Origin of the sequence: Streptomyces sp. NPDC001663, from assembly GCF_042893105.1 — a bacterium.
In the GTDB taxonomy this organism is placed as follows: Bacteria; Actinomycetota; Actinomycetes; order Streptomycetales; family Streptomycetaceae; genus Streptomyces.
Map to the genome: position 1 here is coordinate 447278 of NZ_JBIAUR010000007.1, position 57011 is coordinate 504288.

The window sequence follows — 57011 nt, forward strand, 5'->3', positions numbered from 1 at the left end:
AACCGCGACGACTTCGCGCTCCACCTCGAGCTTTTCACCATCCGCCGAACCTCCGGCAAGCTGAAGTTCCTCGCGGGTTCCGAGTCCGGCATGAGCGTGTTCATCAACGACGTGCCGCCGGAGCGCGCGGCCGAGCGACTGCGAGAGGTAGCGAGTTGATGAGCGGTAAGTACCTGGTCACCGGTGGCGCGGGCTATGTCGGCAGCGTGGTCGCCCAGCATCTGCTGGAGGCGGGCCACGAGGTCGTCGTGCTCGACAATCTCTCCACGGGCTTCCGGGAGGGCGTCCCGGCCGGTGCGACCTTCATCGAGGGCGACATCCGCGACGCCGCCAAGTGGCTGGACTCCTCCTTCGGGGCGGTCCTGCACTTCGCCGCGTTCTCGCAGGTCGGCGAGTCGGTCGTGAAGCCCGAGAAGTACTGGGACAACAACGTCGCCGGCACCATGGCCCTGCTCGGCGCGATGCGCGAGGCCGGCGTCCGCAAGCTCGTCTTCTCCTCCACGGCCGCCACGTACGGCGAGCCGAAGGAGGTCCCGATCGTGGAGTCGGCGCCCACCTCGCCGACCAACCCGTACGGCGCCTCGAAGCTGGCCGTGGACCACATGATCAGCGGTGAGGCGGCGGCGCACGGCCTGGGCGCGGTCTCGCTGCGCTACTTCAACGTGGCGGGCGCGTACGGCGCCCAGGGCGAGCGCCACGACCCCGAGTCGCACCTCATCCCGCTGGTGCTGCAGGTCGCGCAGGGCAGGCGGGACGCGATCTCGGTCTTCGGCGACGACTACCCGACGCCGGACGGCACGTGCATCCGCGACTACATCCACGTCGCGGACCTCGCCGACGCCCACCTGCTCGCGCTGAAGGCCGCCACCTCCGGCGAGCACCTCATCTGCAACCTGGGCAACGGCGAGGGCTTCTCGGTCCGCCAGGTCATCGAGACGGTCCGGCAGGTCACCGGCCACCCGATCCCGGAGGTCGTGGCCCCGCGCCGCGGCGGTGACCCGGCGGTCCTGGTGGCGTCGGCGGCCACCGCCCGGGAGAAGCTGGGCTGGAACCCGTCCCGCGCGGACCTCGCGGGGATCGTCGCGGACGCGTGGGAGTTCGCGCAGAAGATCGCAAGGGAGCAGTAGTGCGGGCACAGCAGGTGCGGGACGGTTTCGTGGAGCTCTACGGAACCGCACCCGAGGGTGTCTGGTCGGCGCCGGGCCGCGTCAACCTCATCGGTGAGCACACCGACTACAACGACGGCTTCGTGATGCCCTTCGCGCTGCCGCACACGGCGGTGGCAGCGGTCTCGCGCCGCGAGGACGGCGTGCTGCGCCTGCACTCGGCGGACGTCGAGGGCGGCGTCGTGGAACTCCGACTGGACGCTCTGGAGCCCGAGTCGGACCGCAGCTGGACGGCATACCCGGCGGGCGTCGTCTGGGCCCTGCGCGAGGCCGGCCACGCGGTGACCGGCGCGGACGTCCACCTGTCGTCGACGGTCCCGGCGGGCGCGGGCCTGTCGTCCTCGGCGGCCCTGGAGGTCGTCATCGCGCTCGCCCTGAACGACCTCTACGAACTCGGCCTGCAGCGCTGGCAGTTGGCCCGCCTGTGCCAGCGCGCCGAGAACGTCTACGTCGGCGCCCCCACCGGCATCATGGACCAGACGGCGTCGGCGTGCTGCGAGGAGGGCCACGCCCTGTTCCTCGACACCCGCGACCTGTCCCAGAAGCAGATCCCCTTCGACCTGTCCGCGGAGGGCATGCGCCTGCTGGTGGTGGACACCCGGGTCAAGCACTCCCACAGCGAGGGCGAGTACGGCAAGCGCCGGGCGGGCTGCGAGCGGGGCGCGGCACTGCTGGGCGTGGACGCGCTCAGGGATGTCGCCTACGAGGATCTGGAAGCGGCCCTCGCCCGGTTGCGCGACGACGAGGAGGCGGTCCGCCTGGTCCGCCACGTCGTCACTGAGGACGAGCGCGTGGAGAAGGTCGTCTCCCTCCTGGAGTCGGGCGACACCCGCGCGATCGGCCCGGTCCTGGTGGCGGGCCACGCCTCGCTGCGGGACGACTTCCGGATCTCCTGCCCCGAACTCGACCTGGTGGTCGACACGGCCCTGGCCTCCGGCGCCCTGGGCGCCCGCATGACAGGCGGCGGCTTCGGCGGCTCGGCCATCGTCCTGGCGGAGGCATCCGACGTCGACACGATCACCAAGGCGGTCGAGGAGGCCTTCGCGGCAGCGACCTTCACGGCCCCGCGGGTGTTCGAGGCGGTGCCGGGGGCGGGGGCGCGCAGGCTCAGCTGAGCCGCTTCGTCAGTGTGTACTCGGTGATCCCCGGCGGATAGTCGGGGATCACGCACACCACCTCGTACCCCTGCTTCTTGTAGAACTCCGGCGCCTGGAAGTCCCAGGTCTCCAGCCGGGAGGAGGCGCAGCCGCGCTCCTCGTGTGCGATTCGTTCCGCCTGTGCGAGAAGGTGGGAACCCAGGCCCGTGCCGCGGTGGCGTTCGTCCACCCACAGGTAGGTCACGTGCAGCCAGGTCGTCCAGGTGTGGCCCACCAGACCGGCCGCCAGATCACCCCCGTCGTCCAACGCCCAGACGTGGAGCGGAAGTTCGCGTTCACCTGGTGTTCCGCGCAAGGCGCGCAGGATCGGTGACGCCGCTGTGTTGGTGTCCCGCAGGCGGGATCGGAGAAGATCGCGCCGGCCCCTGTCGACTTCTGTCTCAAGACGAAACATGTGGCTCACGATAAACGCGCTGGACAGCCAGTTCTGCAAATTACCTTCCGCTCCTGGCCCCCGGCCGTACCCTGATGAACAGCACCGGTGGGGGCCGGTGCCGATCAGGGGGCGAGACAGTCGGGTACGACGCCCGAAGTGGGGGTAGCAGTTTCCGCACGGCGGCGGCCGCGCGGTGTGCCGTTCCGGTCCCAGGTGGTCAACTGACGGCCTGGGGTGCTTCGGGCGCCGTACCTGCGCCCGTGCCGTCTCCCGACAAATGGGGTATCCCCTGCTCTTCGAGAGCTTGGGGAAGGGGGTTTCGTGGTTCGCATCCGAGTCCTGGTCGTCGACGACCATCGCATCTTCGCCGAGTCGCTCGCCGCCGCACTGGCGGCCGAGCCCGACGTCGACGTGTCCGCGGCCGGCAGCGGTCCCGCCGCGCTGCGCAGCCTGGAGCGTGCGGCAGCCGAGGGACGCCGGTTCGACGTGCTGCTCGTCGACTCCGATCTGGGCGGGAATGTGCCGGGTGTCCGGCCGGCCGTGCCCGTTCAGGAGGGCAACGAGGATGGCCTCGTCGACGGGATCTCGCTGGTCGCCGGGGTGCGCACCGCGCAGCCGGGCGTACGGATCGTCGTGCTCGCCGAGAAGGACGATCCGCGCCGTGCCGCGCTCGCCCTGCAGGCCGGGGCCTCCGGCTGGGTGGCCAAGGACTGCTCGCTGTCGCGCCTGCTCAATGTCATACGGGGAGTCCTGCGCGACGAGACGCATCTGCCGCCCGCCCTGCTCACGGGCGTGCTCAGGGAGTTGACCGCCGCGCGCAAGCACCGCACCGAGAGCGAACGGCTCGTCGAATCCCTCACGCCGAGGGAGCGGGAAGTCTTGCGGTGCATGGTCGCCGGGCTGGGGAGGAAGGCCGTCGCCGAGCGGTTGTTCCTCTCGCCCCACACCGTGCGTACGCACATGCAGAACGTCCTCGGGAAGCTGGGCGTCCACTCGACGCTCGCCGCCGTCGCGCTGGCCCGCCGGGCCGGCGTCGGACCCGTCGACCTAGCCGGGGATGTTGTCGAACGGGGCGGTCAGCTGGCGTAGCAGCCCCGCCAGTTCACCGCGCTGGGCGCGGGAGAGCTCGGCGAGGATCGCCCGCTCCTGGTCGAGGAGGCCGGCGAGGGCCTGGTCCGCACGGTCCTGGCCCTCGTCCGTCAGCCGCACCAGCACACCGCGCCGGTCGCTCGGGTCGGGCAGCCGCTCCACCAGGCCCTTCTTGGCCAGGCGGTCGATGCGGTTCGTCATCGTGCCCGAGGTCACCAGGGTCTGCGTCAGCAGCTGCCCCGGCGAGAGCTGATACGGCGTGCCCGCGCGCCGAAGCGCCGTCAGCACGTCGAACTCCCAGGGCTCCAGGCTGTGCTCGGCGAAGGCCAGCCTGCGCGCCCGGTCCAGATGCCTTGCCAGTCTGCTCACCCGGCTGAGCACCTCGAGCGGTTCCACGTCGAGGTCCGGACGCTCCCGGCGCCACGCTGCGACCAGCCGATCGACCTCGTCCTCCATGGCGATCAGTGTAGTGGTTGTGTCGACGTGAAGTCTCTTGATGTGAAGTCTCTTGACATCAAGAGAAGCTTCCGGGGAAGGTTTGAGACATGACCACCCCCACCTGGGACCCCGCCCAGTACCTGCGTCACGCCGGCCACCGCACCCGCCCCTTCGTCGACCTCCTCGCCCGCGTCCCGGACCTGCCGACCGGCTCACCGCAGATCGCCGACCTGGGCTGCGGCCCCGGCAACGTCACCGTCCTGCTCGCCGACCGCTGGCCCACCGCCCGCATCACCGGCTACGACAACTCGCCCGAGATGCTCGACAAGGCACACGTCGACCACGCCGGCCCCACCCCCGGCGGCGGCCGCCTCGACTTCGCCCCCGCCGACGTACGGACCTGGGCGCCCGGGCGGCCGTACGACCTGATCGTCAGCAACGCGACCCTGCAGTGGGTGCCGGGGCACGCGGACCGCTTCGCCGGCTGGATCGCCGGCCTCGAGCCCGGCGGCACCCTCGCCTTCCAGGTGCCCGGCAACTTCGGCGCCCCCAGCCACACCCTGATGCGCGAACTCGCCCACTCCGCCCGCTGGAAGGACCGCCTCGCCGACGTCCTGCGCCACGACGACGCCGTCCTCGCGCCCGAGGCCTATCTGGAGCGCCTGACCGCCCTCGGCTGCGAGGCGGACGTATGGGAGACGACGTACGTGCATCTCCTCACCGGCGAGGACCCGGTGCTCGACTGGGTGAAGGGGACCGGGCTGCGGCCCGTCCTCACCGCCCTCGCCGACGACCCGGCGGCCCGGGAGGAGTTCCTGGACGAGTACCGGGCGGCCCTGCGGGAGGCCTATCCGGCCGGGGCGCACGGTACGGCGTTCCCCTTCCGCCGGGTCTTCGCCGTCGCCCGCAAGGAGGCATGACCGTGATCACCGCCGTGGACCACGTCCAGCTCGCCGCACCGCCCGGCTCCGAGGACCGGCTGCGGGCGTACTACGTCGAAGTCCTCGGGATGACGGAGATCCCGAAGCCGCAGGTGCTCGCGGCGCGGGGCGGGTGCTGGTTCCAGGTGGGGGTCGTGCAGCTGCACCTCGGGATCGAGACCGACTTCCGGCCCGCGAAGAAGGCGCACCCCGGGCTGCGCGTCACCGGCATCGAGCGGTACGGCGCCCGGCTGGCGGCCCACGGAGCACAGGTGGAGTGGGACGAGAACCTGCCGGGTCACCGGCGGTTCTACTCGTACGACCCCGTGGGCAACCGGCTGGAGTTCCTGGAGCCGGTGACCTCGGTTTGACCCCACGGCGCAGGGTCACCCGCCTGGTGACACCGACGTCGAAACCCGTGAGGAGTGAGGATCGTGGCGAAGGAAGAAAAGGCCCGCGCCAAGAAGGAACAGATGAAGGGCAAGGCCAAGGAAGCGATGGGCCGGATGGTCGGCAACGAGCGGATGACCGCCGAGGGCAAGGCCGAGCAGGCCAAGGGCGACGCGCGCCAGGCGAAGGAGAAGGGCAAGGACACCTTCAAGCACTGAGCGTGCCTACCGGGGTGCCGGCCTCAGCTCTTCCGGCGTCCTATCAAGTGCGGCTTCGCCTCCAGCCCGTCCAGCCCGTGCCACGCCAGGTTCACCAGGTGTGCGGCGACCTCCGCCTTCTTCGGGCGGCGCACGTCCAGCCACCACTGGCCGGTCAGGGCGACCATGCCGACCAGGGCCTGCGCGTACAGCGGGGCCAGCTTGGGGTCGAAGCCGCGGCTCTTGAACTCGCGGCCCAGGATGTCCTCCACCTGGGTGGCGATGTCCGAGATCAGCGAGGCGAAGGAACCCGTCGACTGCGGGATGGGGGAGTCGCGGACCAGGATGCGGAAGCCGTCCGTGTACTCCTCGATGTAGTCCAGGAGGGCGAAGGCGGCCTGTTCGCAGAGTTCTCGCGGGTGGCCGGCCGTCAGGGAGCTGGTCACCATTTCCAGCAGCCGCCGCATCTCGCGGTCCACCACCACCGCGTACAGCCCCTCCTTGCCGCCGAAGTGCTCGTACACCACCGGCTTGGACACCCCGGCCTTCGCCGCGATCTCCTCCACCGACGTGCCCTCGAACCCCTTGGCGGCGAACAGGGTGCGACCGATCTCCAGCAGCTGCTGACGGCGCTCGGCCCCCGTCATACGGGTGCGCCGTGTTCGCCGCTGTTTGTCCGGGCTCGGGGTACTGCTGGGATCGGTCGCCACGGCGTCAATCATGCCGCCTCGGCGGTCTCCTTCCGGTGCCGAGAGCCCTCTTCACCGGTGTTCCGGCGCGAATCGATACGCGAGCGTGACGGCCACCGCACGTCGTACGCCCAGCCGAACGCCTCGAACCAGCGGATGATCCGCGCCGAGGAGTCCACCTGCCAGCGCTCCACACCGTGCCGCGCCGAGGTCGGGTCCGCGTGATGCAGGTTGTGCCAGGACTCGCCGCACGACAGCACGGCCAGCCACCACACGTTGCCCGAGCGGTCCCGCGACTTGAAGGGCCGCTTGCCGACCGCGTGACAGATCGAGTTGATCGACCAGGTCACATGGTGCAGCAGCGCCACCCGTACGAGTGAGCCCCAGAAGAAGGCCGTGAACGCGCCCCACCAGGACCAGGTGACCAGACCGCCGATCAGCGGCGGCAGGGCCAGCGACAGCATCGTCCAGAACACGAACTGGCGGGAGATCGCACGGATCGCCGGGTCCTTGATCAGATCCGGCGCGTACTTGTCCTGCGGCGTCTGCTCCTCGTCGAACATCCAGCCGATGTGCGCCCACCACAGGCCCTTGACCAGCGCCGGGACCGTCTCCCCGAAACGCCACGGGGAGTGCGGGTCGCCCTCCGCGTCGGAGAACTTGTGGTGCTTGCGGTGGTCCGCCACCCAGCGGACCAGAGGGCCCTCCACCGCCAGCGACCCCATGATCGCGAGCGCGATGCGCAGGGGCCGCTTGGCCTTGAACGAGCCGTGCGTGAAGTAGCGGTGGAAGCCGATCGTGATGCCGTGGCAGCCCAGGTAGTAGAAGAACACCATGAGGCCGAGATCCAGCCAGCTCACCCCCCACCCCCACGCCAGCGGCACCGCCGCAAGGAGCGCGAGGAACGGGACGATGATGAAGAGCAGCAGCGTGACCTGTTCGATCGAACCCTTCTGCTCGCCACCCAGCGTGGCGGAGGTGACGGACGTGTCGCCGGGCGCCTTCGGGGCGTCTTCGATCACATCGGAGCTTGTGGTCATGGGCGTCCCCTGTGGGATCGAGGGTTGAGAGAGGTGCCGGGGCGGCTGTGGGAACCATGCCCGGGTTCCGTTACATCGTTCCCTACGGTTCCGTAACCTACGGCATCGTAAGTATGGCAGTGCCCCGCCCGGCGGCAAGAGCCCGAAAGTCTGCGCGTCCGCATGGACACCTATCCTGGAGTCGGTCGGACAGCGCGGTCCGCTCTGATTCATTCCCGGATGTCAGGGCCGTATGCGGCGCCCGCCGCGCGGCCCCTGCCACCGGGTTCCCCTCCCGGACGAGCTTCAACACTGCAAGGAGCCGCACCTGTGAGCAGTGCCGACGACCAGACTGTTTCTCAGCCGAACACCAGCACTGAGCTGCGCGCCGACATCCGCCGGCTGGGTGACCTCCTGGGCGAGACCCTCGTCCGGCAGGAGGGGCCCGAGCTGCTGGAACTCGTCGAGAAGGTCCGCCGCCTCACCCGCGAGGACGGAGAAGCCGCCGCCGAGCTGCTGCGCGGCACCGAACTGGAGACCGCGGCCAAGCTGGTCCGCGCCTTCTCCACCTACTTCCACCTGGCCAACGTCACCGAGCAGGTCCACCGCGGCCGCGAACTGCGCGCCAAGCGCGCCGCCGAGGGCGGCCTGCTGGCCCGTACTGCCGACCGGCTCAAGGACGCCGACCCCGAGCACCTGCGCCAGACGGTCAGGCACCTCAATGTCCGCCCGGTGTTCACGGCCCACCCGACCGAGGCCGCGCGCCGCTCGGTCCTGAACAAGCTCCGGCGCATCGCCGCGCTCCTGGAGACCCCGGTCATCGAGGCCGACCGCCGCCGCTACGACACCCGGCTGGCCGAGAACATCGACCTGGTGTGGCAGACGGACGAGCTCCGAGTCGTACGGCCCGAACCGGCCGACGAGGCCCGCAACGCCATCTACTACCTTGACGAACTGCACGCGGGCGCCGTCGGCGACGTCCTCGAGGACCTCACCGCCGAACTGGAGCGCGTCGGCGTCAAGCTCCCCGACGAGACCCGCCCCCTCACCTTCGGCACCTGGATCGGCGGCGACCGCGACGGCAACCCGAACGTCACCCCCCAGGTCACCTGGGACGTCCTGATCCTCCAGCACGAGCACGGCATCAACGACGCCCTGGAACTCATCGACGAACTCCGCGGCTTCCTCTCGAACTCCATCCGCTACACCGGCGCCACGGAGGAGCTCCTGGAATCCCTCCAGGCCGACCTGGAGCGCCTCCCGGAGATCAGCCCCCGCTACAAGCGCCTCAACGCCGAGGAGCCCTACCGCCTCAAGGCCACCTGCATCCGGCAGAAGCTGGAGAACACCAAGCAGCGCCTCGCCAAGGGCACCCCGCACGAGGACGGCCGCGACTACCTCGGCACCGCCGAGCTGCTCCAGGACCTCACCCTCATCCAGACCTCCCTCCGCGAGCACCGCGGCGGCCTCTTCGCCGACGGCCGCATGAACCGCACCATCCGCACCCTGTCCGCCTTCGGCCTCCAGCTCGCCACCATGGACGTACGCGAACACGCGGACGCCCACCACCACGCCCTCGGCCAGCTCTTCGACCGCCTCGGCGAGGAGTCCTGGCGGTACGCCGACATGCCCCGCGAGTACCGGGGCAAGCTCCTCGCCAAGGAGCTGCGCTCCCGGCGGCCCCTCGCACCCACCCCGGCGCCCGTCGACGCCCCCGGCGAGAAGACCCTCGGCGTCTTCCAGACCGTCAAGCGGGCCCTGGAGGTCTTCGGACCCGAGGTCGTCGAGTCGTACATCATCTCGATGTGCCAGGGCGCCGACGACGTCTTCGCCGCCGCCGTCCTGGCCCGCGAGGCCGGCCTCGTCGACCTGCACGCCGGCTGGGCGAAGATCGGCATCGTGCCGCTCCTGGAGACCACCGACGAGCTCAAGGCCGCCGACACGATCCTCGAGGACATGCTCTCCGACCCGTCCTACCGGCGTCTGGTGGCGCTCAGGGGCGACGTCCAGGAGGTCATGCTCGGGTACAGCGACTCCTCCAAGTTCGGCGGCATCACCACCTCCCAGTGGGAGATCCACCGCGCCCAGCGGCGCCTGCGCGACGTCGCCCACCGCTACGGCGTCCGCCTCCGCCTCTTCCACGGCCGCGGCGGCACCGTCGGCCGCGGCGGCGGCCCCTCGCACGACGCGATCCTTGCGCAGCCCTGGGGCACCCTCGAGGGCGAGATCAAGGTCACCGAGCAGGGCGAGGTCATCTCCGACAAGTACCTCGTGCCGTCCCTGGCCCGCGAGAACCTCGAACTGACCGTCGCGGCCACGCTGCAGGCCTCCGCCCTGCACACCTCCCCCCGCCAGTCCGTCGAGGCGCTCGCCCGCTGGGACGCCGCCATGGACGTGGTGAGCAACGCCGCCGAGGCCGCCTACCGCAGGCTCGTCGAGGACCCCGACCTGCCCGCCTACTTCTTCGCGTCGACACCGGTGGACCAGCTCGCCGACCTGCACCTCGGGTCCCGGCCCTCCCGACGCCCCGACTCGGGTGCCGGCCTCGACGGACTGCGCGCCATCCCGTGGGTCTTCGGCTGGACCCAGTCACGTCAGATCGTCCCCGGCTGGTTCGGCGTCGGCTCCGGACTCAAGGCGCTGCGCGAGGCCGGCCTCGACACCGTGCTCGACGAGATGCACGAACAGTGGCACTTCTTCCGCAACTTCATCTCCAACGTCGAGATGACCCTTGCGAAGACCGACCTGCGAATCGCCGCCCACTACGTCGACACCCTCGTCCCCGACGACCTCAAGCACGTCTTCGAGACCATCAAGGCCGAGCACGAACTCACCGTGCGCGAAGTGCTGAAGGTGACCGGCGAGGACGAACTCCTCGACGCCGCCCCGGTGTTGAAGCAGACCTTCACCATCCGCGACGCCTACCTGGACCCGATCTCCTACCTCCAGGTCACGCTGCTCAAGCGCCAGCGCGACGCGGCGGCCGCGGGCGAACAGGCCGACCCGATCCTGTCCCGCGCGCTGCTCCTGACGGTCAACGGCGTGGCGGCCGGCCTGCGCAACACCGGCTGACCCGCCCGCACATGGGGGTGCCCCCGAGCTTCGTACGAGCTCGGGGGCACCCCCATGTGCATCCGGTACGTCAGGCCCGGCGCCGGCGGACCACGAGGTAACCGCCCGCCGCGACCAACGCGGCCGCCACTCCGGAGACCAGCCCGACCGGAGCGCCGTTGCCCGTCTCGGCCAGGTCGTCCGAACCGCCGGCCTGCGCGGACGGCGAGGAGGACACCTCCGGCTCCGCAGCGGAGGCCGGCCTCGGGGACGCCGACGCCGGAACCGACGAGGACGCCGACGGCTCGGGCGTCGCATCGCAGGGGCAAGCCCCGTCGCCGTCGTCCGAGCCCTCGCAGTCCGTCCAGAACACCTTCTGCTTGGCGGCGCCCTTCTCACCGTCGAAGTTCCAGAACAGCTTGTAGTGCCCGTCGGGCAGCGACAGGTCCTGCGTACGGCCGTGACCCTTGGCGTCCAGCGTGATGGCGCCCGTCTTCACGGTCTCGCCCTTCGTGGCGGCCGTCGGAGCCCAGGCCTCGATGTGCCAGTCGACCTGCTGGACGGCGTCGAAACCGAAGGCGTCCAGGTAGAACGTGCAGACGTGGGGCTCGTTGCGCTTCAACTCCTCGCCGGTGGAGGCGTCGTGGATCTTCACGGTCCCGTTGTCACCGGGAGCGGTGGCGTGGGCGGCGACCGGAGCGGCGAGCAGCGCTGCCGCGGCGACGGCGGACAGGGCGCCGGCGCGGGTGAGGGTACGCATGGGGCAGTCCATCTTCGAGTTGTGGACGGGAAGATGTGGAGGGGGCGGCTCAGCATCCAGCCGCGACTGACGCAAGGTCAATCACGAACAGGGAACACTCAGGCTCTCCACAGATGTGGAGAACGGCGAGAGCCATCAAATGGTCACGAAAACCGCCGTAACCAGTGCGACCCCCGACCCCGCCAGCACCCACGCCGGCCGCGTCCGCCCCAGCCCCCCGGCCACCACCACCGACGCCAGCAACAACGCACCGCCCAACGGCACCCAGGAGTACAGCACCCCCGCCGGACCACTGCGCACGACCTCACCGCCGCCCGGCTTCACCACCACGCTGTACGTCTGCCCCTTGCGCACCGCCACCGACTTCTCGATGACCATCCGCTCACGCGCCTGCGACCCCGCCGAAACCGGCGTGTACGGGCCCGTGCAGGTGTCCGCACCGCACCGCGTCACCTCGATCGTGCCGTGCTCCCGCCCCTTGGTCAGCATCACGTACTGAGCCGTCCCCCACGACGCCCACACACCGGCAATCAGAATCAGGACGGCGACCGTACCCATCGCCGCGAACCGCCCGAAACGCAGCGCGACGACCGAGGACTGACGGGAAGAGGTGGCTGTGGCGGGCATGGCGGGGATCATTGGCCATGCCCGCACGGCCAGTCAACCGAGCTGGGGGACAAGTCACACCCCAGCCGGGGACAAGTCAGGAGTTGTACGTGCTTTGCGCCCGCTCCAGCCCCTCGATCACCAGACACTCCACGGCATCCGCAGCCCGGTCCACGAAGTAGTCCAACTCCTTGCGCTCCGCCGACGAGAAGTCCTTCAACACGAAGTCCGCCACCTGCATACGCCCCGGCGGCCGCCCGATCCCGAACCGCACCCGGTGATAGTCCGCCCCCATCGCCTTCGTCATCGACTTCAACCCGTTGTGCCCGTTGTCCCCACCACCGAGCTTCAACCGCAGCGTCCCGTGATCGATGTCCAACTCGTCATGCACCGCAACGATGTTCGCGAGCGGCACCTTGTAGAACTCCCGCAACGCGTTCACCGGACCGCCCGACAGATTCATGTACGACATCGGCTTCGCCAGAATCACCCGCCGGTTCCCCGGCCCCGGCGGCCCGATCCGCCCCTCCACGACCTGCGCCTGCGCCTTGCCCGCCCGCTTGAACCTCCCCCCGATCCGCTCGGCCAGCAGATCGGCCACCATGAACCCCACGTTGTGCCGGTTCATCGCATACTCGGGTCCCGGATTCCCCAGGCCGACGACCAGCCACGGGGCACTAGAGGGGGTGGTCACGTCCATCTCTCCTTGCTGTGCTTTCTGGGGGATGACCCCCAGACCCCCAGCAGCCAGCCGCTGCCCCGTACGGGAACAGCGGCTGACGAACTGTCGAACGCGGTGGGGCGAGGATCAGGCCTCGGCAACCTCTTCGCCCGCGGCCTCTTCACCCTCCACGGCCTCTTCGGCCTGCGCGGCCAGGACCTGCAGCACGACCGCGTCACCGTCGACGGCCAGCGTGGTGCCGTTCGGCAGCGTGATGTCCTTGGCGAGGATCGAGGCACCGGCCTCCAGGCCCTCGACCGACACCGTGACCGACTCGGGGATGTGCGTGGCCTCGGCCTCGACCGGCAGCGCGTTCAGCACGTGCTCCAGCAGGTTGCCACCCGGGGCCAGCTCGCCCTCGGCGTGCACCGGAATCTCGACCGTGACCTTCTCGCCACGCTTGACCAGCTGCAGGTCGACGTGCTCCAGGAAGCCCTTGATCGCGTCACGCTGAACGGCCTTCGGGATCGCCAGCTCGTTGGTCTTGCCGTCGATGTCCAGGGAGATCAGGACGTTCGGCGTACGCAGGGCAAGAAGCAGGTCGTGGCCCGGAAGGGTCAGGTGCAGCGGGTCGGAACCGTGGCCGTACAGCACACCGGGAACCTTGCTGTCACGACGGATACGACGGGCGGCACCCTTGCCGAACTCGGTACGGGTCTCGGCGGAGATCTTGACCTCGGACATGATCACTCCTCGTATGAAACAGAAACGGACGTGGTCACCCGGCCACGAACGGCCTGCTACGAAGAGCGCGTCGATAACGGACCGCCGTATCCCGAACCTTTCGGCACGAGTACGGCCTCCCTCGCCGAGCAACTGGAGCAGTCTACTCGGCAAGGGAGGCCGCAGAGAAGTTGACCTTGAGCGCCCCCCGGGAGCGGGCGATCAACCGGACGAGCAGGACTACTGCTCGTCGAACAGGCTCGTCACCGAACCGTCCTCGAACACCTCACGCACCGCACTCGCGATCGTCGGCGCGATCGACAGCACCGTGATCTTGTCCAGGTCCCCGCCCAGCTCACCCGGCGTCGGCAGCGTGTTCGTGAACACGAACTCGCTCACCCGCGAGTTCTTCAGACGGTCGGCCGCGGGACCGGACAACACACCGTGCGTCGCCGTCACGATGACGTCCTCGGCACCATGCGCGAAGAGGGCGTCGGCGGCGGCACAGATCGTGCCACCGGTGTCGATCATGTCGTCGACCAGCACACAGACCCGACCCTTGACCTCACCCACGACCTCGTGGACGGTCACCTGGTTCGCCACGTCCTTGTCGCGCCGCTTGTGCACGATCGCGAGCGGCGCACCGAGACGGTCGCACCACCGGTCGGCCACCCGCACACGCCCCGCGTCCGGCGACACGACCGTCAGCTTGTCCCGGTCCACCTTCCGGCCCACGTAGTCCGCAAGCAGCGGAAGAGCGAAGAGGTGATCCACCGGACCGTCGAAGAAGCCCTGGATCTGGTCCGTGTGCAGATCCACGGTCAGGATCCGGTCCGCACCGGCCGTCTTCATCAGATCCGCGATCAGACGGGCCGAGATCGGCTCACGACCACGGTGCTTCTTGTCCTGCCGGGCATAGCCGTAGAACGGCACGATGACGGTGATGGAGCGCGCCGAAGCCCTCTTCAGGGCATCGATCATGATCAGCTGCTCCATGATCCACTGGTTGATCGGAGCCGTGTGGCTCTGGATCACAAAGCAGTCGGCGCCGCGCGCCGACTCCTGGTACCGAACGTAGATCTCGCCGTTCGCGAAGTCGAAGGCCTTCGTCGGGACGACCCCGACACCCAGCTGTTGGGCGACCTCCTCGGCAAGCTCGGGGTGGGCGCGGCCGGAGAAGAACATCATCTTCTTCTCGCCGGTCGTCTTGATCCCGGTCACAGCTGTCTCCTCAGAGGTGTCTCAACTGGGTGTGCACTTATCACGGTACGCCGTGTTTGGCGCACCCGTTTCCGGTCAGTCCTCGCCCTCGACCTGCCGAGACGCCGCCTCGGCCGCCTTCGCAGCCGCGCTGCCCGGACGCTTGCGAGCCACCCAACCCTCGATATTCCGCTGCTGACCACGGGCCACGGCCAGCGAACCGGGCGGCACGTCCTTCGTGATCACGGACCCCGCGGCGGTGTACGAACCGTCCCCGACCGTGACGGGAGCCACAAACATATTGTCCGAACCCGTACGGCAATGTGACCCGACGGTGGTGTGGTGCTTCTCCTGCCCGTCGTAGTTCACGAACACGCTGGCCGCACCGATGTTGGTGTAGTCACCGATGGTCGCGTCACCGACGTAGGACAGATGCGGAATCTTGGTCCCCTCACCGATCGCCGCGTTCTTGGTCTCCACGTACGTACCGATCTTCGACTTGAGCCCGAGCCGCGTACCGGGCCGCAGATAGGCGTACGGCCCCACGCTCGCCTGCGGCCCCACGTGCGCACCGTTGGCCACCGTGTTGTCCACGCGGGCACCGGCCTCGACACGCGTGTCCGTCAGCCGGCTGTTGGGGCCCACCTCCGCGCCCTCGCCGACGTGCGTGGAGCCGTGCAGCTGGGTGCCCGGGTGGACGACGGCGTCCTGCTCGAAGGTGACGGTCACGTCGACCCAGGTAGTCGCCGGGTCGATCACGGTCACACCGGCGAGCATCGCCTCGGTCAGCAGCCGGTCGTTGAGGATCCGCCGGGCCTCGCTGAGCTGCACACGGTTGTTGATCCCGGCGATCTCGCGGTGGTCGCCGGCGACGGAGGCGCCCACGCGGTGACCCGCCTCGCGCAGAATCCCCAGGACGTCGGTGAGGTACTCCTCGCCCTGACTGTTGTCCGTCCGCACCTTCTTGAGGGAGTCGGCGAGCAGGTGCCCGTCGAAGGCGAACACCCCGGAGTTGATCTCCCGGATCGCCCGCTGGGTCTCGCTCGCGTCCTTGTGCTCGACGATCTCGGTGACGGCACCGGTGTTCTCGTCCCGCACGATCCGTCCGTAACCGGTGGCGTCCGGGACCTCGGCGGTCAGCACGGTCACGGCGTTGCCGTCGGAGGTGTGGGTGGCGGCGAGCTGCCGAAGCGTCTCGCCGGTGAGAAGCGGAGTGTCGCCGCACACGACGACGACGGTTCCGTCGACACTGCCGCCGAGCTCGTCCAGAGCGATGCGTACGGCGTGGCCCGTGCCGTTCTGCTCCGCCTGCACGGCGGTGCGTACGGCGGGGTCGATCTCAGCGAGATGGGCGCCGACCTTCTCCCGTGCGTGCCCGACCACGACGACGAGGTTCTCGGGGTCCAACTCGCGGGCGGCGGCGAGCACATGGCCCACGAGGCTGCGTCCGCAGATCGCATGCAGGACCTTGGGTGTGGCCGACTTCATACGGGTGCCCTCACCCGCTGCGAGAACGACGACGGCTGCCGGGCGAATGGCGCTCACGGGGTTGCCCTTCGGCTGTGGAGTGGGTGGGGACATCCGCAGGATACCGGGGCGTTTCGTGGGGGACATGAGAGCGGGCCCTGACAGTGCTGTCAGGGCCCGAACTGAAGTGTTGTGCACTGTAGCTCCCCCGCAAGGATTCGAACCTTGACCTGCCAAGACCAAAACTTGGTGTGCTGCCGGGTTACACCACGGGGGACAGTGCGTCAGACCTTACCGGAGTCGCGCGGCTGCGCCAGCAGCTATCCCGTTCCACCAGCCCTCGATACGGCAATACAGCTCGGCTCCCTGCCGGACGCGGATGACGAGGCACCCGCGATAACTGTCGCCGACGTTCTTGCGAACGGTCTTGGGGTTGTGCTTCTTGAGTGTCGTCCGCTGCAGTGCAGATGCGTCAATGCCGACGATGTCGGCCCAGTACTTCTCGGCACCTGCCACGTCTGCGCTCTCATGGATCATGACCCGAAACCTGAGGCGCTCGCGGGCTACGCCGAGCAAATCGAGCCAGGCCAGGAAGACCTGGATCACCGCCGGGTCGCTGTTGACGAAGTTGACAACCTCGCGGCGCTGGTACGGCTTGCTCTTCTGTCCCTCGGCCCAATAGAGAGCGACGCCGGCCATGAACAGGTCCCGGTCGGCGAGTTCGCCAACCTCCTGGGCGGCACCTTCCTTGACTCGCGTGCGCTCCTCGTCCTGCGCGTTGCGCAGGCGTGCCAGCCCGGCCTGCATCAGTTCCCGGTGCTCCTCGGGCGTGTAGCGCGGCTCCGGCTTCGGCAGATCCCGCACCCACAGAGAGACCGAACTCCGCGAGCACCCCAACTCGGCCTCGATCTGGTCGTACGTCCAGCCCTCCAGCCGAAGCTCCCGCGCCCTCGCCCGCAGGTCGTCCTTCGCGTTCGGCCGCTTCGTCCACTCCGGCGGCGGCTCCCCCTTCACCAGCTGGTTGAGGATGTCGTTGTTGAAGATCTTCAGCTCGTCGCGGATCTGTCGAAGGCTGTAGCCCCCGCGCCGTAGCGCGACCGCCCGTTCCCGCAGTCCCTCGAAGTCGGCGTATTTGCCATGTGGATGTGCCATGGGCATACCGTCCGGGCGGAATACGATCTTCCGGCATCGAACAGTGACCGATTCAGCAGTTCGAGGGATATCGGGCTGTTTCGTGCTCGAGCGGTCACGGAGTGTGGTGTAGGCCAGTCCCGGAAACTCACCGGAAAACCCGCGCCCGGCGCCCGTAGGCTGGAGGCATGACCACGACGGGGGAAGACCACGCCGCGGCCCGGGGAGGGCCGTGGTGGTGGGCGAGGTGGCGCAGTGCGGCGCTGGACGTCGGCCTCGCGGTGGCGTCCGCGGTGGAGTGTGCGTTCGAGGGGATCCGGTTCGCGCGGGACGCGGGGATCCCGCTCGCCGCGGGGATTGTTTTCGGGGTGATCGCAGGGTCCGCGCTGGTCGTGCGGCGGCAGTGGCCCATTGCCGTTGTGCTCGTGTCCATCGCCATTACGCCGGCCCAGATGGGCTATCTGATGGGCATCGTCGGGCTGTACACGCTCGCCGCCTCCGAGCTGCCCCGCCGGATCATCGCCTCGCTGGCCGGTATGTCGCTGGTCGGCATGCTGATCGTGATGTTCGTGCGGGTACGGCAGGACATGGCGCACGGCGACTGGAAGCTCGGCGACTGGTTCGTGCCGTTCGCCGCGATCACCACGGCGATCGGGATGACCGCGCCGCCGTTGCTGCTCGGTCTGTATGTGGGGGCTCGGCGGCGGCTGATGGAGAGTCTGCGGGAGCGGGCCGACAGTCTTGAGCGGGAGTTGCAGCTGCTCGCCGAGCGGGCGGAGGAGCGGGCGGAGTGGGCGCGGAACGAGGAGCGGACCCGGATTGCGCGGGAGATGCATGACGTCGTTGCGCATCGGGTGAGTCTGATGGTGGTGCATGCTGCTGCTCTGCAGGCCGTTGCTCGGAAGGATCCTGAGAAGGCCGTGAAAAATGCGGCGCTCGTGGGGGACATGGGGCGGCAGGCGTTGACCGAGTTGCGGGAGATGCTCGGGGTGTTGAGGAGCGGGGACGGGGGTGCTCGGCGGGCCGAGCAGGCCGTTCCGTTGGCGGCGGTGGGGGTGGCCGCGGCCGTGGCTGCCTCGAAGGCCGCTGATGAGGGTGAGGGGCCCTGTCTCGAGGAGTTGGAGGAGCTTGTCGGGCAGTCGGCGGCCGCGGGGATGGTGGTGAATCTGTCCGTCGAGGGGGATGTGCGGATGTATGCCGCCGAGATCGAGCAGACCGCGTATCGGGTCGTGCAGGAGGCGTTGACGAACGTCCACAAGCATGCGGCGGGGGCGAAGACGCATGTGCGGGTGGCGCACCGGGTGTCGGAGATAGCGATGCAGGTGGAGAACGAGCCGCCGCCGGAGGTGTCCTCGGCGGTGTCGGCGCGGTTGCCGTCCGGGGGGAACGGGCTGGTGGGGATGAAGGAGCGGGTCACCGCGCTGGGCGGTGTGTTCGTGTCGGGGCCGACGGACGCGGGCGGTTTCCGGGTGTCTGCGGTGATTCCGGCGGCGTAGCGCTCCGGTCCTCTGCTCAGCCCGCGGTGAGGCGTACGGGTTCGATGCCTGCGACGAGGCCGGCGAGGGCCTGGTCGATGTCGGGGCCGAGGTACCAGTCGCCGGTGTGGTCGAGGGTGTAGACGCGGCCTTCGGCGTCGATGGCGAGGAGGGAGCGGGTCTCGGTCTCGGTGCCCAGGGGGCTGAGTTCGGTGTCGAGGGCGCGGCCGAGGTCGCCGAGGGTGCGGGCGAGGTGGAGGCCGTGCAGGGGGTCGAGGTGGAGGGCGGCGGGGGCGACCTGGCGGCCGGGGCCGCCGGGTGTGATGTGCAGGCCGCCGAACTCGGCCCAGGCCTCGACGGCGGCGGGGAAGACGGCGTGCCGGTGGCCTGCGGGTGAGGCGTGTTCGCGCAGGGCGTCGGCCCAGATCTCGGCCTGTTTTATGTCCCAGCGTCCGGGTTGCCAGCCGGCGGCGCGCAGGGCGGCGTCGACGGGTACGGGGAAGCGCGTGGTCGAGGTGCGGTCGGGGTGCATCTGCCCTTCGATCGTCGAGGTCATGGGGCCGGCCCGGGGCCGTCTTGCCGGTGGTGCTGGGTGTGGGGTGTCAGTCCTCTGCCGCTGCGGGGTCGACGATGCGGACTCCGAAGTGGGCGCTGAGCGCGGTGCAGGCGCGGCAGGGGGCGGCGAAGCTGCCGTGGAGCGGGTCGCCGTCCTCGCGGATGCGGCGGGCGGTGAGCTTGGCCTGTTTGAGGGCCTTGCGGGCCTCGCCGTTGGTCATGGGCTTGCGGGCGGCGCGCTTGCTGCGGGCGGCGTCGGCGGCGGCTATGTGCCGGGAGATGAGGATGGTCTCGGCGCAGCGGCCGGTGAAGCGGTCGCGCTGGGCGCTGGTGAGGGTGTCGAGGAAGTCCTGGACCAGCGGGTGCAGGGCGGGCGGCTGGTCGCCGCGGGCGGCGGTGCCGGTGAGGGTGGCGCCGCGGACGGAGAGGGCGGCGGCGACGGTGGGGAGTATGCCGTCGCGGCGGTGGCGGAGGGCGGGCGCGGGCGAGGTCTCGGTGGCGCTCCAGCCGATGCGGGGGTCGCCGGAGGTCCCCGTGTGCGGTGCCGACTGTGGTCCCGTCTGCGTCACGTTCATGATCGTCATCCCCTCCCGAGCATCCCCCGGACGTCACAGAGTGCCAAATGCCGTGGCTGGTGCGGAAGCTGGGGCGGTGCGACACGCCCGGGTTTGGGCGGGCTGTCACGGCAGGGTGACGGCTGGTCACGGAAGCGGAGGGGGGCTGACCGGTGCCCGGTGACCGGTGTCGTCGTACCGCATAGGCTGTCGGCACCGCGATCCATGCGGCCTACGCGTGGAGACAGTCAGACATACGGGGTGTGGTGGCCGGAGGTGGTCACTGGGGTCCGTACAGAGTGCCGCAGGGGGCAACCGCCATGACGACAGGTCGGCTCGGGCTGGGGGCACCGCCCAGCCGCCAGGCTGGGGGACAAGCCGCGCCGCCGAACGCGGCCTATGCCGGGCAGGTCGTGCATTTCCCGGATCCGGTGCGGGCGGGGCGTCACCCGAGAGGGGTACGCATCGACGAGCGGGGTTACCCCGATTTCTCGGCCTACGCGCGTGCTGCTGCGGAAATCGCGGAGCCGCCCGAGGGTTTCGGTGTCGACGAGCTCAGGCTGACGGACTATGTGTCGGCGAATGCGGCGTTGTCGGCGTCCGGGCACGAGTTGTGGGACACGGTGCCTGCGGTGGCGACGCCGCACGGCTGGACGTGGCATCACGTGGTGGGTTCGCGGCGGCTTGAGCTGGTGCCGGTCGAGGTGAAGGCGTTGCTGCGGCATCACGGCGGGATCGCCACGGCGGCGGTCGACCAGAACAAGCGGGGTACGCGGCCGTTGCAGGAGACCCGGCCGACGCACATCGGGCTGCCGAAGTCGGGTGTGGCGGTGACGGAGGCGCAGGTGCAGGGGGTCGAGGAGGACCTCGGGTACCGGTTGCCGGGTGCGTACCGTTCGTTCTTGAAGGCGGCGGGCGGGTGTGCGCCGGTGGGTGCGGCGTTGGACGCCGAGTTGGGGTTGCTGATCGACCAGCCGTTCTTCACGGTGCGGGACGAGGCGGCCGTCAATGACCTGGTGTACGTCAACAAGTGCCTGCGCGACCATCTGACCAAGGATTACTTGGGTGTTGGGTTCGTGCAGGGCGGTCTGCTCGCCGTGAAGGTGAAGGGTGAGCGGATCGGTTCGGTGTGGTTCTGCGCGTACGACGATGCGCGGGACGTGGATCCCTCGTGGGCGCCGGCGGATCGGGTGGAGCGGTTGTTGCTGCCGTGCGGTGAGGACTTCGACGCGTTTCTGTCCCGACTGGCGGGCAATCCGCCGGAGTTGGAGACGGTGGCGAATCTGATGGTGGACGGCGGGTTCGCGCGTTCTGTTCCCGTGTCGTCCGAGGGGGAGTGAGCGTTTCGATGGTGACCTTCGCGCAGGCGCAGGAGCGCGCCGAGGAGTGGATCAACGGGGAGTTGCCGTCGTACCAGCACCGTGAGGTGCGGGTGCGGGAGTTCGAGCTCGGGTTCGTGGTGTGGGCCGAGGATCGTGCGGACGGGCCGCGTTCGGACGGTGGTGCGCAGCGGCTGGTGATCGCCCGGGACAGTGGCGAGGCGACGCTGTGGCCCTCGCTGCCGGTGGGTGAGGTGATTCGCCGGTACGAGGAGGAGTACGGCCGGCCGGACGAGGCGGAGGAGCCTGTGCCGGCGGCCCCCGCGGCGCGGGTGGATCTGAATCAGACGTCGTTCCTGCTGAGTCCGCCGGAGTGGTTGCAGGAGGCGGCGGACAAGCTGGGCATCGCGGACCGCAGGGGTGGCTCGGGTGCGGCGGCTTCGGCCGGCGCGTCTGCTGCTACGGCTTCTTCGACCGACGGCGCCTCCGCGAACGGGGGGCTTCCCGAGACGCAGGCCGGGGTGCCCGACGGCGGTGCGGGGTGGCCGAAGGCCGGGGCGCCGGCGGGTTCGCCCGGTGTTCCTGGTACGCCCGCCGGGGCGACTCCCTGGGCCGGGACCGACACGAACGCCGATGGCGGCGGTGAGGACCGTTCGGTACCGCTGCCCGCGACGGTGTTCGCACCGCCGCTGGGCGAGCCCGACGAGGACACCCCGCCGGACGCCAAGACGGCTCTGATGTCGGGCGGCAGCCAGCTTCCGCGGACCGCGGTGGCACCGGCGCTCAACGATCAGGGGACGCCGGGCGCGCCTGCGCCCGGGGCTGTGCCGCCGCCTGCGCCGGGTGGGGCGGCTTATGGGTATCCGCAGGGTGCGGGTGGCCCGGGTGCGCAGGCGCCGGGTGCCACGCCTCCGCCTCCGCCGGGTGCCTCCACATACGGCTATCCGCAGGGCCAGGGTGCGGCCGCGGCGCCGGGCACGCCTCCGCCGGGTGCCCCCGCTGCGGGCGCTACTCCTCCGCCTCCGCCGGGTGCCTCGACGTATGGGTATCCGCAGGGGCCGGGCGCTCCCGCCGCGCCGGGTGCTCCCGTTCCGGGTGCTACCCCTCCGCCTGCGCCGGGTGCTCCCGCGCCGGGCGCTACTCCTCCGCCTCCGCCGGGTGCCTCGACGTATGGGTATCCGCAGGGGTCGGGCGCTCCCGCGGCGCCGGGTGCTCCCGTTCCGGGTGCCACTCCTCCGCCTCCGCCGGGTGCCTCCACATACGGCTACCCCCAGGGCCCGGGCGCTTCCGCTCCCGGCGGTGCGCCTCCGCCTCCTTCCTCCTACGGCTACCCGCAGGCGCCCGGCGGTGCGCCTCAGCCGCCTGCCGGGCCGGGGCGGCCGCTCGCGCCGAATGCCGGGGACATTGCCGATGCCGCGACCAGCAAGGCCGGGCCTCCGCCGCGTCGGGGTTCGACGACGCCGCCTCCGCCGAGCGCGCCGGGGGCTCCCGGTGCGCGGCCGGGGAGTGCGCCGCCGCCTCCCGCCGGGCCCGGTGCGGGCGGGTACGTCCCGACGCAGCTCGTGTCGGCGCTCGGTCCCGACGGGCCCGAGGGCCCCGCCGGGCTGGGGGCTCCGCAGCCTCCCGGCGCGCCGCAGCCTCCGGGCGCCCCGAACCCGCCTGGTGCGCCGAATCCGCCCGGTGCTCCGAACACCCCCGGCGGTGCGCCTCCCGGCGGTGTCCACCACGCCGCCACGATGCTCGCCGACCCCGGTCGGATGGGCCCCGGCGCGCCGCAGCCGCCGGGCGCCCCTGGTGTGCCCGGCGCTCCCGGTACGCCTCCGCCGCCGCAGGCCCCTGGCGTCCCGGGTGCCCCGAACCAGCCTGGTGCGCCGCAGCCGCCGGGTGCGCCCGGTGCATCCCAGCCGCCGGGTGCCCCTGGTGCTCCCGGCGGTGCGCGAGGTGCCGTTCACCACGCCGAGACCGTGCTGGCCGCACCTCCGGTCGGTGCCCCCGGTGCGCCCCCGGTCGGTCCTCCCGGTACGCCTCCGCCGCCGCAGGCGCCCGGCGCCCCTGGTGTTCCGGGTGGCCCGGGTATGGCGCCGGGCGGTGCACCTCAGCCGCCGATGGCGCCCGGTGCCGTACCGCCGCCTGCCTACGGCTACCCGCAGCAGCAGGGGCAGCCGACGGTCGGACCCGGTTACCAGGCCGTGCTTCGCTATCGCGCGCAGGACGGGTCCGAGCAGCAGTTGATCCGGCGGTCCGCGCCCGGGACCCCGCATCCGGAGTGGCAGATCTTCCACGAGCTGCGCGGTATGAACGTGCCGCCGGACCAGGTGCTGGAGCTGCACACCGAGTTGGAGTCGTGCGAGCTGCCGGGTGCGTACTGTGCGCGGATGATCCGGGAGCAGTGGCCGCAGGCGCGGATCACGAGCATCGCCCCGTACGGCACGGATCACGCGAGCCGGCAGCAGGGCATGCAGCAACTGATCGCGCACCAGGGCGAGTTGCACCAGGTGGCGGACGGGCCGGCCCGACCGGCGCCGGTGCGCGCGCCGTTGCCGCCGGTGCAGGCCGCGCCGCCGATTCCGCCGGAGGCCGTGGCGCAGGAGCTGGCCGGCGCGTTCGGGCCGGGGCTCTTCCGGTTCGAGCAGCAGGCGGTGTCCCGGCAGGGCGTGCCGCCGGTGGTGGCGCACTCGCTGGTGGTGGCGGGCCTGCCGATGGACATGGGTCCGTTCTTCTGGGCGCAGGCCCAGCCGGGGCGGCCGGTGCCGACGCTCGCCGAACTGGCGCAGGAGCGCGGGGTGCAGCCGGCCGCGGACGCGGGCTCGTACCTCGTCATGGGCAGCGACTTCGGCCGGGCGATCTGTGTCCAGTACGGCACCGCGAACATCGTGGCCGTGCCGGTGGAGGCCGGGCCCGGTGGTGCGCCCGTGCCGCCGCAGTTCGTGAACACGGGGCTGCCGGAGCTCCAGCGGTGCCTGGCGCTGCTCGGGCGGATGTGGCGGCTCAGGTTCGGGCTGAACCAGGAGCAGGCGGGCCGCTGGACCGTCGACTTCCAGGCCCAGTTGGCCTCCCTCGACCCGGCGGCGCTCGGCTCGCCGGAGAGCTGGTGGTCGGTGCTGCTGGAGCAGATGTGGGACGGGCTGTTGTAACGCGAGCCTGAGTGCCGAAAGGGCCGGGCCCGGTCGCTGTGACCGGGCCCGGCCCTTTTGTGTGCGCGTCATGACCGTTACCACGCGCGGAGTGTCGCGTTATGAACACTTACGTCCGATACATCAAGATGTGCGCGCAATCATCATTTCTTGACCGTTCGGCGGAGAGGGGTTCCAGGATGAGCAGCGCACCGGTCTCGCCCCACGGCTTCGGGGCCGTACGGGGGCGCGGTTACCGTCCCGAACAGGTCGAAGCGTTTGCCGACGCCCTCTCCCTCGACCGGGATGCCGCCTGGGAACGGGCGGCCCGCCTCACCGTGCTCGCCAGGGAGATGGAGGAGGAGGCGGCCATCCTCGCGGAGGAGGTGGCGCAGCTCGCACCCCAGACGTACGAGGCGCTCGGGGACGGCGCCCGGCGTCTGTTCACGTTCGCGCAGGAGGAGGCCGAGGCCGTGCGCAAGCGCGGGCGGCGGGAGGCGCAGCGGATCGAGGACGATGCGGAGGCGTACGCGAAGAGCCTGCGCGGTGCCGCGCAGGCGTACGCCGACGAGGTGCGCGGCGAGGCCGAGGAGCGCGCCCGGCAGCTGCTTCTCACGGCGCAGGCCGAGGCCGACGAGATCCGGGTCTCCACCCGGCGCGAGGTGAAGGAGCGCCGCGGTGAAGCGCTGGCCGCGCTCCGTGAAGTACGGCAGCGCACCTCCGGGAAGCTCATCGAGCAGGCCAAGGAGCTCGCCGACCGGCTGGCCGAGATGGACCGCGCGGAGGACGACCGGGCGGCCGCGTCGGACGTACGGCGGTCCGATCGGGTGGTGCGGGCGGAGGCGGCGCTGGCCGAGGCGGAGCGGCTGTTCGCGGAGGCGGAGGAGTTCACGCGCCGGTCCGAGGAGGACGCACATGCGCGTGCCGCCGAGATCCTCGCGGGGGCGCGGATGCAGGAGGAGCGGATCGCCCGGGAGACGGAGCAGGTGGTGCGCGGGCACAGGGAACAGTGCGACTTCATGCAGACGCAGATGGACAACGTACGGAACAGTCTTACGGCGTTGACGGGGTCGGCGCCCGGAGAGTGACGGGTGGGGGCGCCATCACTGCACGTGGGCGCCCCCGGCCGGATGAAATCCGGAGTCAGCCGCCCCGCCTGACCGCTCCCGCCAGGATCCATCCCTCCACGGCCTCGTACTGCCGCCGCTGCTCCTCCGATGCGCGGCGGCCGGAGACCACCGTGCCCAGCCAGCCGAAGGCGAAGCCGAGGGGGATCGTCACCAGGCCCGTCGTCGTGAACGGGAACCAGTTGAAGTCGGCGTCGGGGAAGGCCGAGACGGGCGAGCCGGAGACCAGGTTGGTGCCCGACATGAAGAGCAGGACCGCGAGCGTGCCGCCGATCAGGGTGCTCAGCAGGCCCGTCCGGGTGTAACGGCGCCAGAAGAGGCTGTAGACCAGCGCGGGCGCGATGGCGGAGGCGCCGAGGCAGAAGGAGAGCGTCACCAGGGGCTGCAGGCTGCGGTGTTGGACCAGGGTGGCGAGGAAGATCGCCGGGGCGCCGACCGCGAGCGCCGAGAGCCGGGCCAGCGTCATCTCGCGCTGTGTCGACATCTCCTGCACGCGGGCGGCGAAGACGTCGTGGGCGAGGGAGTTGGCGCAGGCGAGGATCATGCCGGCGACGGAGGCGAGCAGGGTCAGGAAGATCGCCGTGGTCACCGTCGTGAACAGGAACGTCTCCGCCGTCGACACGTCCGCGCCGAACGCGGCCCGCGAACCCAGCAGATACGCCGTGTTGCCCTGCGGGTCCGCCTGGGCGATCACCGCGCGGCCGATCAGGGCCGTCGCGCCGAACCCGACGACGGTCATGATCAGGACGAACAGCACCACCGAGGACACCGCCCACGACATCGAGCGCCGCACCTGACGGGCGCTGCGCGCGGTGTACATGCGCATGGTGACGTGCGGGAGGCAGGCGCCGCCCAGGACGACCGTCAGCTCCGAAGTGATCATGTCCAGGCGGGGGTTGGGGCTGCCCGCGAACTCGACGCCGGAGCGCAGGAAGGAGGAACCGACCCCGCTCTGCGCGGCCGCCGTGTTGAACAGCGCCCCCGGGTCCCAGTCGAAGCGCCGCAGTATGAGCAGGGCGACCACGGCGCCCGAGCCGAGCAGCATCACCATCTTCAGGATCTGGATGAGGGCGGTGCCCTTCATGCCGCCGATCGCCGCGTAGCTGATCATCAGGGCGCCGAGCCCGATGATGCAGCCGGTCTTCAGCGCGTCGCCGGAGAAGCCGAGGATGAACGCCAACAGCTGTCCCGTTCCGGCCAGTTGGACCAGCATCAGCGGCATCAGCGCGGCGATGGTCACCACGCACGCGGTGATCCGCACGCCGCGTCCGGGCATTCGGCGGGTCAGCGCGTCGCCCATGGTGAACCGGCCCGCGTTGCGCAGGGGTTCGGCCAGCAGGAACATCAGCAGCATCAGCGACAGTGCCGTGCTCAGGGCCAGCGCGATCCCGTCGTAGCCGCACAGGGCGATCACGCCGCCCGTGCCCAGCACGGTCGCCGCGGAGATGTAGTCGCCGGCGATCGCGAGGCCGTTGCGCATGGGGGACAGGGAGCCGTAGCCGGTGTAGAACTCGTCCAGGTCGTCGCGGTCCGGGCCCGTCATCACGCACAGCAGCAGCGTGATGGTGGCGACGGTGGAGAAGGCGACGAGGGACATGGCCTGCGCGTTGCCGCTGAACCCGGTCATCGTGCGGCCTCCCGCTTGGCGTCCAGTTCGGACTGCTTGCGGATGCGGTCCGCGATCGGGTCGACGTAGCGGCCGGCCGTGTGCTCGTACAGCGCGATCGCCAGCCAGGTCACGGGGATCTGCAGCAGCGCGAGCAGCAGCCCGACCGGCAGGCCGTCGGTGACGGTGCTCGACATGAACGAGGGCGCCGACGCCGACAGGATCAGGAAGAGCGTGAAGTAGCCGAGCGCGGTGAGCGTCGCGGTGCGCCGCTGCCAGCGGTAGGCGCTGCGCAGGACCCGCAGGTCGCTGTGGTGCCCGAGGGCGGGCTCGGCCGGCCGGCGTCGTCTGGCCGGTTCGGGTGGCGCCTCGGGCGGCTGCCAGGGGTAGGTCGGGTAGGCGGGCGGTGCCTCCTGCGCCGGATGTCGGTACGGGTAGGACGGGGACGAGTCGTAGGACATCCCGGTGCTCCTTGCGTGGCTCGGGTCCTGTGCGGGGGACCGCAGGGAGATGGGGGTGGAAAGCGGAGTCACGCACGCTACTCGCCGGTACCGGGATTGCGCGAGGGTTTCACCAAACTGATTGGTCGGTATGCGCTTACTGCGCTGACCTCGGGTGTTACCCCGGTTAACTCAGACTTTTGACGGCTGAGTTGACCTACGCCGATGGGATCGACCGTCAGTCCTTGAGCACCGGAAAGCGTCGCGGCGCCAGCACCAGCAGCACCACGAACGCCAGCGCCGCGGCGCACCCGGCGCCCAGATACACGGCGTGCACCGCGTCCGCGATCGCCCGCCGCGTCGCCTCCGGTACCGCACCCGCGTCCAGTCCCCGCGTCACGGAGTCCAGGTCGCCCGCACCGCCGAGCCGCGCCGCCAGCACCCCGTTGGCCACCGCGCCGAACACCGACGCGCCGATCGTCTGGCCGGTCTGTCGGCAGAAGAGGACGGACGCCGTCGTCGTGCCCCGTTCCGCCCAGCCCACCGTCGACTGCACCCCGACGATCAGCGGGAGTTGGAACAACCCCAGCGCGCCGCCCAGCAACAGCATCAGCAGCGCCGGCTGCCACGCCGCTCCCGGATACGGCAGGAACGGGAACGCGAACAGGATCAGCGACGCCGTCCCGATGCCCAGCATGGCCGTGTTGCGGAAGCCGATCCGCCGGTACACGTGCTGGCTGAGGGCCGCCGACACCGGCCAGCTCAGCGTCCAGACGGACAGGACGAAGCCCGCCGCGACCGGCGCCAGCCCCAGCACCGACTGCGCGTACGTCGGCAGGAACACGCTCGGCGCCACCATCAGCAGACCCAGCGCCCCCAGGGCCAGATTGACCGCGGCGATCGTACGGCGCCGCCACACCCACCCGGGGATGATCGGCTCGGCCGCCCGGCGCTCCACGGCCACCACGACGCCGACCAGCGCAAGTCCCGTACCGAACAAGGCGATTGACTGCCCCGACAGCCACGGCCATGCCACCCCGCCCTGCACCAAGGCCGTCAGCAGTACGCCTCCGCACGCGAACACCGTCAGTGCGCCCGCCCAGTCGATACGGGGGCGGCCGCCCGACTCCCGTTCGGGCTCGTGGAGATGGCGGACGATCAGCCACAACGCCACTGCACCTATGGGCAGGTTGACCAGGAAGATCCAGCGCCAGTCGGCGTAGGCCGCGAGCACGCCGCCGACTCCCGGGCCGGCCACCGCCGACACCGCCCACACCGTGGAGAGTTTGGACTGGATCTTCGGGCGGTCCTTCAGCGGGTAGAGGTCGGCGGCCAGGGTCTGGACCGTGCCCTGGAGTGCTCCGCCGCCCAGGCCCTGGAGGATGCGGAAGGCGATCAGCGCGCCCATGTTCCAGGCCACCGCGCACAGCAGCGAACCGAGCAGGAAGACCGAGGCGCCCGCGATCAGTACCGGCTTGCGGCCGAAGGTGTCCGACAGCTTGCCGTACACCGGGAGCGTGACGGTGACGGCGAGCAGATAGCCGGAGAAGAGCCAGGAGAAGACCGAGAAGCCACCGAGATCGCCGACGATCTGTGGGACGGCCGTGGAGACGATGGTCGAGTCGAGGGCGGCGAGTGCCATCGCGAGCATGAGGGCGGCTACGACGGCTCCGCGTCTGCGTGTGTCCCGCGGGCGCTCGTCCGCCACCGACGCCCGTATCTCTGTGTCCCCCTGGTCCACCGGATTCCTTCCCCTTGCATCTATCTGCCGCCGAACAGCTTCCCACTTGACCCTCACGTCGCGGCAGGGTGGAACCTGAGCGGGCCGGTGGGTGGACCGAACCCCGAGATCGCCTCCACCCGTCGGTGGACTGCCCCTAGGGGTTCCTCCGCACTACGGCCCGGGGTGGGTTCGTACCGCCGGAGGAGGAGATGGCGCCAGGGCGTCCTTAACCTGGCTTTATGCCGCTGGGGGGCGGCTGACCGAACCGGTGGGGGTGGGGTTTTCCCCCGTAGAAGAGGGTGCTGGGCACCAGCGCGCGGCACCCCTCTCCGCCGCCAGACTCATCGACGTAGCGAATCGCAAGTCCGCAGACCGCAAGCCGCAGGACCGAGCCGACGCAGCACACGTGCGTCACCTTCGTAACCGACATAGGAGACTTACCATGACATCGGCCGTGACCATTCCCAGGCACGGGGGCACTGGAGGGCGTACGGCCGTTGCCGCCCGGGCGCGACAGGTCGTCAAGGCGTACGGGGCCGGAGAGACCCGTGTCGTCGCCCTCGACCATGTGGATGTGGACATCGCGCGCGGTCAGTTCACCGCGATCATGGGCCCCTCGGGGTCCGGCAAGTCCACGCTCATGCACTGCCTCGCCGGGCTCGACAACGTCACCTCCGGGCAGATCTACCTCGACGAGACCGAGATCACCGGGCTGAAGGACAAGAAGCTCACGCAACTGCGGCGGGACCGGGTCGGGTTCATCTTCCAGGCGTTCAACCTGCTGCCGACGCTGAACGCGCTCGAGAACATCACGCTGCCAATGGACATCGCCGGGCGCAAGCCCGACAAGCAGTGGCTGGCGCGGGTCGTCGACACCGTCGGGCTCTCCGACCGGCTCAAGCACCGGCCGACCCAGCTCTCCGGCGGTCAGCAGCAGCGTGTCGCCGTGGCGCGTGCGCTGGCCGCACGGCCCGAGATCATCTTCGGTGACGAGCCGACCGGAAACCTCGACTCCCGGGCCGGCGCCGAGGTGTTGGGCTTCCTGCGGCGGTCGGTCGACGAGCTCGGCCAGACCATCGTGATGGTCACGCACGACCCGGTGGCGGCCTCGTACGCGGACCGCGTCCTGTACCTCGCCGACGGCCGGATCGTCGACGAGATGTACAAGCCGACCGCCGACGCCGTCCTCGACCGTATGAAGGACTTCGACGCCCGGGGACGTACGTCATGACTGTCATGAAGACATCGATGCGCAACTTCTTTGCGCACAAGGGGCGGATGGCCCTCTCGGCCATCGCGGTCCTGCTGTCGGTGGCCTTCGTCTGCGGGACGCTGGTCTTCACCGACACCATGAACACCACGTTCGACAAGCTGTTCCAGGCCACCTCGTCCGATGTGACCGTGAGCGCCAAGGGTGCCTCGGACAGCGGTGAGACGACCGCCGACAACGGCAAGCCGCCGGTGATGCCGGCGTCCGTGGTCGGCAAGGTGCGCGCGGCGCAGGGCGTGAAGTCGGCGCAGGGGACCGTCTTCTCGACCTCCGTGACCGTGGTCGACGGCAAGAAGAACAACCTGTCGCCGTCCAGCGGCGCCCCGACCATCGTCGGCAACTGGAACTCCAACGACGCCCGCACCATGAAGATCACCTCCGGTACGGCGCCCAAGGGGCCGGACCAGGTGATGGTCGACGCCGACACCGCCGACAAGCACCACCTGAAGCTCGGCGACCCGCTCGGCGTGATCAGCGCGGTCGGCACGCACGACGCGAAGATCTCCGGCATCGCCGACTTCCAGGTCACCAACCCGGGTGCGGCGATCTTCTACCTGGACACCAAGACGGCCCAGGAGACCCTCGTCGGCCAGACCGGCGTCTACACGAACGTCAACGTCACTGCCGCTTCCGGCGTGACCGACGCACAGCTGAAGACGAACGTCGCCGCGGAGCTCGGCGGCGGCTACAAGGTGCAGACCGCCAAGGAGACCGCCGACGCCAACCAGAAGGACGTCGAGGGCTTCATGAACGTCATGAAGTACGCGATGCTCGGCTTCGCCGGGATCGCCTTCCTCGTCGGCATCTTCCTGATCATCAACACCTTCTCGATGCTGGTCGCGCAGCGGACGCGGGAGATCGGCCTGATGCGGGCCGTCGGCTCCTCCCGCGGGCAGGTCAACCGGTCCGTGCTGGTCGAGGCGCTGCTGCTGGGTGTCTTCGGATCGGTGCTGGGTGTCGGTGCGGGTGTCGGGCTCGCGGTCGGGCTGATGAAACTCATGGGCTCCATGGGCATGCACCTGTCGACCGCCGACCTGACGGTCGCGTGGACGACCCCGGTGGTCGGCCTGCTCCTGGGCGTCGTGGTCACCGTCCTCGCCGCCTACCTGCCCGCCCGCCGGGCCGGCAAGGTCTCGCCGATGGCCGCGCTGCGGGATGCCGGGGCTCCGGCGGACGCGAAGGCGGGCCGGATCCGGGCCCTGGTCGGCCTGGTGATGACCGGTGCCGGTGGCTACTGCCTCTACCTGGCCGCCCACGTCGACAAGGCGAAGGACGGTTCGCTGTGGCTGGGCCTCGGTGTGGTGCTCTCGCTCATCGGGTTCGTCGTGATCGGACCGCTGCTCGCGGCCGGTGTGGTGCGCGTCCTGGGTGCCGTACTGCTGCGGATGTTCGGCCCGGTCGGGCGGATGGCCGAGCGGAACGCGCTGCGCAACCCGCGCCGTACCGGTGCCACGGGCGCCGCCCTGATGATCGGGCTCGCGCTGGTCGCCTGCCTGTCGGTGGTCGGCTCCTCCATGGTCGCCTCGGCGACGGACCAGCTCGACAAGACGGTCGGTACGGACTTCATCATCCAGAACGACAACGGGCAGCAGGTCACCCCGCAGGCCGTGAAGGCGGTGAAGTCGACGCCGGGTCTTGAGCGGGTCACCGAGTACCGGACGACCGAGGCCGACTACACCACCCCCGACGGCAAGCTGCTCAAGGACACGGACATCACGGCGGCCGACCCGACCTACGCGACCGACCTGCGCACCAAGACGGTCGCCGGGAACCTCAAGGACGCGTACAGGCCCGACTCGATGTCGGTCCACGAGAAGTTCGCCAAGGCGCACGACATCCACCTGGGCTCGAAGATCAAGGTGGCCTTCAAGGACGGGCGCACGGCCGAACTGACGGTTCGGGCGATCACCAGCAGCGACGTCGTCATCGACGCGGGTGCGAAGTACACGTCGATCGCCACGCTGGCGAAGTACGTGCCGGCCGACAAGATGCCGCTCGACCAGCTGGTCTTCGCCACCGCCAAGGACGGGCAGCAGGACGCGGCCTACAAGGCGCTGAAGTCCTCGCTGCACGACTACCCGCAGTACAAGGTGCGCGACCAGACCGACTACAAGCAGGCGCTGAAGGACCAGATCGGCCAGCTGCTGAACATGATCTACGGCCTGCTGGCACTGGCGATCGTGGTCGCGATCCTCGGTGTCGTGAACACCCTGGCCCTCTCGGTGGTCGAGCGGACGAGGGAGATCGGCCTGATGCGGGCGATCGGTCTCTCCCGCCGCCAGCTGCGCCGGATGATCCGCATGGAGTCGGTGGTCATCGCCCTCTTCGGCGCCCTGCTCGGCCTGGGCCTCGGCATGGGCTGGGGCGCAACCGCCCAGAAGCTCCTCGCCCTGGAGGGTCTGAAGGTCCTGGAGATCCCCTGGCCGACCCTGACCGCGGTCTTCCTCGGCTCGGCCTTCGTGGGCCTGTTCGCGGCACTGATCCCGGCGTTCAGGGCGGGACGGATGAACGTGCTGAACGCGATCGCCACCGAATAGCCACCGCACACGGGGGTTGCGGGGGAGCGCCCGGTGCCGGGGAGTCTTGGGGGACTCACCGGCACCGGGCCCTTTGCCGTACGGCGAGATCGACGCGGGGGTGCCGACGCCGACGTACGCTGGAGGGACCCCCGGCCCGCCACGCGTGTCGGGCGATTCGCGTTGCCCGCCCCCGGACGAAAGCCGCCCCGAATGAGCCTGCACGGTCTGCTCGACGCCGTCGTCAAGGACACCGCCCTCGCGGAAGCCGTCAAGGCGGCAGCGAGCGGCAACCGCATGCACGTCGACCTGGTCGGCCCGCCCGCGGCCCGCCCCTTCGCCGTGGCCACCCTGGCCCGCGAGACCGGCCGCACCGTACTGGCGGTGACGGCCACGGGCCGCGAGGCCGAGGATCTCGCGGCCGCCCTGCGCTCCCTGCTGCCGTCGGACGGCGTCGTGGAGTACCCCTCCTGGGAGACCCTCCCGCACGAGCGGCTGAGCCCGCGCAGTGACACCGTGGGCCGGCGGCTGGCCGTCCTGCGGCGCCTCGCGCACCCGCGCCCCGACGACCCCGAGACCGGCCCGGTCTCCGTCGTCGTGGCGCCGGTGCGCTCTGTACTGCAGCCGCAGGTCAAGGGGCTGGGGGATCTCGAACCGGTCGCCCTCAGGAGCGGGCAGACCGCTGACCTCAACGAGATCGTCGACGCCCTCGCCGCCGCCGCGTACGCGCGCGTGGAGCTCGTCGAGAAGCGCGGCGAGTTCGCCGTACGAGGCGGGATTCTGGATGTGTTCCCGCCGACCGAGGAGCACCCCCTGCGCGTCGAGTTCTGGGGTGACGACGTCGAGGAGATCCGCTACTTCAAGGTCGCCGACCAGCGGTCCCTGGAGGTCGCCGAGCACGGGCTGTGGGCGCCGCCCTGCCGCGAGCTGCTGCTGACCGAGGACGTCCGCGCACGCGCGCGTGCCCTCGCCGAACAGCATCCCGAGCTGGGCGAACTGCTGGGCAAGATCGCCGAGGGGATCGCCGTGGAAGGCATGGAGTCCCTGGCTCCCGTCCTCGTCGACGACATGGAGCTGCTGATCGACGTCCTGCCCAAGGGCGCCATGGCCGTCGTATGCGATCCGGAGCGGGTACGCACGCGTGCCGCGGATCTCGTGGCGACCTCGCAGGAGTTCCTGCAGGCGTCCTGGGCGGCCACCGCCGGCGGCGGCGAGGCGCCCATCGACGTCGGTGCGGCCTCGCTGTGGTCCATCGCGGACGTCCGGGACCGGGCCCGCGAGCTGGACATGATGTGGTGGTCGGTGTCGCCGTTCGCGGCGGACGAGGAGCTTGACGCCGACACCCTCAAGCTCGGCATGCACGCGCCCGAGACCTACCGCGGCGACACCGCCAAGGCCCTCGCCGACACCAAGGGCTGGCTCGCCGACGGCTGGCGCACGGTGTTCGTCACCGAGGGGCACGGCCCCGCGGCCCGTACGGTCGAGGTGCTGGGCGGCGAGGGCGTCGCGGCGCGCCTGGAGGCCGACCTCGGGGAGATCTCCCCGTCCGTCGTGCACGTGGCGTGCGGCTCGATCGACTACGGCTTCGTCGACACGACGCTGAAGCTGGCGGTCCTCACCGAGACCGACCTCTCCGGGCAGAAGGCGGCCGGCAAGGACGGCGCCCGGATGCCGGCCCGCCGCCGCAAGACCATCGACCCGCTCACCCTGGAGGCGGGCGACTACATCGTCCACGAGCAGCACGGCGTCGGCCGCTACATCGAGATGGTGCAGCGGACCGTGCAGGGCGCGACCCGCGAGTACCTGGTCGTCGAGTACGCCCCCGCCAAGCGCGGCCAGCCCGGCGACCGCCTGTACATCCCCACCGACCAGCTGGAGCAGATCACCAAGTACGTCGGCGGCGAGGCCCCGACACTGCACCGCCTGGGCGGCGCCGACTGGACGAAGACCAAGGCGCGCGCCAAGAAGGCCGTCAAGGAGATCGCCGCCGACCTGATCAAGCTGTACAGCGCGCGCATGGCGGCCCCCGGGCACACCTTCGGCCCGGACACCCCCTGGCAGCGCGAGCTGGAGGACGCCTTCCCGTACGTGGAGACCCCCGACCAGCTCACCACCATCGCCGAGGTCAAGGAGGACATGGAGAAGTCGGTCCCGATGGACCGCCTGATCTGCGGCGACGTGGGCTACGGCAAGACGGAGATCGCGGTCCGCGCCGCGTTCAAGGCGGTGCAGGACGGAAAGCAGGTGGCGGTCCTCGTCCCGACGACCCTCCTGGTCCAGCAGCACTTCGGGACGTTCAGCGAGCGCTACTCCCAATTCCCCGTCAACACACGGGCGTTGAGCCGCTTCCAGACCGACACCGAGGCGAAGGCGGTCCTGGAGGGCCTGCGCGAGGGCTCGGTGGACGTCGTCATCGGCACGCACCGCCTGTTCTCCTCGGAGACCAAGTTCAAGGACCTGGGCCTGGTCATCGTCGACGAGGAGCAGCGCTTCGGCGTCGAGCACAAGGAGCAGCTGAAGAAGCTGCGCGCCAACGTGGACGTCCTGACGATGTCCGCGACCCCGATCCCCAGGACCCTGGAGATGGCGGTCACGGGCATCCGCGAGATGTCGACGATCACCACCCCGCCGGAGGAGCGCCACCCGGTGCTCACCTTCGTCGGACCGTACGAGGAGAAGCAGATCGGCGCGGCCATCCGCCGTGAACTCCTGCGCGAGGGCCAGGTCTTCTACATCCACAACCGCGTCGAGTCGATCGACCGCGCGGCCTCGCGCCTGCGCGAAATCGTCCCCGAGGCACGGATCGCCACGGCCCACGGCCAGATGTCGGAGTCGACCCTCGAACAGGTCGTCGTCGACTTCTGGGAGAAGAAGTACGACGTCCTCGTCTCGACCACGATCGTCGAGTCCGGCATCGACATCTCCAACGCCAACACACTGATCGTGGAGCGCGGCGACAACTTCGGCCTCTCCCAGCTGCACCAGCTGCGCGGCCGGGTCGGCCGAGGCCGCGAGCGCGGCTACGCGTACTTCCTTTATCCGCCGGAGAAGCCGCTGACGGAGACCGCCCACGAGCGCCTGGCGACCATCGCCCAGCACACCGAGATGGGCGCGGGCATGTACGTCGCGATGAAGGACCTGGAGATCCGGGGCGCCGGCAACCTCCTCGGCGGCGAACAGTCCGGCCACATCGCGGGCGTCGGCTTCGACCTGTACGTCCGCATGGTCGGCGAGGCGGTCGCGGACTACCGGGCCTCCCTGGAGGGCGGCGTGGAGGAGGAGCCGCCGCTCGAGGTCAAGATCGAGCTCCCGGTCGACGCCCACGTCCCGCACGAGTACGCGCCGGGCGAGCGCCTGCGCCTCCAGGCCTACCGTGCCATCGCCTCCGCCAACACGGAGGAGGAGGTCAAGTCCGTACGCGAGGAACTCGTCGACCGCTACGGCAAGTTGCCCGAACCGGTGGAGAACCTCCTGCTGGTGGCGGGCCTGCGCATGCTCGCCCGCGCGTGCGGCGTGGGCGAGATCGTCCTCCAGGGCAACAACATCCGCTTCGCCCCGGTGGAGTTGAGGGAGTCCCAGGAACTGCGCGTCAAGCGCCTCTACCCGGGGACCGTCATCAAGCCGGCGGTGCACCAGGTGCTGGTGCCGCGCCCGAAGACGGCGAAGGTGGGCGGAAAGCCGTTGGTCGGGCGGGACTTGCTGAGCTGGGTGGGGGAGTTCCTGGCGTCGATTCTGGGGTCGTAGGCATTTCCCCCGGTTCGCACCGACACTGCTTCGATCGCGCAACCACGGGTCACGCGCCCCCGTCCTCCGGCAGGATGTCGACCATGGCAGGCAGGGGGCGCGCGAGCACGATCGCGTGGGCGGGAGCGACATGTGTGCTGGTCGCCGGGGCCCTGGTGTTCACCCTGGGGCCCGCACACGCCCCGCTGGGAGTGTCGGACCGGAGCGGTCTGGTGTCGATGGTCCTCGCCCTGCCGGGTCTGGTGGTCGCCGTGATCGCGCTGCTGTGGGCGCGGCCCGGCAGCCACGAGGGCGAGGCGGCCGCGGTCGCCCGGCTGGCCCGCGAAGTGCGTGCGGTGGGCGAGCCGCAGTGGGCACACAGTCTCGGCGGCGACCTGACCGCCATCGACGTGACCTTCACCTTCAGGCCGTACGGGAACGCGCGCGCCGCCGCACTGCCGTCGACACCGGCAGGTCAACTGGAGCGGGTGGTCGAGGACTTCCGGGCGATCAGGCCGAGCCGACTGGTGATCACCGGAGAGCCGGGGGCAGGCAAGACGGTGCTGGCCCGCAAGCTCGTCATGGAGCTCAACCTGGCGCGTACGGAACAGGAACCAGTTCCGGTCATGATCGCACTGGCCGACTGGGACGAGGACGAGCCGTTGACAGACTGGGTCGTCCGGCATCTTGAGCGGGACTACGGACTCTCCCGCTCTTCGGCCCGCGCGGTGGTCGAAGCCCGCATGGTGCTGCCCGTGCTCGACGGCCTGGACGAGATGGACGCGGCAGCGAGTCCCGCCGACAGGCGGCGTGCGAGGGCCACGCTGGAGGCACTGGACCGGTACCAGGACGGTACGCACGCCGCGCCGCTGGTCCTGACCTGCCGCACCGAGGAGTACGACGCGTTCGAGACGGAGGGGCGGCACATCCTCGACTCGGCTCGCATCGAGATCGATCCGGTCACGTCGGCCCAGGCCCATCGGTTTCTGTCCCAGAGGGGCGCCGCCCGCAGGCCCGCACGCTGGCAGGGCGTACTGGACAAGCTGTCGGCGGAGCCGACGGGAGTACTGGCGCGGGCCCTGTCCACGCCCTGGCGGCTCACGCTTGCCGCGACGGTGTATGAACAGGACGGCAATCCGGCCCAGTTGATCGCCGCGACGAGCACGGACGAGGTCGCGGACCGGCTGTTGGGCCGCTACATCGCGGCGGCCACCGTCAACTCCCGCAAGGCGCCGGGACGTTATGGCAGTGACGAGGTGCATCGCCGACTCGCCCTCCTTGCCCGGGCGCTGGGCACGGGCAGCGCCGCCGAGACCGATCTCGCCCTGCTCGACCTGGGCCGGCGGATTCCTCGGTGGCAACTCGAGATCGTGCGGGGGAGCATCTGGGCCGCGCTGATCGCCGTCAGCGCCGGGGCGGCACTCGTCACCGAAGGGCTGCTGACGGTCTGGGTCGTCGCCGCCGTCCTGATCCCCGTGATAGTGCTCCTCGCGTCGATTTGGGGCGGGGGTGCGCCTCCCTTCGCCCTCGGAATCCCGGTGATCGGCGCCCCCTTGTGGCGCGTCGGCTTCCGCCTGCTGCTGCGCAAGCCGTGGCGCGCGGACCTTCCTCCGCTCTTCATGGTGCTGGCCGTGCTCCTGTACGTGCTGGTGGGCCCCATGGCGGGGCTATGGAACTACTGGCAGGTGTTCGTGCCGGCGGCGCTGGCGCTGGTTCTCTGGTGTGTGCTGGAGGCAGGTACGTGGATCGACACGTCGGCGTGTGGACCCACGAGTGTGCTGTGGGGCGGGGCCGTCTACGGGGCGCACCTGGCGGCGCTCGGCGCGCTGGCGATCGAGGCGACGGGTTCCTCTCCCTACGCGGTCAGCGTCTTCTGCTGGTTCATGGCCATCCTCTTGGTAAAAACCCCAGGCCATCTGGGCTACCTGGCGTTCGTGCTGTGGAACAGCCGATGCCTGCCGCTGAGACTGGCCCGCTTCCTGGACTGGTCTGTGGCCGCGGGACTCCTGCGTACATCCGGCGTGGCCTACCAGTTCCGCCACCGTGAGTTCCAGGAGTGGTTGGTACGGCATCCGGAACCGACCTCACTTCCCTGACCCACTCAGTTCTCCGACGCAGGGGGCTTGTCCCGACGATCGCTCCGGAAGGGCCCGTGAAACGTGCATCCGACACCGGTCCGGACCTCTGGCGGAGGTCCTCAACTGCAGGCAAAATGCAGGCCTGTTGAGGGCGCGGTCGGGGGAGGCCACGTGGTTCTGCCGTCTTGGAAGAACATCAGACCGGGAAGCCCGCGCAAGCGTCCCGACCCGGATTCCGCCGACCCGGTCCCGGAAGTCCCGGCGCCCGTCGAGTCGGTGTGGCGAAGAGGGTATGCCCATCGCGACGAGATACCGGACACCGCAGTCACCCGCCAGATGTGCGCATCGGTCCATGACCGCCCGCACCGCCTGAAGCAACTGAAGGCGTTATGGGGCCGCCTGGAGGACCAGGCCCGCGGGAAGCGGAAGCGGGCCGTACCGCAGCTCGGCCGGCACGCGGGCGAGTACCTCGCCCGGGCGGCTCTGCGTGAGGTGCTGAACGCGGACAAGCGGCCGGTGCCGTCGTTCGGCTTCCAGCTCGCGCCAGTGCTCAGCCACTGCGTGGCCGCACGTCGGCAGTGGCGCCTGCGGACCGCGCTGCTCGTCGTCGTGGTCGGCCTGACGGGGCTGCGGTATCCGTGGGGCGCGGCGGTCCTCGTCACGGTAGCGGTCCTGCACATGTGGCTCCGGGGCGGCCGGGTCGGGCGCGTCCTGCGGTGGGGGACGACGTCGGTCATCTCGTTCGTCCTGCTCGGCCTCGCGGTCTTCACCGTCTACCGACTCGCCGGTACCTACGCCCTGGTGCTCCGCCGGGCCCTGCGGCAGGGCGAGCGGGAAGCCGTACTGCTGGCTCTGGCCGTGACCGCCGTGTACGTCCTGGACCGGTGGGTGGCCTGGGCCTACGTACTAGCGGTCCGGCCGGGGCGATCGAAGATCGGTGACCGGCCGCACGCCGCTCCGGTCTCGGCGAAGAAGATCGCCACCATCAAGGTCACCGAGACCTGGCAGTCCATCGCCTACCAGAAGTACGGGAGCCAGGACCGGTTCGTCGGCGCGGGCAAACCCTGGGACAAGACGGCCCTGCGTATCCGGCTCAAGGCGGCCGGCGGAGACGACGAGGACGACGGCAAGGAGCAGGAGCACCACGAACTCGAAGGGCTCCGGGAGTTCGAGGCCGACGAGCTGATGGACGACGTACGGGATGAACTGGAGCGCCTGCGGGACGTGCTCGTCGAGACGCATTCCCTTCCCAACTGCGACGTCTCCGAGATGCTCGGCGTGGCCGAGACGGACTGGAAGAAGCTGCCCGCCGGGCCTCCCAAGGCCTGGCCGGAGGCCGACGAGATGGTCCGCGGTGCCCGGGGCGCACCGTCCAGTGCGGCCGCCCGACGCTATCTCACCGCGCAGGTGGTCAGCTGGGACGGGCAGATCGTGGTCACGGTCTTCGCCCACGCCGCGCTCGAAGGCCGCATGCTGCACTTCGTTGCCCGACCGCACGTCATCGCCCCGCTCCGCAAGGACACAGCGGTCGGGGCGCGCGGGGGCTGGGCTCTGGCCGGCGATCTGCTGCTGGTCCCGCTGCACGCCGTCGGGGACACGGTCGACCTGGTGATCCGGGCGTACCGGACGGTACGGCGCAGCCTGCGGCTGGACGGCGCGGTCCACTGGGTGGTGAACCAGAACGTCCACGTGTCCAGCGGCACCGCCGAGGCCTTCGACGGCGCCGACGACGACGATGAAGAGAAGAAGCCGGTCAGCCTGCGCGAGTTCTGCGCGCGGGCGAGCGTCGAGGACATGCACCAGTGGGAGGACGCGCTGCGCCACGCCCACACCCTCGTTGTCTGGATGGCCGCAAGGGTGCGGTTCTTCCTCTACGAGCACGGGGCGGACCTCGATGACTTCGACAAGCAGGTGTCGAACGTCTTCAACACGACGTTCGTCACCGGCGACAACAACACGGTGATGTCGTCCGCAGCGGGCAGGGACAGCAAACAGACCGGCCCTCAGAAGGCATCGCCGGAACCGAAGCCCAAGGGGTGACCATGGCACAGCGACGACGACAACGGGACGACCGGCAACAGGCGTCGAGCGTCAGCAGCGAAGCGAAGGTGCGAGGCAGGAACAACAAGGTGATGAACGGTGCCGCGGGCCGTGATCTGACGCAGAACATGGACTCCGGGGTCGCTCCGGACGAGCTCGCGGAACTCCGCGCGGCGCTGGCCGCCCATGCGGGGCAGGTCGCCGACATCGAGCAGGCCGAAGAGGCGGTCGACGCGATCGAGGAAGAGCTGAACAGCGATCGGCCACGGCAGACACGTCTGAACCTGATGCTGACGGGCCTGACGACTTCCATCGGAGCGGCCACCGGCGTGCTCACGGTCGTCGACAAGGTCCGGGCCGTGGTGAACTCGATGTTCACCTGACGCCGCCGCCTCGTTGTGGCGCCCGAACGCGTGAAGCCGTCCGCGGGGGAGGTTAGTCTCCGCGGACGGCTTTCTCCTGGCTGAGTCTTAGGTGGCTGAAGTCCTATGGCTGTTCGGGCCTGTCGCGGTCCATGCCGAGCTGACCCTCGATCCGCTGCTGGGCCTCGTCGACCTGGCTCTCGTACTTGTTGCCCGTTCTCTCGTTGGCCTTCCGCTCCGCGGCGTCGGACATCTGCTTGGCCTTGTCCTGCGCCTGGCGGTTGCTCTTGAACCTGTCGAAGATGCCCATCCAGAGCTCCTTCCCGAGGTGACTCAGCAACGACGATACGACCCAAATTTGCTGAATGCCCACTTGGGGCGGGTATTGGTCTGGACCTCATGCGTGCCTCTGTGCGCCCTCTCGCTACGGTGTGCGGAAACTCGTACGGGAAAGTCGTACGAGAGAAGCCGCCCGTGCGGGGGCGGATCGCGCAGGCAAGGGGAGGGCACCGTGAGGCGTCTGAGGGGTGGGGCGGCGGTCGCCGTGGTGCTGGTGTTCGCCGTGGCCGGATGCAAGGCCGAGACGAAGACCGGGTCCGGCGGGCCCGAGGAGACCGGCGGCGGAGGCGGAGGCGGCGGCGCCGCGCTCACCGCCGCCGAGTCGCTGACCGTCAAGGGGCGGGCGCCGAAGACGGGTTACTCCCGTGAGCGGTTCGGCACCGCCTGGGCGGACACCGACTCCAACAGCTGCGACACCCGCGACGACATCCTCAAACGGGACCTGGACGACGTGAAGTTCACCAGCGGGACCTGCAAGGTGTCGTACGGCGTACTGGAGTCGGACCCCTACTCCGGCCAGGAGGTCACCTACCGGCGCGGCCGCAGCCTGGTCGACATAGACCACCTCGTCGCCCTCTCCGACGCCTGGCAGAAGGGCGCCAAGTACTGGAACGCCAGCAAGCGAATAGCCCTCGCCAACGACCCCCTCAACCTCCTCGCCGTCGGCGCGAGCGCCAACCGTTCCAAGGGCGACGGCGACACCGCGACCTGGGTGCCGCCCAAGGCCTACCGGTGCACGTATGTCGCCGCCCAGGTCGCCGTGAAGAAGAAGTACGGGCTGTGGGTGACCGCCGCCGAGAAGGCCGCGATGGAGAAGGTCCTGAAGAGCTGCCCGGGGCAGAAGCTTCCCTCCGGCGGCAATCCGACGGAGGCGCCGGCGCGGTTCCACGCGGACTGAAAAAGCGGTTTGCGGCCGCGCGGCGCCCACTTACGGTGACCGCATGGAGCTGAAGGTATCGAGCCTCGCCGAACGTCCGGAGATGCTGGGACCGGTCCTCGACATGCCCGACACCTGGGCGGTGTTCACGACCGAGGACCCCGTGGGCAACTCCCACTACGGGCGCATCCCCACCGAACTCCCCGAGTACGTCCTCTTCGCCGAGACCGAGCGCGGCGAGGTCCTCGCCCACGCCTACAGCGTGCCCTTCCGGCTCGACACCGAGGGGCGGGGTGAGCTGCCCGACCGCGGCTGGGACCAGGTCCTCGTGTGGGCCTTCGCCGACCTGCGCCGCGGGGTGCGCCCCGACACCGTCAGCGCGATCTCGATCGTGGTCCACCCGGACGCCCAGGGCCTCGGCCTCTCCGGCCGCATGCTCGAGGCGATGCGGGACAACGCCCGCGCCCACGGCTTCACCGAGGTCGTCGCCCCGGTCCGCCCGAGCGCCAAGCACCTCGAACCGCACACCCCCATCGAGGAGTACGCCCACCGGGTCCGGGAGGACGGGCTCCCGCACGACCCGTGGCTGCGCGTGCACGCCCGCGCCGGGGCGACCGTCGAGCGCGTGGCCCCGGCCTCCATGACCGTCGCCGCCTCCCTGGAGGAGTGGCGCGGCTGGACCGGGCTGCCCTTCGACACCCGGGGCGACATCGAGGTCCCCGGCGCTCTGGTGCCGGTCCGCTGCGAACCGGAGCGCGGATACGCCGTGTACGTCGAGCCCAACGTGTGGATGCGGCACGCTCTTTGAGTCAGCCGCCCAGCGCGTCCAGGTCGACGATGCGGCCGGCGGGCTTCTGTGCCGGGACCGGCTTCTCGTAATCGCTGAAGGTGATCGAGCCCGGGTCCTTGGCGGTCGTGCTGTCCAGCCGCAGCAGATACGGCTTGCCCTCGGTGGCGACGTACAGCGTGTAGCTCTCCTTGCCGTCCTTCGCCTTCAGTACGACGGTTCTGGCGCCGCCGACCTCGGCCGTCCCGGCCCGCTTCACGGTGGGGTCGCCGCCGGAGTCCACGTCCTCGGCGCCGCCGAGCACCGTGTCCAGGTCGCAGAAGCTCGCGATGTCCTTGGCGTCCGAGCCCTTGGCGGACATCTTGGCCCACTTCCCGGCCAGCATGTCGACCGCCGCGTCCACGTCCGCCTTGGCCTCGCCCTTGCTCTGCTCGCGCAGGAACTCCTCGTCGTACTTCATGTAGACCGTGTCACCGGTCTTGATCAGGTCGGCCTTGCCCTGGCCGCCCATGCCCATCGTCCCGGCGCACTCGTTCTTCTTGTCCAGCGCCATGTCGATGTGGATCGTGCCGTCGCTCTCGTCGTCCTTGATGTCGCCCTTCATACGGAGCGAGGAGGCGCCGGTGGTGGCCGTCATCGCCCGGTCGGCGATCTCGTCGGCGGTCAGGTCGGCGAAGGGCTCCTTGGGCTTACTGGATGCGGTGGCCTTGGTGTCGCCGGTCTTGCCGTCGGCCTTGTCCGTGCCGGACTGGCAGGCGGTGAGTCCCGAGGTGGCCGCGGCGACGAGGCAGATGGCGGCAAGTGCGGTGCGACGCATGAGGATTCCTTGGCTTCCTTGGTGGAGATGCGGTGAGGTGAAGCGGGGCGGCCCCGGTGCGGCGCGCCCCGTTGGGTGACGAGCGAGGTGACGAGCGGCGGATCGAGTCGTACGGGCCGTCAGCCCGCCTTCTTCCAGTCCTTGCAGCCGGTCGTCTTGAAGTAGCCGTCCGAGGCGCTGACGGTGACGACGGCCGTACCGGTCACGTTGTTGTTCGCGATGATCGAGTGGAGCGAGTGGTCGGCGTCCTTGGCCCGCTCCCAGTAGCAGGAGTCGTCGGTGTTGCCGGTGGACTTGTAGGTGCCGGGCGCGATGTCGGTGCCGACCCTGAACATGCCACCGTCGCCGGCCATCCCGGAAGCGGGCGTCCCCTTGGCCCTCGCCTTGAGGTCGACGGCCTCCCAGTCCTTGCAGCCGGTGGACTTGAAGAGCTTGTCGGTGGCCTTGACGGTCACATAGCTGGTGCCGCTGACGTTGTCGTTGGCCAGGATCGAGTCCATCTCGCCCTTGGCGTCCTTGGCGCGCTCCCAGTAGCACATGCCGTCGCCGTTGCCGGTGGTGCGGTAGGTGCCGGGCTTGACGTCAGAACCGACCTGGAAGTCGCCGTCCCCGGCGAACGCGGCCTTCTTCTCGGCGGCCTGCTTCCCGTCTGCCTTCTTCGCGCTGTCGGCCTTCTTGCCGCCGGAGCCGTGCTGCGACCGCGCGGACGCCGAGGAGCTCTTGCCGCCGGTACCGCCGCCGTTCCCGTTGTCCCCGGCGTTCGCCGAGACGACCCCGATGACCACGACCCCCACGACGGCGCCCAGCGCGACCTTGCCCTTCATGCCCATGGCTGTGTCCCCCCTTGGAGCGCGGCGACCCCCGCCGTTCGGTGATCGCTCGTTCGCGGGGTCAATAAGAACAGAGCTTGTGAACCGAGTCAACACGGTTCACGGAGTTGGCTGTGTACACGGGCGTGAATGGGTGGATCTTGCGTACGTCGGTATGCTCGGTGTCACACGTGTGACGCGGGGCGCGGCACGGCAGCGGGACGACGAGGGGAGCCGGGCGGGTGCAGGACAACGCGACAGAGGTGACCGCCGCCGGAATCGCCCGGCTGGCCGGCGTCGGCCGCGCCGCCGTCAGCAACTGGCGCCGCCGCCACGCCGACTTCCCCAAGCCGGTCGGCGGCACCGAGACAAGCCCGTCCTTCGCACTCGCCGAGGTCGAGGCATGGCTCCGCAAGCAGGGAAAACTCGCCGAGGTCCCGCTGCGGGAGCGGGTCTGGCAGCAACTCGCGGGGCACCCGGAGGGACCGGTCACGGCGCTCACGCACGCCGGGTGCGTGCTCCTGCTCATCCATGACCGGCCGACCGTCTGGCTGGACGTGAGCGCGGGGTCGGACACGGTGCTGGCGGCGAAGCTGTCGGGGGCGCTGGAGGAAGTGCTGGTGCCGCGGTTCGGGGCGCCGGCGCGGAGGCGGGGTGTTCACACGCGGGCGGCCGGGGGTGCGGCGTCGGGTGTTCACACCTCGGCGGCTGGAGGGGAGACCTCGGGTGTGAACTCGCCGTCTGCTGTGAACGACCCACACCCCGTGAACACTCCCCCAGCCGTCTGCGCCCCCACCAGCCCCCAGCTCCTCCCCTCCGCCCCCCTCCTGCGCGGTGCCGCCGAGCTCGCCGCCGAGATGGGCGCCCGGCAGACCTTCGAGTTCCTGCTGGGGCGCCACCTCGACGCCAACCCCCGCCAGTACACGCTCACCCCCGTCGAACTCGCCGGTCTCATGGCCGACCTGGCCGGCCCCGCCCGTACCCTCCTCGACCCGGCCTGCGGCACCGGCGCCCTCCTGCGCGCCGTCCCCGCGCGCCCCGACCAGGAGCTGTACGCCCAGGACAGCGCCCCCGAACTCGCCGCGCTCACCGCCCTCCGGCTCGCGCTGAACACCCGGGCCACCGTGCGCGGAGCCGCCGGCGACACCCTGCGCGCCGACGCCTACCCCGGGCTGCACGCCGACGCCGTCCTGTGCCACCCGCCGTTCAACGAACGCAACTGGGGCCACGACGAACTCGCCTACGACCCCCGCTGGGAGTACGGCTTCCCGGCCCGCAACGAGTCCGAGCTGGCCTGGGTCCAGCACGCCCTCGCCCGTCTCAAGGACGGCGGTACGGCCGTCCTGCTCATGCCGCCCGCTGCCGCCTCCCGCCGCTCCGGCCGCCGCATCCGCGCCGACCTGCTGCGCCGCGGAGCCCTCCGCGCCGTCATCGCCCTGCCGGTCGGGGCGGCACCGCCGTACAACATCCCGCTGCACCTGTGGGTGCTGCACCGGCCCGACAGGGCGCCCGCGCAGCCCGAGGTGCTGCTCGCCGACACCGGGCAGTACGCCACCGAGGGGCGCGGCGGGCCCGACTGGCGGGCCGTGCGGGAGGCCGTGCTCGACGCCTGGCAGGACTTCGACCGCGCCGGAACGCTCGACGAACGCCCGGGCCTGGCGCGCTCCCTCCCCGTCATCGACCTCCTCGACGACGACGTCGACCTCGCCCCGGCCCGCCACCTCCCGCCGCCGACCGCGGCCGACGGCGCCGACGCGCTCACCGCCGTACGCGAACGTCTCGGCGAGACCCTGCGGCTGAGCGCCGACCTCACGCCGCCGGCCGCGGACCCGACGCGGCCCGCGCCCCGCTGGCCGTTCACCACCGTCGGCGAACTCGCGCGCGGGGGCGCCCTATTGCTGCGCACCGGCGGAAACGGCGGCCACGCGCGCGTGCCCGTCCTCACCGACCACGACGTCCTCGCCGGAACCGCACCTTCCGGCGCGCTCCCCGAGAGCGACGAGGAGGCCGTGCTGACCCAGCCGGGCGACGTCGTCGTACCGGTGCTCGGCGGCGGCTCGGTGGCGCGCGTGATCGACGACGTGACCGGGGGCGCCGCCCTGGGCCGCAACCTCGTGCTCCTGCGCCCCGACCCCCTCGCGCTCGACCCGTGGTTCCTCGCCGGCTTCCTGCGCGGCACCGCCAACAACCGCCAGGCCAGCAGCTACGCCTCCACGGCCACCCGCCTGGACGTCCGCCGCCTCCAACTGCCCCGGCTCCCGCTGGACGAACAACGCCGCTACGGCGCCCGCTTCCGCGCCCTCGACGACTTCGAACGGGCACTCAGGCACGCGGGCCGGCTCGGCGAACAGCTCGTGCGCGGTATGTACGACGGCCTGACGGACGGGACGGTCGCGCCGGACTGATTCGCTCCGGATCGTGGGAAGCGATCAGGGTTGTGATCAGTACGACAACGGTTCGGTGCAACCCGGGACCGGTTGTCCGAGTCGGCCTATACGCTCGAACTCCGAAACACCTCCAGCCCGTCACTCGTACGTCCGTCCCCATCGGCTTCACCCGGTCCAGGAGCAGTCATGTACGGCCCCGGCGCGCCGCCGCCCACCCGCACCGCGGGTTCCGTCATCACTCTGCGCGTGCTGTTCGCCGCCGCCGGCTTCCTCTCGTGCGGCGTCCTCGCGTGCGTGCCGCTGTTCCGGGTCGCCTTCCTGCGCGGCCGGTGGTTCAACTGGACGGCGGCCTGGGTGAGTCTGCCGCTGTCCATCGTGTGCTTCGCGGTGGTCGGCTCGGTGAACGAGAGCGACGTCAGGGGCGACATCGCGCTCGCCGCGGTCCTGCTCCTGGGCGCCCTGGCCAGCGCCTACTTCGTGGTCATGGACATCCGACTGGACGGCCGGCAGCAGCAGTTCGCCGGTTACGCCCCGCCCCAGGCCCCGACCATGCCCTCCGGCTACGGCTACCCGCCGCCGTCGCCGTACGCGAACACGCAGACCGGGCTGCAGCCCCCCATGCCGCACACGCCGATACCCCAGCCCCAGCCCCAGGCCCCGACACCGCAGCCGCCCCTCTCGCACGGCCCCGTACCGCCCCCGCCGCAGCGCCCCGCGCCCGCCCGCATCGACCAGGTGCGCGCCGAACTCGACGAACTCAGCGACTACCTGCGCAAGCACCCCGGCGGCCATGACGGCAACCACGAGGGCGGAAGGTGACCGTGACGGCAGGACGTGTCGTTGCCGACCGCTATGCGCTGTCCACGCTCATCGGGCAGGGCGGCATGGGCCAGGTCTGGACGGCGTACGACCAACGGCTCGACCGGCGCGTGGCCGTGAAGCTGCTGCGCCCCGACAAGGTGGCGGGCCAGGAGGCCGACGAACTGCGCCGCCGCTTCGCGCGCGAGTGCCGGGTGACCGCACAGGTCGACCACCCCGGGCTGGTCACCGTGCACGACGCGGGCAGCGAGGGCGAGGAGCTGTTCCTCGTCATGCAGTACGTCGACGGCGCCGACCTCTCCGACCATCTCGCCGAACACGACCCGTACCCCTGGCAGTGGGCGGTCGCGGTCGCCGCGCAGCTGTGCGCCGTGCTGAGCGCCGTGCACGCCGTGCCGATCGTCCACCGCGACCTCAAGCCGCGCAACGTGATGGTGAAGCAGGACGGCACGGTCACCGTGCTCGACCTCGGCGTCGCGTCGGTGATGGACACCGACACCACGCGTCTGACCCACACCGGTTCGCCCATCGGTTCGCCCGCGTACATGGCGCCCGAGCAGGCCATGGGCGGCGCGGTCGGCCCGTACACCGACCTGTACGCCCTCGGCGTGCTGCTGCACGAACTCCTCAGCGGCGACGTCCCGTTCGCGGGCTCCACGGCACTCGGCGTGCTGCACCGGCACCTGTACGAGCCGCCGGTGCCCGTGCGCCGTATCCGCCCCGAAGTCCCCGAGGCCCTCGAAGCCCTGGTCCTGCGCCTGCTCGCCAAGGACCCGCAGCACCGCCCCGCCTCCGCCCAGGAGGTCTACGAGCACCTGGCACTGCTCCTGCCCGCGCGCGGGACGCCCACCGGGGCGCCGCTCGACCCCACGCGCCCCTTCCTCCGCCCGCACGCCCCGTGGCCGGACCGCGCGCGTACCCCCGCGCCCCAGCCCGCCCCGGTCTCGCCCGCCCTCGAGAAGGCCGAGAAACCGGACGTCGCCCGCGCCGTCGACGAGGTCAAGCGCCTCCTCGGCGAGGGCCGCATCACCCAGGCCGTCGACATCCTCGGCGCGATCCTGCCGGCCGCCGCCGAACAGCACGGCGAGCACTCCCCGGTCGTACGCACCCTGCGCAAGCAGTACGCGGCCACGCTCATGGACGACGGCCAGTACCGGCGCGCGCTGCCCGAACTGCGCCGCCTCGCCGACGAACGCGCCGCCGAGGCCGGCCAGGCCGACCCCCAGTCGCTCCGCTTCCGCTACGAGGCCGCCCAGTGCCTGGAGTCGCTCGGCGAACCGGCGGCGGCGCTCGCCGAGTACCGCGCGCTGCTGCCGTACTACGAGAACCAGTACGTGGCCGGCGACCCCGAGCTCTCCCACGACGTCCGCCGCCGCATCGGCCACCTCCTGCTCGCCCTGGGCGACCGCGGGGCCGCCCACGAAACCCTGGGGCGCCTGCTGATGGACGTGGAGCGGCTGCGCGGCCCGGGCCACCCGCTCGCGGCCGAGATCCGCCGGACGCTGCAGTGGCTGGGGCAGGTGCGCGGCTAGATTTTGCCGTTCCCTGAGGGTCTCTTGTGATGTCCCGGGGGCGGCGTTTCCCGAACACAGGGAGAGCGCCGGATAGTTTGCGATCCGTTTTGCGCGCCACGCGCGCGTACGCACACAGGCACAACCAGGGGTGGGGTCACGCATGTCCAGCCATCGTCAGTCGAAGAGGCGCAGATACATCACGTGGGGTGTCGCCGGAGCCGCCGTCGTCGCCGGGGCCGGGATCGCCGCGCAGACCTCCATGGCCGCCACCACCTGGCCCGCCCAGAAGACGTACACCGGACGCGCCTTCGACACATGCGCCGCGCCCTCCCTCTCCGCGATGAAGGCCTGGCACACCGGCTTCTACGGCGCCGCCGCCGTCTACATCGGCGGCAAGAACCGCGGCTGCTCCCAGCCCAACCTCACCGCCTCCTGGGTGAAGTCGGTCAGCACGGTCGGCTGGAAGCTCATCCCGCTCTACGTCGGCGCGCAGCCGCCCTGTGGATCCGGCGGCTCCGAGAAGATCAGCGCCTCCACCGCCGCGTCCGTCGGCAGGAGCGAGGCGGACGACGCGGTGGCCAAGGCCTCGGCGCTCGGCATCAAGGCCGGCAGCCCGATCTACCTGGACATGGAGTCGTACGACACCACGAACACGTCCTGCAACAACGCTGTGCTGACGTACGTGCGCGCCTTCGACAAGGAACTGCACGCCAAGACGTACCGCACCGGCTACTACGGCTTCACCAACTCCAGTGCCAAGGCGATCGCCACCGCGACCGACAAGACCGACCTGCCGGGCAACCTCTGGTACGCCCTGTGGGACAAGCAGAACACCACGACGACGGACTGGCCGTGGGGCTCCACCCAGTTCACCAACCACAGCCGCGCCCACCAGTACATGGTCAACAGCAAGGAGACGCGGAACGGCTACACGATCACCGTGGACCGCGACGCCTGGGACGCGCCGGTGGCCATCACCGGCTGACGTCCGGTACGCGCGCGTGCATGCGGCGAGAGCGCGGCGGTGCCTGAAGTCGCGGTGAATCGTTGGTCGAATGGGTTGGCCAGAGCTTGGTCACTGCCTACCATCGATCACCGCAAGACTTTGTGCACCGTCGCACAATCTCCTCGGGAGGCTTCCTTGCACCGCCGCCGTCGCACCGCGCTCCTGCTCACCGCCGCGATCGTCGCCGCGGCTCCCCTCCTCACCGCCTGCGGAAGCGACGCGCATCCCGGCGCGGCAGCCGTCGTCGGCGGCCAGCGGATCACCGTGGCGCAGCTGGAGACCCGGGTGAACGAGGTGCGCACGGCGCAGCGCGCGGCCGTGTCGGACGACGCGCAGTACAAGCAGGCCGTCGCCCAGACCGGCAGCCTCACCCGTGACACCCTGCACGGCATGGTCCTGGACCGGGTGCTGCACCGCGCCGCCCACGACGCGGGCGTCGGCGTCACCACCAAGGAGATCCAGCAGATGCGCACCGGCCTGGAACAGCAGGTCGGCGGCTCCAAGGCCCTCGAGACGGCCTGGCTGCAGCAGTACGGCGTCGCCCCGCAGCGCCTCGACGACAACCTCCGCCTCCAGCTCGAGGCCCAGAAACTCGCCCAGAGCCTCGGCACCGACACCAGCAAGCCCGCCTTCTGGAACGCCCTCTCCAAGGCCTCCAAGGAACTGAACGTCGACCTCAACCCGCGCTACGGCACCTGGGACGTCCAGAACAGCAGCCGGGTCGACGCGAAGACGCCGTGGGTGCGCGAGGTCACGGCGACGCAGCAGAAGGCGTGAGCGGGAGGAACGGTAGGGCGGCTGCCCGCCACGAGGTGGGCCGCCCGGCCTGTGGATAACTCGTGGGGCTGTCGGTGACGTGCGTTAGCTTCGAATCGTGAACGCAACCAGCCCCGAAGCCGCCCCCGGCCGCATCGTCCTGCTCACCACCAGCCACCGCGTCGCGCCCGGCCTGCTGTCCTGGCCCGCGTGGCAGGCGCTGCACGCCGCCGACCGCGTCCTGTGCGTGGACGGAGCGCACCCGCAGCTGCCGTATCTGCGGGAAGCGGGCATACGAGTCGACGAGGCGAGCCCGACGGCGGAGGAACTCGTGGCCGTCTGCGCCGGCGGCCGCACGGTGGTCGTGGTCGCCACGGGCGAGGGCGAACCGACCCTGACCGACGGCCTGGCCCGCCTGGCCGGCTCGGGACGCATGAGCATGCCGGACCTGGAACTCCTCCCCGCCTCCTACGACCTCCCCGGCGCCCGCCTCCTCGACCTCGTCCAGGTCATGGACCGCATCCGCGCCGAGTGCCCGTGGTCCTCCCAGCAGACCCACAAGGGCCTGGCGAAGTACGGCATCGAGGAGGCGTACGAACTCGTCGAGGCGATCGAGGAAGGCGACCGCGACGAACTCCGCGAGGAACTGGGCGACGTGCTGCTCCAGGTCGTCTTCCACGCCCGCATCGCGGAGGAGGACCCGGAAACGCCCTTCTCCATCGACGACGTGGCGGGAGGCATCGTCGCCAAGCTCATCCACCGCCACCCCCACGTCTTCGGCGACGAAACGGCATCGACGCCGGAGGAGGTCAAGGAGCACTGGCTGCGCACCAAGGCGATAGAGAAGCAGCGCGACTCGGTGACGGACGGCATCCCCCTCGGCCAGCCGGGCCTGGCACTGGCGTCGAAGCTGGCGTCGCGGGTGCGGACGGCGGGACTGGAGGTGCCGCTGCCGAGCGGGGAGGGCATCGGGTACGAGCTGCTGGCGCTGGCGGTCCGCGCCGAGGCGGAGGGCGTGGACCCGGAAGCGGCGCTTCGGGCGGCGGGGCGGGCTTACCGGGATGCGATCAGGAAGACGGAAGGCTGAGATCGCCAGCTAACGTCAAGGCGTGACCAACCAGCCCGCCCCCGACCCCCATGCTCCCGAACTCTTCACCTGGGAGTTCGCCACCAACCCCTACCCCGCCTACGCCTGGCTCCGCGAACACACCCCCGTCCACCGCACCCGCCTCCCCAGCGGCGTGGAGGCCTGGCTGGTCACCCGCTACAAGGACGCCAAACAGACCCTCGCCGACCCCCGCCTCTCCAAGAACCCCGCGCACCACGACGAGCCCGCGCACGCCAAGGGCAAGACCGGGATCCCGGGGGAGCGCAAGGCCGAGTTGATGACGCATCTGCTCAACATCGACCCGCCGGACCACACCCGCCTCCGTCGACTGGTGAGCAAGGCCTTCACGCCCCGCCGCGTCGCCGAGTTCGCCCCTCGCGTCCAGGAGCTCACCGACCACCTCATCGACCAGTTCGCGGGCAAGGGGGAAGCCGACCTCATCCACGAATTCGCCTTCCCGCTCCCCATCTACGCGATCTGCGACCTGCTCGGTGTCCCCCGCGAGGACCAGGACGACTTCCGGGACTGGGCGGGCATGATGATCCGGCACGGCGGCGGACCGCGCGGCGGTGTCGCGCGGTCGGTGAAGAAGATGCGCGGCTATCTCGCCGAGCTGATCCACCGCAAGCGCCAGGCCCTCCCCGACGCCCCCACCCCCGGCGAGGACCTCATCTCCGGCCTCATCCGAGCCTCCGACCACGGCGAGCACCTCACCGAGAACGAGGCCGCCGCGATGGCTTTCATCCTGCTGTTTGCGGGTTTTGAGACCACCGTGAACCTCATCGGCAACGGGACGTACGCCCTCCTCACCCACCCCGAGCAGCGCCACCGCCTCCAGACCTCCCTCGCCGCCGGCGAAACCGGTCTCCTCGAAACCGGCGTCGAGGAACTCCTCCGCTACGACGGCCCCGTGGAACTCGCCACCTGGCGCTTCGCCACCGAGCCCCTCACCATCGGCGGACAGCACATCGCACCCGGCGACCCCGTCCTGGTCGTGCTCGCCGCCGCCGACCGGGACCCGGAGCGGTTCACCGACCCGGACACCCTCGACCTCGCCCGCCGGGACAACCAGCACCTCGGGTACGGCCACGGGATCCACTACTGCCTCGGCGCACCGCTCGCCCGCCTCGAAGGCCAGACCGCGCTCGCCACACTCCTCACCCGGCTCCCAAACCTCCAACTTGCCCAGGACCCGGCCGAGTTGAGGTGGCGGGGCGGGCTCATCATGCGCGGACTGCGTACGCTTCCGGTCGAGTTCACCCCGATTGAGCCACTGCGTCCCCCCGGTCAAAGGTGACACGCCCTCTACTCTGTGATCTTCACGTGATCTACGCGGCATTAACTTGTGACAAGTGATCGAGTGCCGATACGTTCACGGATCAACGACGGCGCCCGAGTTCCATGCGCCGCGGTCACTGCTGTCTCGTGAAAGGCCTCCGCATGCTCTCCGGGAACGGTCGTCACCGTCGCCCCCGCCAGGCTCCGGCACTCCTCGTCGCGGCCGGGGTGACCGGCTCCGCCATCGCCATCCCGCTCCTCGGAGCGGCGAGTGCGAACGCCGCCGACGGCACCACCTGGGACAAGGTGGCGAACTGTGAGACCGGCGGCTCCTGGAGCGAGAACAGCGGCAACGGCTTCTACGGCGGCCTCCAGCTCTCGCAGCAGAACTGGGAGAAGTACGGCGGCCTCGACTACGCCCCGAGCGCCGACCTCGCCAGCCGCAACCAGCAGATAGCCGTCGCCGAGAAACTCCTCGACGACCAGGGCGTCGGCGCGTTCCACACCTGCGGTCTGACCTCCGGGCTGAGCAAGGACTCGGGCTCGGCCGATGTCGACACCGGCATTCTGGGCGATGGTTCCGATTCGTCCAGTTCGTCTGATTCTTCGGACGGTTCGGACTCCACTGGCCTGTCCAACTCGTCGAGCGAGTCGTCCGGCAACTCGTCCGGCAAGTCTTCGGCGGACGAGTCCGCATCACCGTCGACCTCTCCCGGCTCCTCCTCCGACCGTGCGGACAACTCCAGCAAATCCGACAAGTCCGCCTCGCCTTCCGCCTCTCCGTCCGATTCACAGTCAACCGACAGCTCGTCCACGGGTGGGACGAATGGTGGCGACTCGGACAAAGCCGAGCAGGCCGCGGGCTCTTGGGCCCTCGTCGACACCGGCGCGACCGGCACCGGCCGCCACCGCGGCGCCAGCGCCGACGAGTCCGCCACCGACAGTCGTACGGACGACGCGTACGCCGTCCATGCCGGCGACACTCTCGCCTCCATTGCCGACTCCCTTGACCTGGACGGCGGATGGCGCGCGCTCTACGCGGAGAACAGGAAGGCCATCGGTGCCGACCCGAACCACATCTTCGCCGGTCAGACCCTGCGACTCCCTGCCGAATAGGGCGAAAAGCAGAGGGAGTTCGCGTCACACTTCGGGCTGAATGTCCGGTTTGGTGAAAGTGTGGGATGAGTCTCAGAAGCCCTGATCGTCTTTGAAATTCGCCGGATTCCCTGTCTACGGTCGTCACCGCTCGTCACCACGAGCCCCGGCTGCCGCAACGCCGAGTCCTGCCAGCGGCCGTACGGGAACAGTCGTCGCGTAAAGCGCCGTAGGCAGGAGCGGGGGACCCAAGGTAAGTGCCGGGTCCGGCAGTTGAGGCCGTATGGCCGAAGGCAGTCGGAACCGGCTTGGGGTGAAGTCGCGCACCGGGAGGTGCGTGGCAGGGCAACTCAACCGGCCCTAACCCGACAGCTCACCTCGCAGGCGTCGGTGAGGGGATCCTTCCATGCTGTTTTCCGGCAAGGGCAAGCACCGTCGTCCGTCCAAGGCCACTCGCGTCGCCGCGCTCGCCGGCGTCACCGGTGTCGCCATCGCCGCCCCGCTGATGGCGGCCGGCAACGCCTCCGCCGCCACCGCCTCCGAGTGGGACACGGTCGCCCAGTGCGAGTCGGGCGGCAACTGGTCCATCAACACCGGCAACGGCTACTACGGCGGCCTGCAGTTCTCCGCCTCGACGTGGGCCGCGTACGGCGGCACGAAGTACGCCTCCACCGCCAACCAGGCCAGCAAGGCGCAGCAGATCGAGATAGCCGAGAAGGTCCTCGCCTCCCAGGGCAAGGGTGCCTGGCCGGTCTGCGGCAAGGGCCTGTCCGGCGCCACCTACTCCGGCTCCAGCAGCTCGAGCTCCTCGAACTCGGGCAGCACCAGCACCCGCTCCTCCGAGCAGAGCGCCTCCCGTTCCTCCGAGCGTCCGACCGTCAAGAAGTCGACGAAGACCGTCACCACCCCGACCGGCAAGAAGGTCAAGAAGGGCGACGGCGAGTACAAGGTCGTCAAGGGTGACACCCTCAGCTCGATCGCCGAGAAGCACGGCGTCAAGGGCGGCTGGCAGAAGCTGTTCAAGCTGAACAAGGACATCGTCGAGGACGCCAACCTCATCTACCCGGGTCAGCAGCTGCACCTCAAGTGACAGCGGGCCGGTAGCTGAACCACAGTGCCCTGACAGCCGTGTCCTTCAATATGGAGGACACGTGAGGGCCTCCCCCGTCCCCACGGGCTCCCCGCTCCGGTGCGTGTTCCCCCGTACGCACCGGGGCGGGGCTCTTTTTGCCCTCGCGCTTTGTTCCGTTCGGAAACAATTTACTCTCGGTTCGGCTCAAGGGGTGGTCGGCAGCGTGGCCGATCGGCCGGAGGCGGTTAGGCTCGTCTCGCAGAGCCACTGCGGTACTGCCGTAGCCGCGTCACATCCATGAAGGAGATGCTCGTGCCGTCCATCGACGTCGTCGTAGCCCGGGAAATCCTGGACTCCCGAGGCAACCCCACGGTCGAGGTCGAGGTCGGCCTCGACGACGGCAGCACGGGTCGTGCCGCCGTCCCGTCCGGTGCCTCCACCGGTGCCTTCGAGGCCATCGAGCTCCGCGACGGTGACCCCAACCGCTACCAGGGCAAGGGTGTCGAGAAGGCCGTCCTCGCCGTCATCGAGCAGATCGGCCCGGAGCTGGTCGGCTACGACGCCACCGAGCAGCGCCTGATCGACCAGGCGATGTTCGACCTGGACGCCACCGACAACAAGGGCTCGCTCGGCGCCAACGCCATCCTCGGCGTCTCCCTCGCCGTCGCCCACGCCGCCTCCGAGGCCAGCGACCTCCCGCTCTTCCGCTACCTGGGCGGCCCGAACGCGCACCTGCTGCCGGTGCCGATGATGAACATCCTGAACGGCGGCTCGCACGCCGACTCCAACGTGGACATCCAGGAGTTCATGATCGCCCCGATCGGCGCGGAGTCCTTCTCCGAGGCCCTGCGCTGGGGCACCGAGGTCTACCACACCCTCAAGAAGGTGCTGAAGACCAAGGGCCTGTCCACCGGCCTCGGCGACGAGGGCGGCTTCGCCCCGAACCTGGACTCCAACCGTGCCGCCCTCGACCTCATCCTCGAGGCCATCAAGGAAGCCGGTTACGCCCCGGGCGAGCAGATCGCCCTCGCGCTCGACGTCGCCGCCTCCGAGTTCTACAAGGACGGCAAGTACCTCTTCGAGGGCAAGGAGCGCTCGGCCGCCGAGATGACGGAGTACTACGAGGAGCTCGTCGCCGCCTACCCGCTCGTCTCCATCGAGGACCCGCTGTTCGAGGACGACTGGGCCGGCTGGAAGGTCATCACCGACAAGCTCGGCGACCAGGTCCAGCTCGTCGGCGACGACCTGTTCGTCACCAACCCGGAGCGCCTGGCCCGCGGCATCGAGGACGGCGCCGCCAACGCGCTGCTCGTGAAGGTGAACCAGATCGGTTCGCTCACCGAGACCCTGGACGCCGTCGAGCTCGCCCAGCGCAGCGGCTTCAAGTGCATGATGTCCCACCGCTC

At 70.3% G+C, this 57011-nt stretch carries 49 protein-coding genes, 1 tRNA gene and 1 riboswitch (2 of these 51 running past the window's edge); of the genes, 30 read left to right on the forward strand and 20 right to left on the reverse strand.

Going from position 1 to position 57011, the window contains the following annotated elements; translation table 11 throughout:
• The 3 genes in view from galT to galK are tightly spaced (each overlapping or abutting the next) and all read left to right on the forward strand, a layout consistent with a single transcriptional unit that may run on beyond the window.
• Positions 1-159: the end of a galactose-1-phosphate uridylyltransferase gene (galT, locus tag ACFY1L_RS24610; RefSeq protein ID WP_388828083.1), read on the forward strand. The gene continues 900 nt to the left of window position 1, outside the view; 159 of the gene's 1059 nt are visible here — the last part of the coding sequence; its start codon lies beyond the left edge, outside the window; it ends in the stop codon at positions 157-159.
• Positions 159-1127, forward strand: a complete 969-nt coding sequence (gene galE / locus ACFY1L_RS24615) for a UDP-glucose 4-epimerase GalE (protein ID WP_388828086.1) — start codon at positions 159-161, stop codon at positions 1125-1127. The genes galT and galE overlap by 1 nt, the downstream gene beginning before the upstream one ends.
• Complete coding sequence (galK, locus tag ACFY1L_RS24620) at positions 1127-2281, forward strand: galactokinase (RefSeq protein ID WP_388828089.1); 1155 nt, start codon at positions 1127-1129, stop codon at positions 2279-2281. The genes galE and galK overlap by 1 nt, the downstream gene beginning before the upstream one ends.
• On the opposite strand, the gene ACFY1L_RS24625 is transcribed toward galK, so the two are convergent.
• Positions 2274-2717, reverse strand: a complete 444-nt coding sequence (locus ACFY1L_RS24625; protein WP_388828092.1) for a GNAT family N-acetyltransferase — start codon at positions 2715-2717, stop codon at positions 2274-2276. The two genes, galK and ACFY1L_RS24625, sit on opposite strands and share 8 nt — an antisense overlap.
• Positions 2718-3020: 303 nt before the next feature.
• Here ACFY1L_RS24625 and ACFY1L_RS24630 point away from each other — a divergent pair, with 303 nt between their 5' ends.
• Positions 3021-3788 carry a response regulator transcription factor gene (locus ACFY1L_RS24630; protein ID WP_361260293.1) on the forward strand — a complete coding sequence of 256 codons (768 nt, stop codon included), beginning with the start codon at positions 3021-3023 and terminating at the stop codon, positions 3786-3788.
• Here the strand turns inward: ACFY1L_RS24630 and tamR are convergent.
• Complete coding sequence (gene tamR, locus ACFY1L_RS24635; RefSeq protein WP_328871921.1) at positions 3747-4244, reverse strand: MarR family transcriptional regulator TamR; 498 nt, start codon at positions 4242-4244, stop codon at positions 3747-3749. The two genes, ACFY1L_RS24630 and tamR, sit on opposite strands and share 42 nt — an antisense overlap.
• Positions 4245-4333: 89 nt before the next feature.
• Here tamR and ACFY1L_RS24640 point away from each other — a divergent pair, with 89 nt between their 5' ends.
• The 3 genes from ACFY1L_RS24640 (at position 4334) to ACFY1L_RS24650 (ending at position 5754) form a co-directional block, all read left to right on the forward strand.
• The gene (locus ACFY1L_RS24640) at positions 4334-5146 is read left to right on the forward strand and encodes a trans-aconitate 2-methyltransferase (protein ID WP_388828097.1); all 813 of its coding nucleotides are present in this window, start codon (positions 4334-4336) and stop codon (positions 5144-5146) included.
• Between the two features lie 2 nt (positions 5147-5148).
• Positions 5149-5517 (forward strand): glyoxalase, encoded by a 369-nt coding sequence (locus tag ACFY1L_RS24645; RefSeq protein ID WP_388828408.1) that lies wholly within the window; start codon positions 5149-5151, stop codon positions 5515-5517.
• Between the two features lie 63 nt (positions 5518-5580).
• Positions 5581-5754 (forward strand): CsbD family protein, encoded by a 174-nt coding sequence (locus ACFY1L_RS24650; protein ID WP_388828100.1) that lies wholly within the window; start codon positions 5581-5583, stop codon positions 5752-5754.
• Between the two features lie 23 nt (positions 5755-5777).
• Here the strand turns inward: ACFY1L_RS24650 and ACFY1L_RS24655 are convergent, their stop codons facing one another.
• Positions 5778-6455 carry a TetR family transcriptional regulator gene (locus tag ACFY1L_RS24655; RefSeq protein WP_388828103.1) on the reverse strand — a complete coding sequence of 226 codons (678 nt, stop codon included), beginning with the start codon at positions 6453-6455 and terminating at the stop codon, positions 5778-5780.
• A complete protein-coding gene (locus tag ACFY1L_RS24660; RefSeq protein ID WP_388828106.1) occupies positions 6452-7462 on the reverse strand; it encodes an acyl-CoA desaturase in 1011 nt (336 codons plus the stop codon). Before ACFY1L_RS24660 ends, ACFY1L_RS24655 begins: the two co-directional genes overlap by 4 nt.
• A 309-nt stretch (positions 7463-7771) precedes the next feature.
• On the opposite strand from ACFY1L_RS24660, the gene ppc reads away from it, so the two are divergent.
• Positions 7772-10513 (forward strand): phosphoenolpyruvate carboxylase, encoded by a 2742-nt coding sequence (ppc, locus tag ACFY1L_RS24665; RefSeq protein ID WP_388828109.1) that lies wholly within the window; start codon positions 7772-7774, stop codon positions 10511-10513.
• Between the two features lie 70 nt (positions 10514-10583).
• Here ppc and ACFY1L_RS24670 read toward each other — a convergent pair whose 3' ends face one another.
• The 8 genes from ACFY1L_RS24670 to ACFY1L_RS24705 all read right to left on the reverse strand — a co-directional run bounded on the left by ACFY1L_RS24670 (position 10584) and on the right by ACFY1L_RS24705 (position 17061).
• Positions 10584-11252, reverse strand: coding sequence for an LPXTG cell wall anchor domain-containing protein (locus ACFY1L_RS24670; RefSeq protein WP_388828112.1), 669 nt, complete (start codon positions 11250-11252; stop codon positions 10584-10586).
• A gap of 135 nt (positions 11253-11387) precedes the next feature.
• The gene (locus tag ACFY1L_RS24675) at positions 11388-11891 is read right to left on the reverse strand and encodes a hypothetical protein (RefSeq protein ID WP_388828115.1); all 504 of its coding nucleotides are present in this window, start codon (positions 11889-11891) and stop codon (positions 11388-11390) included.
• A gap of 64 nt (positions 11892-11955) precedes the next feature.
• Positions 11956-12558 (reverse strand): aminoacyl-tRNA hydrolase, encoded by a 603-nt coding sequence (gene pth / locus ACFY1L_RS24680; protein ID WP_388828118.1) that lies wholly within the window; start codon positions 12556-12558, stop codon positions 11956-11958.
• 108 nt (positions 12559-12666) lie between these two features.
• Positions 12667-13263 (reverse strand): 50S ribosomal protein L25/general stress protein Ctc, encoded by a 597-nt coding sequence (locus ACFY1L_RS24685; protein ID WP_388828121.1) that lies wholly within the window; start codon positions 13261-13263, stop codon positions 12667-12669.
• A gap of 219 nt (positions 13264-13482) precedes the next feature.
• Positions 13483-14463 (reverse strand): ribose-phosphate diphosphokinase, encoded by a 981-nt coding sequence (locus tag ACFY1L_RS24690; RefSeq protein ID WP_388828124.1) that lies wholly within the window; start codon positions 14461-14463, stop codon positions 13483-13485.
• A 75-nt stretch (positions 14464-14538) separates the two neighbouring features.
• Positions 14539-15987, reverse strand: coding sequence for a bifunctional UDP-N-acetylglucosamine diphosphorylase/glucosamine-1-phosphate N-acetyltransferase GlmU (gene glmU, locus ACFY1L_RS24695; protein ID WP_388828126.1), 1449 nt, complete (start codon positions 15985-15987; stop codon positions 14539-14541).
• A 125-nt stretch (positions 15988-16112) separates the two neighbouring features.
• Positions 16113-16186: transfer RNA gene (locus tag ACFY1L_RS24700), tRNA-Gln, on the reverse strand.
• Positions 16187-16200: 14 nt separating this feature from the next.
• Positions 16201-17061, reverse strand: a complete 861-nt coding sequence (locus ACFY1L_RS24705) for a helix-turn-helix domain-containing protein (RefSeq protein ID WP_388828129.1) — start codon at positions 17059-17061, stop codon at positions 16201-16203.
• A 167-nt stretch (positions 17062-17228) separates the two neighbouring features.
• On the opposite strand from ACFY1L_RS24705, the gene ACFY1L_RS24710 reads away from it, so the two are divergent.
• Positions 17229-18536, forward strand: a complete 1308-nt coding sequence (locus ACFY1L_RS24710) for a sensor histidine kinase (RefSeq protein ID WP_388828132.1) — start codon at positions 17229-17231, stop codon at positions 18534-18536.
• A gap of 16 nt (positions 18537-18552) precedes the next feature.
• On the opposite strand, the gene ACFY1L_RS24715 is transcribed toward ACFY1L_RS24710, so the two are convergent.
• Together ACFY1L_RS24715 and ACFY1L_RS24720 are read right to left on the reverse strand one after the other, a co-directional pair.
• Complete coding sequence (locus tag ACFY1L_RS24715; RefSeq protein WP_388828411.1) at positions 18553-19047, reverse strand: SUKH-3 domain-containing protein; 495 nt, start codon at positions 19045-19047, stop codon at positions 18553-18555.
• A 70-nt stretch (positions 19048-19117) separates the two neighbouring features.
• Positions 19118-19654, reverse strand: a complete 537-nt coding sequence (locus ACFY1L_RS24720) for a YwqJ-related putative deaminase (protein ID WP_388828135.1) — start codon at positions 19652-19654, stop codon at positions 19118-19120.
• Between the two features lie 290 nt (positions 19655-19944).
• On the opposite strand from ACFY1L_RS24720, the gene ACFY1L_RS24725 reads away from it, so the two are divergent.
• From ACFY1L_RS24725 to ACFY1L_RS24735, 3 genes are all read left to right on the forward strand, one after another.
• The gene (locus ACFY1L_RS24725; protein WP_388828138.1) at positions 19945-20964 is read left to right on the forward strand and encodes an SMI1/KNR4 family protein; all 1020 of its coding nucleotides are present in this window, start codon (positions 19945-19947) and stop codon (positions 20962-20964) included.
• Positions 20965-20972: 8 nt separating this feature from the next.
• Complete coding sequence (locus tag ACFY1L_RS24730; RefSeq protein WP_388828141.1) at positions 20973-24077, forward strand: SUKH-4 family immunity protein; 3105 nt, start codon at positions 20973-20975, stop codon at positions 24075-24077.
• A 179-nt stretch (positions 24078-24256) separates the two neighbouring features.
• The gene (locus tag ACFY1L_RS24735; RefSeq protein WP_388828144.1) at positions 24257-25144 is read left to right on the forward strand and encodes a cellulose-binding protein; all 888 of its coding nucleotides are present in this window, start codon (positions 24257-24259) and stop codon (positions 25142-25144) included.
• 55 nt (positions 25145-25199) lie between these two features.
• On the opposite strand, the gene ACFY1L_RS24740 is transcribed toward ACFY1L_RS24735, so the two are convergent.
• The 3 genes from ACFY1L_RS24740 to ACFY1L_RS24750 all read right to left on the reverse strand — a co-directional run bounded on the left by ACFY1L_RS24740 (position 25200) and on the right by ACFY1L_RS24750 (position 28970).
• Positions 25200-26810, reverse strand: a complete 1611-nt coding sequence (locus ACFY1L_RS24740; protein WP_388828146.1) for a cation acetate symporter — start codon at positions 26808-26810, stop codon at positions 25200-25202.
• The gene (locus ACFY1L_RS24745) at positions 26807-27250 is read right to left on the reverse strand and encodes a DUF485 domain-containing protein (RefSeq protein WP_388828149.1); all 444 of its coding nucleotides are present in this window, start codon (positions 27248-27250) and stop codon (positions 26807-26809) included. Before ACFY1L_RS24745 ends, ACFY1L_RS24740 begins: the two co-directional genes overlap by 4 nt.
• Before the next feature lie 217 nt (positions 27251-27467).
• Positions 27468-28970, reverse strand: coding sequence for an MFS transporter (locus ACFY1L_RS24750; protein ID WP_388828152.1), 1503 nt, complete (start codon positions 28968-28970; stop codon positions 27468-27470).
• Positions 28971-29394: 424 nt separating this feature from the next.
• Between ACFY1L_RS24750 and ACFY1L_RS24755 the strand changes: the two genes are divergently transcribed.
• From ACFY1L_RS24755 to ACFY1L_RS24780, 6 genes are all read left to right on the forward strand, one after another.
• A complete protein-coding gene (locus ACFY1L_RS24755; RefSeq protein WP_388828155.1) occupies positions 29395-30183 on the forward strand; it encodes an ABC transporter ATP-binding protein in 789 nt (262 codons plus the stop codon).
• Entirely contained in the window at positions 30180-32759 is a 2580-nt protein-coding gene (locus ACFY1L_RS24760) for an ABC transporter permease (RefSeq protein ID WP_388828158.1), read from the forward strand. The genes ACFY1L_RS24755 and ACFY1L_RS24760 overlap by 4 nt, the downstream gene beginning before the upstream one ends.
• 192 nt (positions 32760-32951) lie before the next feature.
• Positions 32952-36482, forward strand: coding sequence for a transcription-repair coupling factor (gene mfd, locus ACFY1L_RS24765; protein ID WP_388828161.1), 3531 nt, complete (start codon positions 32952-32954; stop codon positions 36480-36482).
• A gap of 83 nt (positions 36483-36565) precedes the next feature.
• Positions 36566-38557 (forward strand): NACHT domain-containing protein, encoded by a 1992-nt coding sequence (locus ACFY1L_RS24770; RefSeq protein WP_388828164.1) that lies wholly within the window; start codon positions 36566-36568, stop codon positions 38555-38557.
• Between the two features lie 153 nt (positions 38558-38710).
• Complete coding sequence (locus ACFY1L_RS24775) at positions 38711-40579, forward strand: hypothetical protein (protein ID WP_388828167.1); 1869 nt, start codon at positions 38711-38713, stop codon at positions 40577-40579.
• A 2-nt stretch (positions 40580-40581) separates the two neighbouring features.
• Positions 40582-40962, forward strand: coding sequence for a DUF5955 family protein (locus tag ACFY1L_RS24780; RefSeq protein WP_388828170.1), 381 nt, complete (start codon positions 40582-40584; stop codon positions 40960-40962).
• 103 nt (positions 40963-41065) lie between these two features.
• On the opposite strand, the gene ACFY1L_RS24785 is transcribed toward ACFY1L_RS24780, so the two are convergent.
• Positions 41066-41251: an antitoxin gene (locus tag ACFY1L_RS24785; protein ID WP_388828173.1), complete on the reverse strand. Its 186-nt coding sequence runs from the start codon at positions 41249-41251 to the stop codon at positions 41066-41068.
• Positions 41252-41452: 201 nt separating this feature from the next.
• Between ACFY1L_RS24785 and ACFY1L_RS24790 the strand changes: the two genes are divergently transcribed.
• The gene (locus ACFY1L_RS24790; protein ID WP_388828176.1) at positions 41453-42178 is read left to right on the forward strand and encodes an HNH endonuclease family protein; all 726 of its coding nucleotides are present in this window, start codon (positions 41453-41455) and stop codon (positions 42176-42178) included.
• 43 nt (positions 42179-42221) lie between these two features.
• On the forward strand, positions 42222-42965 hold the full coding sequence (locus ACFY1L_RS24795) for a GNAT family N-acetyltransferase (RefSeq protein ID WP_388828179.1): 744 nt from the start codon (positions 42222-42224) through the stop codon (positions 42963-42965).
• 1 nt (position 42966) lies between these two features.
• On the opposite strand, the gene ACFY1L_RS24800 is transcribed toward ACFY1L_RS24795, so the two are convergent.
• Together ACFY1L_RS24800 and ACFY1L_RS24805 are read right to left on the reverse strand one after the other, a co-directional pair.
• Positions 42967-43761, reverse strand: a complete 795-nt coding sequence (locus ACFY1L_RS24800) for a hypothetical protein (protein ID WP_388828182.1) — start codon at positions 43759-43761, stop codon at positions 42967-42969.
• 119 nt (positions 43762-43880) lie between these two features.
• Positions 43881-44591 (reverse strand): hypothetical protein, encoded by a 711-nt coding sequence (locus ACFY1L_RS24805; protein ID WP_388828184.1) that lies wholly within the window; start codon positions 44589-44591, stop codon positions 43881-43883.
• Positions 44592-44812: 221 nt separating this feature from the next.
• On the opposite strand from ACFY1L_RS24805, the gene ACFY1L_RS24810 reads away from it, so the two are divergent.
• From ACFY1L_RS24810 to eno, 10 genes are all read left to right on the forward strand, one after another.
• Complete coding sequence (locus tag ACFY1L_RS24810) at positions 44813-46975, forward strand: N-6 DNA methylase (protein WP_388828187.1); 2163 nt, start codon at positions 44813-44815, stop codon at positions 46973-46975.
• Between the two features lie 168 nt (positions 46976-47143).
• Positions 47144-47776, forward strand: a complete 633-nt coding sequence (locus ACFY1L_RS24815; protein WP_388828190.1) for a hypothetical protein — start codon at positions 47144-47146, stop codon at positions 47774-47776.
• Between the two features lie 38 nt (positions 47777-47814).
• The gene (locus ACFY1L_RS24820; protein WP_388828414.1) at positions 47815-49308 is read left to right on the forward strand and encodes a protein kinase; all 1494 of its coding nucleotides are present in this window, start codon (positions 47815-47817) and stop codon (positions 49306-49308) included.
• A gap of 142 nt (positions 49309-49450) precedes the next feature.
• On the forward strand, positions 49451-50275 hold the full coding sequence (locus ACFY1L_RS24825; RefSeq protein WP_388828193.1) for a glycoside hydrolase domain-containing protein: 825 nt from the start codon (positions 49451-49453) through the stop codon (positions 50273-50275).
• A 156-nt stretch (positions 50276-50431) separates the two neighbouring features.
• On the forward strand, positions 50432-51073 hold the full coding sequence (locus ACFY1L_RS24830) for a SurA N-terminal domain-containing protein (RefSeq protein ID WP_388828196.1): 642 nt from the start codon (positions 50432-50434) through the stop codon (positions 51071-51073).
• Between the two features lie 97 nt (positions 51074-51170).
• Positions 51171-52139, forward strand: a complete 969-nt coding sequence (locus ACFY1L_RS24835; protein ID WP_388828199.1) for a nucleoside triphosphate pyrophosphohydrolase — start codon at positions 51171-51173, stop codon at positions 52137-52139.
• A 22-nt stretch (positions 52140-52161) separates the two neighbouring features.
• Positions 52162-53457, forward strand: a complete 1296-nt coding sequence (locus ACFY1L_RS24840; RefSeq protein ID WP_388828202.1) for a cytochrome P450 — start codon at positions 52162-52164, stop codon at positions 53455-53457.
• Positions 53458-53600: 143 nt separating this feature from the next.
• Positions 53601-54554 (forward strand): transglycosylase family protein, encoded by a 954-nt coding sequence (locus ACFY1L_RS24845; protein ID WP_388828205.1) that lies wholly within the window; start codon positions 53601-53603, stop codon positions 54552-54554.
• A 194-nt stretch (positions 54555-54748) separates the two neighbouring features.
• Positions 54749-54935: riboswitch (cyclic di-AMP (ydaO/yuaA leader) on the forward strand.
• 4 nt (positions 54936-54939) lie between these two features.
• Entirely contained in the window at positions 54940-55623 is a 684-nt protein-coding gene (locus tag ACFY1L_RS24850; RefSeq protein ID WP_388828208.1) for a transglycosylase family protein, read from the forward strand.
• A 288-nt stretch (positions 55624-55911) separates the two neighbouring features.
• A protein-coding gene (eno, locus tag ACFY1L_RS24855; protein ID WP_388828417.1) for a phosphopyruvate hydratase crosses the window boundary here: on the forward strand, positions 55912-57011 show its 5' portion. Its footprint extends 187 nt past the window's final position; 1100 of the gene's 1287 nt are visible here — the first part of the coding sequence; it begins with the start codon at positions 55912-55914; the stop codon falls past the right edge of the window.

Coding starts and splice junctions, on each gene's coding strand:
- galE (WP_388828086.1), top strand. CDS start 159: ATGAGCGGTAAGTACCTGGTCACCGGTGGCGCGGGCTATGTCGGCAGC.
- ACFY1L_RS24625 (WP_388828092.1), bottom strand. CDS start 2,717: ATGTTTCGTCTTGAGACAGAAGTCGACAGGGGCCGGCGCGATCTTCTC.
- tamR (WP_328871921.1), bottom strand. CDS start 4,244: ATGGAGGACGAGGTCGATCGGCTGGTCGCAGCGTGGCGCCGGGAGCGT.
- ACFY1L_RS24640 (WP_388828097.1), top strand. CDS start 4,334: ATGACCACCCCCACCTGGGACCCCGCCCAGTACCTGCGTCACGCCGGC.
- ACFY1L_RS24655 (WP_388828103.1), bottom strand. CDS start 6,455: ATGATTGACGCCGTGGCGACCGATCCCAGCAGTACCCCGAGCCCGGAC.
- ACFY1L_RS24660 (WP_388828106.1), bottom strand. CDS start 7,462: ATGACCACAAGCTCCGATGTGATCGAAGACGCCCCGAAGGCGCCCGGC.
- ACFY1L_RS24670 (WP_388828112.1), bottom strand. CDS start 11,252: ATGCGTACCCTCACCCGCGCCGGCGCCCTGTCCGCCGTCGCCGCGGCA.
- ACFY1L_RS24675 (WP_388828115.1), bottom strand. CDS start 11,891: ATGATCCCCGCCATGCCCGCCACAGCCACCTCTTCCCGTCAGTCCTCG.
- pth (WP_388828118.1), bottom strand. CDS start 12,558: ATGGACGTGACCACCCCCTCTAGTGCCCCGTGGCTGGTCGTCGGCCTG.
- ACFY1L_RS24685 (WP_388828121.1), bottom strand. CDS start 13,263: ATGTCCGAGGTCAAGATCTCCGCCGAGACCCGTACCGAGTTCGGCAAG.
- ACFY1L_RS24705 (WP_388828129.1), bottom strand. CDS start 17,061: ATGGCACATCCACATGGCAAATACGCCGACTTCGAGGGACTGCGGGAA.
- ACFY1L_RS24710 (WP_388828132.1), top strand. CDS start 17,229: ATGACCACGACGGGGGAAGACCACGCCGCGGCCCGGGGAGGGCCGTGG.
- ACFY1L_RS24715 (WP_388828411.1), bottom strand. CDS start 19,047: ATGCACCCCGACCGCACCTCGACCACGCGCTTCCCCGTACCCGTCGAC.
- ACFY1L_RS24720 (WP_388828135.1), bottom strand. CDS start 19,654: ATGACGATCATGAACGTGACGCAGACGGGACCACAGTCGGCACCGCAC.
- ACFY1L_RS24725 (WP_388828138.1), top strand. CDS start 19,945: ATGACGACAGGTCGGCTCGGGCTGGGGGCACCGCCCAGCCGCCAGGCT.
- ACFY1L_RS24730 (WP_388828141.1), top strand. CDS start 20,973: ATGGTGACCTTCGCGCAGGCGCAGGAGCGCGCCGAGGAGTGGATCAAC.
- ACFY1L_RS24735 (WP_388828144.1), top strand. CDS start 24,257: ATGAGCAGCGCACCGGTCTCGCCCCACGGCTTCGGGGCCGTACGGGGG.
- ACFY1L_RS24740 (WP_388828146.1), bottom strand. CDS start 26,810: ATGACCGGGTTCAGCGGCAACGCGCAGGCCATGTCCCTCGTCGCCTTC.
- ACFY1L_RS24745 (WP_388828149.1), bottom strand. CDS start 27,250: ATGTCCTACGACTCGTCCCCGTCCTACCCGTACCGACATCCGGCGCAG.
- ACFY1L_RS24755 (WP_388828155.1), top strand. CDS start 29,395: ATGACATCGGCCGTGACCATTCCCAGGCACGGGGGCACTGGAGGGCGT.
- ACFY1L_RS24760 (WP_388828158.1), top strand. CDS start 30,180: ATGACTGTCATGAAGACATCGATGCGCAACTTCTTTGCGCACAAGGGG.
- mfd (WP_388828161.1), top strand. CDS start 32,952: ATGAGCCTGCACGGTCTGCTCGACGCCGTCGTCAAGGACACCGCCCTC.
- ACFY1L_RS24770 (WP_388828164.1), top strand. CDS start 36,566: ATGGCAGGCAGGGGGCGCGCGAGCACGATCGCGTGGGCGGGAGCGACA.
- ACFY1L_RS24780 (WP_388828170.1), top strand. CDS start 40,582: ATGGCACAGCGACGACGACAACGGGACGACCGGCAACAGGCGTCGAGC.
- ACFY1L_RS24785 (WP_388828173.1), bottom strand. CDS start 41,251: ATGGGCATCTTCGACAGGTTCAAGAGCAACCGCCAGGCGCAGGACAAG.
- ACFY1L_RS24795 (WP_388828179.1), top strand. CDS start 42,222: ATGGAGCTGAAGGTATCGAGCCTCGCCGAACGTCCGGAGATGCTGGGA.
- ACFY1L_RS24800 (WP_388828182.1), bottom strand. CDS start 43,761: ATGCGTCGCACCGCACTTGCCGCCATCTGCCTCGTCGCCGCGGCCACC.
- ACFY1L_RS24805 (WP_388828184.1), bottom strand. CDS start 44,591: ATGGGCATGAAGGGCAAGGTCGCGCTGGGCGCCGTCGTGGGGGTCGTG.
- ACFY1L_RS24815 (WP_388828190.1), top strand. CDS start 47,144: ATGTACGGCCCCGGCGCGCCGCCGCCCACCCGCACCGCGGGTTCCGTC.
- ACFY1L_RS24825 (WP_388828193.1), top strand. CDS start 49,451: ATGTCCAGCCATCGTCAGTCGAAGAGGCGCAGATACATCACGTGGGGT.
- ACFY1L_RS24845 (WP_388828205.1), top strand. CDS start 53,601: ATGCTCTCCGGGAACGGTCGTCACCGTCGCCCCCGCCAGGCTCCGGCA.
- ACFY1L_RS24850 (WP_388828208.1), top strand. CDS start 54,940: ATGCTGTTTTCCGGCAAGGGCAAGCACCGTCGTCCGTCCAAGGCCACT.